51 protein-coding genes and 1 pseudogene (1 of these 52 cut by a window edge) are annotated in these 57,439 nt (G+C 69.1%); 27 read left to right on the top strand and 25 right to left on the bottom strand.

What is annotated here, in order from left to right; all coding sequences use genetic code 11:
• Both ITP53_RS60255 and ITP53_RS15080 read right to left on the bottom strand, forming a co-directional pair.
• Positions 1–103: the 5' end (the start) of a LysR family transcriptional regulator gene (locus tag ITP53_RS60255; protein WP_207755988.1), read on the bottom strand. It extends 383 nt beyond the left edge of the window; only the first 103 of its 486 coding nucleotides appear in the window; its start codon is at positions 101–103; its stop codon lies beyond the left edge, outside the window.
• Between the two features lie 112 nt (positions 104–215).
• Entirely contained in the window at positions 216–1,112 is an 897-nt protein-coding gene (locus ITP53_RS15080) for a hypothetical protein (protein WP_207755987.1), read from the bottom strand.
• A gap of 234 nt (positions 1,113–1,346) precedes the next feature.
• Between ITP53_RS15080 and ITP53_RS15075 the strand changes: the two genes are divergently transcribed.
• Positions 1,347–3,320 carry a M64 family metallopeptidase gene (locus tag ITP53_RS15075; protein ID WP_195896003.1) on the top strand — a complete coding sequence of 658 codons (1,974 nt, stop codon included), beginning with the start codon at positions 1,347–1,349 and terminating at the stop codon, positions 3,318–3,320.
• 373 nt (positions 3,321–3,693) lie between these two features.
• On the opposite strand, the gene ITP53_RS15070 is transcribed toward ITP53_RS15075, so the two are convergent.
• The 4 genes from ITP53_RS15070 to ITP53_RS57405 form a co-directional block, all read right to left on the bottom strand.
• Positions 3,694–3,915, bottom strand: coding sequence for a hypothetical protein (locus tag ITP53_RS15070; protein ID WP_195896002.1), 222 nt, complete (start codon positions 3,913–3,915; stop codon positions 3,694–3,696).
• Positions 3,916–4,132: 217 nt separating this feature from the next.
• Positions 4,133–5,104: a LysR family transcriptional regulator gene (locus ITP53_RS15065; protein WP_195896001.1), complete on the bottom strand. Its 972-nt coding sequence runs from the start codon at positions 5,102–5,104 to the stop codon at positions 4,133–4,135.
• A gap of 283 nt (positions 5,105–5,387) precedes the next feature.
• Positions 5,388–6,389, bottom strand: coding sequence for an acyl-CoA desaturase (locus ITP53_RS15060; protein ID WP_195896000.1), 1,002 nt, complete (start codon positions 6,387–6,389; stop codon positions 5,388–5,390).
• Positions 6,390–6,408: 19 nt separating this feature from the next.
• Complete coding sequence (locus tag ITP53_RS57405) at positions 6,409–6,624, bottom strand: UBP-type zinc finger domain-containing protein (RefSeq protein WP_328814543.1); 216 nt, start codon at positions 6,622–6,624, stop codon at positions 6,409–6,411.
• A gap of 343 nt (positions 6,625–6,967) precedes the next feature.
• Between ITP53_RS57405 and ITP53_RS15050 the strand changes: the two genes are divergently transcribed.
• Positions 6,968–7,849, top strand: coding sequence for a universal stress protein (locus ITP53_RS15050; RefSeq protein WP_195895999.1), 882 nt, complete (start codon positions 6,968–6,970; stop codon positions 7,847–7,849).
• Positions 7,850–7,885: 36 nt separating this feature from the next.
• Here ITP53_RS15050 and ITP53_RS15045 read toward each other — a convergent pair whose 3' ends face one another.
• Positions 7,886–9,028 (bottom strand): N(5)-(carboxyethyl)ornithine synthase, encoded by a 1,143-nt coding sequence (locus ITP53_RS15045; RefSeq protein ID WP_195895998.1) that lies wholly within the window; start codon positions 9,026–9,028, stop codon positions 7,886–7,888.
• Positions 9,029–9,257: 229 nt separating this feature from the next.
• A complete protein-coding gene (locus ITP53_RS15040) occupies positions 9,258–9,605 on the bottom strand; it encodes a hypothetical protein (RefSeq protein WP_195895997.1) in 348 nt (115 codons plus the stop codon).
• A 178-nt stretch (positions 9,606–9,783) separates the two neighbouring features.
• Here ITP53_RS15040 and ITP53_RS15035 point away from each other — a divergent pair, with 178 nt between their 5' ends.
• Both ITP53_RS15035 and ITP53_RS15030 read left to right on the top strand, forming a co-directional pair.
• A complete protein-coding gene (locus ITP53_RS15035; RefSeq protein WP_195895996.1) occupies positions 9,784–10,464 on the top strand; it encodes a TetR/AcrR family transcriptional regulator in 681 nt (226 codons plus the stop codon).
• A 37-nt stretch (positions 10,465–10,501) separates the two neighbouring features.
• Positions 10,502–11,659, top strand: a complete 1,158-nt coding sequence (locus tag ITP53_RS15030) for a cytochrome P450 (RefSeq protein ID WP_207755985.1) — start codon at positions 10,502–10,504, stop codon at positions 11,657–11,659.
• A gap of 50 nt (positions 11,660–11,709) precedes the next feature.
• Here the strand turns inward: ITP53_RS15030 and ITP53_RS15025 are convergent, their stop codons facing one another.
• Positions 11,710–14,022, bottom strand: coding sequence for a metallopeptidase domain-containing protein (locus tag ITP53_RS15025; protein ID WP_195895994.1), 2,313 nt, complete (start codon positions 14,020–14,022; stop codon positions 11,710–11,712).
• 228 nt (positions 14,023–14,250) lie between these two features.
• Here ITP53_RS15025 and ITP53_RS60250 point away from each other — a divergent pair, with 228 nt between their 5' ends.
• Positions 14,251–15,435, top strand: a complete 1,185-nt coding sequence (locus tag ITP53_RS60250; protein WP_195895993.1) for a PucR family transcriptional regulator — start codon at positions 14,251–14,253, stop codon at positions 15,433–15,435.
• A 17-nt stretch (positions 15,436–15,452) separates the two neighbouring features.
• Here the strand turns inward: ITP53_RS60250 and ITP53_RS15015 are convergent, their stop codons facing one another.
• Positions 15,453–17,498 (bottom strand): OmpL47-type beta-barrel domain-containing protein, encoded by a 2,046-nt coding sequence (locus ITP53_RS15015; RefSeq protein WP_195895992.1) that lies wholly within the window; start codon positions 17,496–17,498, stop codon positions 15,453–15,455.
• 197 nt (positions 17,499–17,695) lie between these two features.
• Between ITP53_RS15015 and ITP53_RS15010 the strand changes: the two genes are divergently transcribed.
• A complete protein-coding gene (locus ITP53_RS15010; protein ID WP_328814554.1) occupies positions 17,696–18,244 on the top strand; it encodes a response regulator transcription factor in 549 nt (182 codons plus the stop codon).
• Positions 18,245–18,309: 65 nt separating this feature from the next.
• On the opposite strand, the gene ITP53_RS15005 is transcribed toward ITP53_RS15010, so the two are convergent.
• Both ITP53_RS15005 and ITP53_RS15000 read right to left on the bottom strand, forming a co-directional pair.
• Positions 18,310–19,452, bottom strand: a complete 1,143-nt coding sequence (locus ITP53_RS15005; protein ID WP_456238100.1) for a cation:proton antiporter — start codon at positions 19,450–19,452, stop codon at positions 18,310–18,312.
• Positions 19,453–19,477: 25 nt separating this feature from the next.
• Complete coding sequence (locus ITP53_RS15000) at positions 19,478–19,960, bottom strand: cation:proton antiporter regulatory subunit (RefSeq protein WP_195895990.1); 483 nt, start codon at positions 19,958–19,960, stop codon at positions 19,478–19,480.
• Positions 19,961–20,104: 144 nt separating this feature from the next.
• Between ITP53_RS15000 and ITP53_RS14995 the strand changes: the two genes are divergently transcribed.
• Complete coding sequence (locus ITP53_RS14995; protein WP_195895989.1) at positions 20,105–20,422, top strand: DUF190 domain-containing protein; 318 nt, start codon at positions 20,105–20,107, stop codon at positions 20,420–20,422.
• Between the two features lie 85 nt (positions 20,423–20,507).
• On the opposite strand, the gene ITP53_RS14990 is transcribed toward ITP53_RS14995, so the two are convergent.
• Complete coding sequence (locus ITP53_RS14990) at positions 20,508–22,370, bottom strand: adenylyl cyclase (RefSeq protein ID WP_195895988.1); 1,863 nt, start codon at positions 22,368–22,370, stop codon at positions 20,508–20,510.
• A 491-nt stretch (positions 22,371–22,861) separates the two neighbouring features.
• On the opposite strand from ITP53_RS14990, the gene ITP53_RS14985 reads away from it, so the two are divergent.
• Positions 22,862–23,503, top strand: a complete 642-nt coding sequence (locus tag ITP53_RS14985) for a response regulator (RefSeq protein ID WP_195895987.1) — start codon at positions 22,862–22,864, stop codon at positions 23,501–23,503.
• Between the two features lie 296 nt (positions 23,504–23,799).
• Here the strand turns inward: ITP53_RS14985 and ITP53_RS14980 are convergent, their stop codons facing one another.
• Together ITP53_RS14980 and ITP53_RS14975 are read right to left on the bottom strand one after the other, a co-directional pair.
• On the bottom strand, positions 23,800–24,342 hold the full coding sequence (locus ITP53_RS14980) for a hypothetical protein (protein WP_195895986.1): 543 nt from the start codon (positions 24,340–24,342) through the stop codon (positions 23,800–23,802).
• 332 nt (positions 24,343–24,674) lie between these two features.
• Positions 24,675–24,848, bottom strand: a complete 174-nt coding sequence (locus ITP53_RS14975) for an adenine nucleotide alpha hydrolase family protein (protein ID WP_195895985.1) — start codon at positions 24,846–24,848, stop codon at positions 24,675–24,677.
• A gap of 247 nt (positions 24,849–25,095) precedes the next feature.
• Here ITP53_RS14975 and ITP53_RS14970 point away from each other — a divergent pair, with 247 nt between their 5' ends.
• Positions 25,096–26,532, top strand: a complete 1,437-nt coding sequence (locus ITP53_RS14970; RefSeq protein ID WP_195895984.1) for a serine/threonine-protein kinase — start codon at positions 25,096–25,098, stop codon at positions 26,530–26,532.
• A gap of 4 nt (positions 26,533–26,536) precedes the next feature.
• On the opposite strand, the gene ITP53_RS14965 is transcribed toward ITP53_RS14970, so the two are convergent.
• Positions 26,537–27,442: a hypothetical protein gene (locus tag ITP53_RS14965; protein WP_195895983.1), complete on the bottom strand. Its 906-nt coding sequence runs from the start codon at positions 27,440–27,442 to the stop codon at positions 26,537–26,539.
• Here ITP53_RS14965 and ITP53_RS14960 point away from each other — a divergent pair.
• Together ITP53_RS14960 and ITP53_RS14955 are read left to right on the top strand one after the other, a co-directional pair.
• A complete protein-coding gene (locus ITP53_RS14960) occupies positions 27,441–27,620 on the top strand; it encodes a hypothetical protein (protein ID WP_195895982.1) in 180 nt (59 codons plus the stop codon). The two genes, ITP53_RS14965 and ITP53_RS14960, sit on opposite strands and share 2 nt — an antisense overlap.
• A 69-nt stretch (positions 27,621–27,689) precedes the next feature.
• The gene (locus ITP53_RS14955; protein ID WP_195895981.1) at positions 27,690–28,928 is read left to right on the top strand and encodes an MFS transporter; all 1,239 of its coding nucleotides are present in this window, start codon (positions 27,690–27,692) and stop codon (positions 28,926–28,928) included.
• 162 nt (positions 28,929–29,090) lie between these two features.
• Here the strand turns inward: ITP53_RS14955 and ITP53_RS14950 are convergent, their stop codons facing one another.
• The 3 genes from ITP53_RS14950 to ITP53_RS14940 form a co-directional block, all read right to left on the bottom strand.
• Positions 29,091–30,812 (bottom strand): MFS transporter, encoded by a 1,722-nt coding sequence (locus ITP53_RS14950; RefSeq protein WP_195895980.1) that lies wholly within the window; start codon positions 30,810–30,812, stop codon positions 29,091–29,093.
• A 40-nt stretch (positions 30,813–30,852) separates the two neighbouring features.
• Positions 30,853–31,311 (bottom strand): MarR family winged helix-turn-helix transcriptional regulator, encoded by a 459-nt coding sequence (locus tag ITP53_RS14945; RefSeq protein WP_207755984.1) that lies wholly within the window; start codon positions 31,309–31,311, stop codon positions 30,853–30,855.
• Between the two features lie 88 nt (positions 31,312–31,399).
• Positions 31,400–31,825: a WD40 repeat domain-containing protein gene (locus ITP53_RS14940; protein WP_195895979.1), complete on the bottom strand. Its 426-nt coding sequence runs from the start codon at positions 31,823–31,825 to the stop codon at positions 31,400–31,402.
• Between the two features lie 165 nt (positions 31,826–31,990).
• On the opposite strand from ITP53_RS14940, the gene ITP53_RS14935 reads away from it, so the two are divergent.
• From ITP53_RS14935 to ITP53_RS61075, 6 genes and pseudogenes are all read left to right on the top strand, one after another.
• On the top strand, positions 31,991–32,683 hold the full coding sequence (locus ITP53_RS14935) for a TIGR03943 family putative permease subunit (RefSeq protein ID WP_195895978.1): 693 nt from the start codon (positions 31,991–31,993) through the stop codon (positions 32,681–32,683).
• Between the two features lie 146 nt (positions 32,684–32,829).
• Complete coding sequence (locus tag ITP53_RS14930; RefSeq protein WP_195895977.1) at positions 32,830–33,018, top strand: hypothetical protein; 189 nt, start codon at positions 32,830–32,832, stop codon at positions 33,016–33,018.
• A gap of 235 nt (positions 33,019–33,253) precedes the next feature.
• Positions 33,254–33,883, top strand: coding sequence for an HNH endonuclease family protein (locus ITP53_RS14925; RefSeq protein ID WP_195895976.1), 630 nt, complete (start codon positions 33,254–33,256; stop codon positions 33,881–33,883).
• A gap of 384 nt (positions 33,884–34,267) precedes the next feature.
• Complete coding sequence (locus ITP53_RS14920) at positions 34,268–35,485, top strand: MFS transporter (protein ID WP_195895975.1); 1,218 nt, start codon at positions 34,268–34,270, stop codon at positions 35,483–35,485.
• Positions 35,486–35,549: 64 nt separating this feature from the next.
• On the top strand, positions 35,550–36,245 hold the full coding sequence (locus ITP53_RS57395) for a CGNR zinc finger domain-containing protein (RefSeq protein ID WP_236050827.1): 696 nt from the start codon (positions 35,550–35,552) through the stop codon (positions 36,243–36,245).
• 79 nt (positions 36,246–36,324) lie between these two features.
• A pseudogene (locus tag ITP53_RS61075) lies at positions 36,325–36,552 on the top strand (SDR family NAD(P)-dependent oxidoreductase); the annotation flags it as partial.
• Between the two features lie 229 nt (positions 36,553–36,781).
• On the opposite strand, the gene ITP53_RS14905 reads toward ITP53_RS61075, so the two are convergent.
• Positions 36,782–37,480: a sulfotransferase family protein gene (locus ITP53_RS14905; protein ID WP_236050826.1), complete on the bottom strand. Its 699-nt coding sequence runs from the start codon at positions 37,478–37,480 to the stop codon at positions 36,782–36,784.
• Positions 37,481–37,483: 3 nt separating this feature from the next.
• Between ITP53_RS14905 and ITP53_RS14900 the strand changes: the two genes are divergently transcribed.
• From ITP53_RS14900 to ITP53_RS14890, 4 genes are all read left to right on the top strand, one after another.
• Complete coding sequence (locus ITP53_RS14900) at positions 37,484–37,816, top strand: hypothetical protein (RefSeq protein ID WP_195895974.1); 333 nt, start codon at positions 37,484–37,486, stop codon at positions 37,814–37,816.
• A 225-nt stretch (positions 37,817–38,041) separates the two neighbouring features.
• The gene (locus tag ITP53_RS56035; protein ID WP_207755983.1) at positions 38,042–38,593 is read left to right on the top strand and encodes an alpha/beta fold hydrolase; all 552 of its coding nucleotides are present in this window, start codon (positions 38,042–38,044) and stop codon (positions 38,591–38,593) included.
• On the top strand, positions 38,550–39,836 hold the full coding sequence (locus ITP53_RS14895; RefSeq protein ID WP_207755982.1) for a glycoside hydrolase family 28 protein: 1,287 nt from the start codon (positions 38,550–38,552) through the stop codon (positions 39,834–39,836). Before ITP53_RS56035 ends, ITP53_RS14895 begins: the two co-directional genes overlap by 44 nt.
• Positions 39,833–41,581 (top strand): hypothetical protein, encoded by a 1,749-nt coding sequence (locus ITP53_RS14890; protein WP_195895972.1) that lies wholly within the window; start codon positions 39,833–39,835, stop codon positions 41,579–41,581. Before ITP53_RS14895 ends, ITP53_RS14890 begins: the two co-directional genes overlap by 4 nt.
• A 60-nt stretch (positions 41,582–41,641) precedes the next feature.
• On the opposite strand, the gene ITP53_RS14885 is transcribed toward ITP53_RS14890, so the two are convergent.
• A complete protein-coding gene (locus tag ITP53_RS14885; protein ID WP_195895971.1) occupies positions 41,642–43,702 on the bottom strand; it encodes an alpha-galactosidase in 2,061 nt (686 codons plus the stop codon).
• A gap of 71 nt (positions 43,703–43,773) precedes the next feature.
• Between ITP53_RS14885 and ITP53_RS14880 the strand changes: the two genes are divergently transcribed.
• Positions 43,774–44,931, top strand: a complete 1,158-nt coding sequence (locus ITP53_RS14880) for an ROK family protein (RefSeq protein ID WP_195895970.1) — start codon at positions 43,774–43,776, stop codon at positions 44,929–44,931.
• Between the two features lie 15 nt (positions 44,932–44,946).
• The gene (locus ITP53_RS14875) at positions 44,947–46,689 is read left to right on the top strand and encodes a glycoside hydrolase family 36 protein (RefSeq protein WP_195895969.1); all 1,743 of its coding nucleotides are present in this window, start codon (positions 44,947–44,949) and stop codon (positions 46,687–46,689) included.
• On the opposite strand, the gene ITP53_RS14870 is transcribed toward ITP53_RS14875, so the two are convergent.
• From ITP53_RS14870 to ITP53_RS14855, 4 genes are read right to left on the bottom strand one after another with little or no spacing between them, the layout of a single operon-like run.
• Positions 46,686–48,269: a peptidoglycan-binding protein gene (locus tag ITP53_RS14870; RefSeq protein ID WP_195895968.1), complete on the bottom strand. Its 1,584-nt coding sequence runs from the start codon at positions 48,267–48,269 to the stop codon at positions 46,686–46,688. The genes ITP53_RS14875 and ITP53_RS14870 overlap by 4 nt on opposite strands.
• 24 nt (positions 48,270–48,293) lie before the next feature.
• Entirely contained in the window at positions 48,294–49,493 is a 1,200-nt protein-coding gene (locus ITP53_RS14865; RefSeq protein ID WP_195895967.1) for a carbohydrate-binding protein, read from the bottom strand.
• Positions 49,490–50,431 carry a carbohydrate-binding protein gene (locus ITP53_RS14860; RefSeq protein WP_195895966.1) on the bottom strand — a complete coding sequence of 314 codons (942 nt, stop codon included), beginning with the start codon at positions 50,429–50,431 and terminating at the stop codon, positions 49,490–49,492. The genes ITP53_RS14865 and ITP53_RS14860 overlap by 4 nt, the downstream gene beginning before the upstream one ends.
• On the bottom strand, positions 50,428–52,173 hold the full coding sequence (locus ITP53_RS14855; RefSeq protein WP_195895965.1) for a glycoside hydrolase family 97 protein: 1,746 nt from the start codon (positions 52,171–52,173) through the stop codon (positions 50,428–50,430). The genes ITP53_RS14860 and ITP53_RS14855 overlap by 4 nt, the downstream gene beginning before the upstream one ends.
• 199 nt (positions 52,174–52,372) lie before the next feature.
• On the opposite strand from ITP53_RS14855, the gene ITP53_RS14850 reads away from it, so the two are divergent.
• From ITP53_RS14850 to ITP53_RS14835, 4 genes are read left to right on the top strand one after another with little or no spacing between them, the layout of a single operon-like run.
• A complete protein-coding gene (locus ITP53_RS14850) occupies positions 52,373–53,656 on the top strand; it encodes an alpha-L-fucosidase (RefSeq protein WP_207755981.1) in 1,284 nt (427 codons plus the stop codon).
• Between the two features lie 13 nt (positions 53,657–53,669).
• Positions 53,670–55,100, top strand: coding sequence for an ABC transporter substrate-binding protein (locus ITP53_RS14845; protein ID WP_195895963.1), 1,431 nt, complete (start codon positions 53,670–53,672; stop codon positions 55,098–55,100).
• Positions 55,097–56,011, top strand: a complete 915-nt coding sequence (locus ITP53_RS14840; protein ID WP_195895962.1) for a carbohydrate ABC transporter permease — start codon at positions 55,097–55,099, stop codon at positions 56,009–56,011. Before ITP53_RS14845 ends, ITP53_RS14840 begins: the two co-directional genes overlap by 4 nt.
• 11 nt (positions 56,012–56,022) lie before the next feature.
• Positions 56,023–56,919, top strand: a complete 897-nt coding sequence (locus ITP53_RS14835; protein ID WP_195895961.1) for a carbohydrate ABC transporter permease — start codon at positions 56,023–56,025, stop codon at positions 56,917–56,919.
• The last annotated feature ends 520 nt before the right edge of the window (positions 56,920–57,439 follow it).

The following is a 57,439-nucleotide window of genomic DNA, read 5'->3' as shown; positions in this document are numbered from 1 at the left end:
GGGCGCTCACCCCGGGCTGCGCCACGTGCAGGCGGGCCGCCGCCCTGGTGAAACCGGCCTCCTCGGCGACGGCCACGAAGTATTCGAGCTGCCGCAGTTCCATAACCGGCGATGCTACTCACTTGCCGCCGAGGGAGCCTTCCAGCTCACGTCTCCGGAGCCGGGCAGTCGCCTTGCTGAGCCTTTCACGAGTGGGCAGGCACGCTTCCTGAGCGTCAGGAGCCGGTGTTCACGCCCGTCACCGTGAAGCGCTCCACGTCCGCGACGTGACCGCCGGTGGAGGCCACGATGGTCAGCGTCGTGTCCGCCGGGGCCGCGAACGTGACCTCGGCCGACCACGGGGAGTCCTCTCCGCCCCCGGGCACGCAGCACCGCTCCCCCAGCGGGGCGGCCGCGCCGGGCCGGCGTACCTGGATCTTGATGTTCTCGTCGACGCCCGAGAGGCGCCCGCCCACGGTCAGGGGCGACCCGGCCACCGCCTTGCCGTAGCCGGGCTTGGTCAGCGAGAACGACGTGTCGTCCGTGCCGACCACCTCCCAGGGGGCGTCCGTGCCCGCGCCGTACCTCACGAGGTGGACGACGGCCGCCACCAGTGTGCCCTCCTGGCCGTGGAAGCCGACGTGCACCCGCGCGTGCCGGCCGTCCCGCACGGTCTTGACCGCCCGGTCGATCTCGGTGAAGCCGAGGTGGTCACGGGTGAAGGCCAGCGCGGTGCGGCCCGGGTCGAGGTGCCACGCGTCGTCGCCGTTCTCGCGGTGGGCGCGCTGCCAGGCGGCCGCCTCCGCCTGCGTGGCGAACGGCCACAGCGGCTGGTAACGCCCGGCGACCAGCGCCTCCCGGCTCCCGGGTGTCGCGGCCGGATCGGGGGTGGCGGAGCTCGGCGGAGGTGCCGTGGTCGGCCCGGCCGCCGGGGACGAGGCCGACCCGGTCGCGGTCGCCGCCGGAGTGTCCGCCGCCTCCGGGCGCCTCGCGTCGCCGCAGCCCACGACACCCGGTCCGAGCAGCCCCAGCACGACCAACCCGGTCACAGCGCGCCGGAACACCGTCCGCCCCGGCATCTCGGCCGGGCCGGGCACCGTAGGCGACGGGGAGCGCTTGGTAAGGGGTGTCATGCGGGATCTCCTGACAGAGAGTAAGACGACACGCTTGAGGAGACCGTACCCACTCAGGCGACGCTCGCCGCCAGGATCGAGCGCCTCGGTTCCTGCAGACGACGGAAAAGGGTGCCCGAATATCCGTCATCTGCCCGGTGCTGTCCGGATACATCCTGGCTAGCGTCCCTGCGGGGGGCCGACGCTCGCACTCCGCGCGGCTGGCCGTCTCCCGCAAGCGAGGGTGAGGTGACCATGGCCAAGCGGAAGATCGCGGCCGCCGTGGCGGCGGCCGGTCTGGTGGGCACGCTGCTGACGGGAGCAGTCCCGGCGGTCGCGTCGTCGGCGGAGGTCGGTTCGGCGACGGTGGTGCCGCTGCAGGTGACCGGCCCGCCGGAGGACCGGCTGAACCTGATCATCTTAGGCGACGGCTACACGGCCGAGGAGATGCAGCAGTTCCGCGACGACGTCGACAAGCACCTCAACGTGCAGTGGAGCATCGAGCCGTTCCGCAGCTACCGCGACTACTTCAACGTGTACATGATCGAGGTCGTGTCGGGGGTGTCCGGCATCAGCTGCGACCCCGACGACGGCAACGTCCGCCGGGACACGCCGCTGAAGCTCCAGTACGCGTCGACCTGCCCGGCCGAGCCGAACGCCCGCGGCGTCACGTTCGGCCCCGGCGGCCAGCAGGCGCTGGAGCAGTACGTCTCGATGATCCCGGGGGTGACGGCCGAGAACCGGCAGACCCTGAGCATCGCCAACACCAGCACGTACGGCGGCATCGGCGGCCGCAACGCCACGACGACCGGGCAGGCGCCGCAGGGCCCGCTGGTCAGCCCGCACGAGCTGGGCCACTCGCTGGGCGGCCTCCAGGACGAATATCCGTACAGCGCCCGCAACGTCCCCGGCGGCGCACACCCGGACACCGAGCCGACGTCGATCCACCACACCAGGCTGACCACGAAGGAGATGCGGAAGCAGCAGAGCAAGTGGTACCGCTGGCTGGGCGAGGAGAGCCTGTCCGGCGGCGCCATCGACCGGTACGAGAGCGGCCTGACCCGCTCGTCCAACGTGTGGCGGCCGAGCGAGCACTCGATCATGCGCTGGATCGGCTTCCACTTCGACCAGGTCGGCCGCGAGCGGATGATCGAGCGGATCTCCGGCCGGCGCGACGTCGCGCAGCTGGCCCTGCACTCCACGCCCACCGACGAGCCGGTGTATCCGGAGGACGTGCTCTGGGTCGAGACGATGCACCCGCTGTACCACGAGCTCACCGTCACCTGGGCGGTCAACGGCAAGACCGTCAAGAAGACCGGGAACAGCCGGAACCTCGACCTCGAGGCGCACGGCGTGCGGGCCGGCGACACCGTCACCGTCACGGTGTCCGACGACACCGAGGACGTGCGCGACCCAGCCGTGGCCGACGGCGGCGCGCTCACCCAGACCCGCGAGTGGACGATCTCCGAATCCACGTCGCCGGCGCCGTCCACCTCGTCCGCGGTCGAGTTCACGTCGTCGACGGCGACCACCCACCCCGTCGGCGGTCAGGACGTCGTCTACGTCGAGACCACCCACCCGCGCGACCGCGTTCTGGACGTCACCTGGACCCTCGACGGCAAGGCGCTGCCGAACCCGCACAACAGCCGCAACCTCGACCTCGGCAAGCTCCGCCTGGCACCCCGCACCTACGAACTCAAGGCGACGGTGTCCGACCCCGAGGCGCCCGGCGCCCCGGCCGGCACGCTCACCTGGACCGTCGACAACGTCGTGCCCGAGGCGACCTTCGAGCTGTCCGAGCCCGCCTCGGCGACCGCAGGCACCCGTGCCCGCCCGCCGCACTACGTGTTCCCCGAGTGGTTCGAGATGGGGCTGGAGGCGACCGACGACCAGGAGGGCTACGTCGTCATCGAGTTCCGGCTCGACGGCGACGGCTGGTTCAACTATCACGGCTGGCCGGACGCGCCCGAGGGCACGCCGTACCGGTTCACCCCGTCAGGCACGGTCATCAAGGAGATCGCGTACGGCAGCCTCGGCACCGGCGGTCTGACCAAGGCGCCGTTCGAACAGTCGTACCCGGACTTCGAGCCAGGCTACGGCCGCCACGAGATCGAGTACCGGGCCATCGACGCCGCCGGCAACATCAGCGCGCCGAAGAAGTTCACGGTGACGGTCACCGACACCAACGGCGCGACACCGCTGCCTCCTGGCGCGATCGTCGCCGACTGACACCCGTTCGCCCTCATCGGCGAGCACACCGGCGTTTCGCGGTGTGCTCGCCGCTTCACGCGGGCCGGACCGGGTAGGGGCATGGCCATGGCCACACTCATAGATCGGGTACGCGCGTACCTGCACAGCCCCAAAGGCAAAGAGAACATCGAGAAGGCGAAGCGGATGGCCCGAGACCCGCACACGCAGCAGAGGGTCCGGCGTTTCCTGGACAGGTTCCGGTCCCGGCGCCGATGATCAGCGGTCAGGCGCCCGCCTGAAAGCCCGTCGACGGTGATGCGCCTGAATCTCGACGGCGTGTTCAAGGAAAAGGCCCCCGGCGCGTCCGTAGCCGAGAGCCTTCAATCCCACAATCACCACCGTTCATAACTCGTTACTCCTGCTTGTGAACCGTGACAGCTTGAACCGCCGACAGCAGAATCGTGTGCACAGGCGATTCGTGTCTCGTCACAGCGGAACCCTGCGCGAACTCATCGAGCACGACGCTCTTGCGGGCACGGTCCAACTCGACGACGACTCCCTTCAGGGACTGGCCGCCGTACAGGTGAACCGTGACCCGCTGCTGGCCGCCTTCCACGCTGGACAGCACGTCCATCCATATATCCACAATTTCCATCTGGTCCTCCGCGCGAATTTCGCGGCCATTCGGCCGTAGTCATGTCACACTTCTCCTCCGGAACGTGAATAGGCAGCACGTACGGCACGATGTCGGCGCCTCCCTCGCGCGAAAAGCAGCGGGCTGAACCGGAGGGGATAGACATCTCCCCTCCATTCTCGCATGTTGGACGCATCACAGCTCAGTCCCGGCGGATTCAGTCAGGCTCGTCACTGGGGCTGGCGGCCGTCGGAGCGTCTTCGCCGGGTGGTGGCTCAGCGGGGCGGGCGACGGGTTCCAGCCAGCCGAGCCGCTGGGCGACTTGTCCGGCGCTGTTGATGACGGTGGCGATGTGGGTTGAGGGGTTGGCGTCGTGCCACAGCAGTGACCATGGGTAGTGCGTGGTGGGCTCGGTAATGGGCAGCCAGGTGGTGCCAGCGGGGTTGGAGGTGCGGAAGGAGGAGGGGATGCAGTGCACACAGCGGCGCTGCAGTACGAGGCCGGCGGCGGCGTGGGTGCTCTCGACGGTTCCCTCGTAGATGGTGGGCGTGAATCCGGCCGAGCGGCACAGCGCGATGACGAACTGGTTGAGTTCCGGTGTCTGTGCCTCTTCGCCGAGCAGCAGGATTTCGTCGGCGAGGGCGGCGACGGGTACGCCGACGAGGTCGGCGAAGCGGTGGTCGTCGGGCACCAGCACGCCGAGCGGATCGAGTCTGATGAGCTTGGAGGTCACCTCGACCGGGGTCCGGGAGGCGTGCCCGATGGCGATGTCCAGGCGCCCGTCGGCCAGCTGCCGATACTGCTCGGGGGTGCCCGCTTCGACCTGATGGATCGTGATGTCCGGATGGCTGCGATGGAGCTCGCGCAGGATCTGCGGCATGGTGTCGTAGCCGGCGTCGATGATGCCGACACGGAGCGTGGGCGCTGAGGTGACGGCGTTGCGCGCGGCCTGCGCGGCCCGTCCCACGTGGTCGAGGATCTGGCGCGCCTCGATGAGGAAAGCGGCGCCCGCCGCGGTCAGATCGACGTGGTGGGTACTGCGATCCAGCAGCCGCACCCCCAGCTCGCGCTCCAGCCGCTGGATCTGCTGGCTCAGCGCGGACTGCACGATGTGCTCGCGGGCCGCCGCCCGGCCGAAGTGCAACTCTTCGGCCAGCGTCACGAAGTAGCGCAGCTGACGTAACTCCATGCCCGCCCACCTCCTCAACCGGGCGGCGCCGATCCGAACCGTCGTCCACCACTCTAGGTGCCTCGTGGAGGGCGGCGCGGTGGGCGGCAGGGGCCGGCCGGGGTCGGCCATGGCGAGAGGGCGGGCTGTCGGGCTGCGAGATCAGTGGCAGTGGGCCGGGCGTACCGGCGATGCCGCGATCCGTCCCGGACGCCGGCGCCGCCGCCCGCCACGGCGTGCGCGCGACGGAAACAGGCGGCTCGCCGCGCAGCAGGACCTGACGGCGATGGGATGAGGGCATCGGTCAGTCTCCGGCTGGGGCGCGGGATCGTGACAGGGGGACGGTGCGGCGGCGTTGGACGCGGTCGGCGTCGGGCCAGCGTACGTCGCTCGCCCAGCCCAGCCGTTCGAACAGGCGGATCATGCCGCCGGACGGGTCGATCTGGCCGCGATCGAGTCCGTGACGAGCGCAGGTGGGATCACTGTGATGGCCGTTGTGCCAGCTTTCGCCGAAGGACAGCAGCGCCAGCGGCCACAGGTTCGTCGCCCGGTCGTGGCGGCGGGTCTTGAAGGGCCTGCTGCCGATGACGTGACACAGGGAGTTGACGCTCCAGGTGACGTGCTGGAGCAGCGCGACACGGATCAACCCGGCCCACAGGAAGGCGGTCAGACCGCCGTAAAGGGTGCCGGTGATCGCCCACCCGGCCAGGAACGGCAGCGCCAGCGACAGCGCGCACAGTGCGGGGAAGGCGCGCATCACGCGGGTCATGGCCGGATCGGCCAGCAGGTCCGGGGCATAGCGCTCGGCGGGGGTTTGATCGTCGGTGAACAGCCAGCCCAGGTGGGCGTGGGCAAGCCCCCGAAGCTGCCCGCGCAGGCCGGTGCCGTACCGATAGGGAGAGTGCGGATCGCCCGGCTCGTCGGTGAAGGCATGATGGCGGCGGTGCACCGCCACCCAGTCGATCACGTTGCCCTGGAAGCCCATCGACCCGGCGATCGCCAGGGCCACACGCAGCCATGGCCGCGCGGTGAAGGACCCGTGAGTCAGCAGCCGGTGGAACCCGACCGTCACGCCGAGACCGGTCACCACATAGAAGGCCGTGGCCAAGAGCAGATCGGCGAGCGCGACTCCCTGCCCCCATGCCAGGACGATCATCGCACCGAGGGCTACGAACGGCAGGATCACTATCGCAGCCGTCAGGGCCACCTGGGCGCGGCGAGCCGGAGCGTGCTCTTCTGCTCCGGGGAACGGTGAGGTGCCGTCGTAGTCCTGACGGCGTTTCACCGGTTGTTCGGAAATAGTCATGAAATCTCTTTCGGCTCGCTCATACAGTTCGCCGGTGCACGTAGCACCAGCGCCAGGTCGACCCGGGCTCCATGGACGCGACCACCGGATGGTCGGTCTCCCAGTAGTGCGCCCTGGCATGGCCGCCCTCCGCATCGGAACAGGCCACCCAGCCGCAGCTCAGGCACACCAGCAACCGCGCCCACGCCCGGCCGGCGGCCAGGCACTCCTGGCATTCGCGTTTCCCGGGTTCCACGGCAGAAAGCAGGTCGATGTGATCGCATCGCGGTGCCTGACCGTTCAGGCCGGCCCCCGCTGCTACCTTCGTTGCCTCCGCGTCCAGGGACATCGCCAACCGCCTCACGGTGACAGCGGCGCACGATGCGCCGGCTGTCCCACCAGTCAATGTGCTCGGCGGCTCGGCGGAAACGTCCAATCCCAGCTAGCCCCATCACCAAGCGCGATAGCAGGCGTCGTCACCGTCGGCGAAAGGTGTTCTCGGCTCCTGCAAAATGCCAAGACTCTCGTGCTCGAAGAGTCTCGCGCCAGCATGGGGCAGTTGGCCTTCAAGGCAGAGAGTCCCTCTTCTGGAGGCGGTAGTGAGCGATCGTGACAGTGGGCGGCCCATCGTGGTCGGCTACGACGAATCATCTGGCAGCGAACAGGCGCTGCGCTGGGCGGTCGAAGAGGCGCGGCTGCGTGAGCTGCCCGTGCTGGTCTGCCACGCCTGGCAGTGGCCGTACCACTTCCGCCCCACCAGCGACCAGCTCCTGGCGGAGGTCGAGCGCATCGCCACCGCCGTCGTGCGCGACGGCGTCCGCAAGGCACGCGATCTGGCCGCCGATGTGACCGTCCGGCCGCTGCTGGCCAGGGGCCCGGCCTCGGCGGTCCTGCTGGAGGCCGCGCGCGAAGCCGAGATGGCGGTGCTGGGCTCCCGGGGAATGGGCGGGTTCGAGGACCTGGGGGTGGGGTCGGCGGCCGTGCAGGTCCCCGCGCACAGTGCGAGGCCGGTCATCGTCGTACGGCCCGCGGCCCCGCCCATGGGTGCGGACGGCGCCCGGATGGTGGTCGGTGTCGACGGCTCTCTCGCGAGCCAGGCCGCGTTCGCCTTCGCCATGAAGGAGGCGATGTTGCGCGGCGGGACGGTGACGGCCGTCTGCGGCTGGTGGGATCCGGGAGCTCTGCCAGAACCTGATCGGCCTCCCTTCATGGACGCCACGACGATGCGTGAGGAGGCCGAGGCCCGATTCCAGGACGTGGTGTCACGGCTGACCGGTCAGCACCCGGACGTGCCGGTGACGACCGAATTCGTGGCCGAACGACCCCCGAGGGCGGTCGTCGAATCCGCAAAGGGTGCGACGTTGCTCGTCCTGGGCGGCCGCGGGCTCAGCCCGAGGACAGGCGCCCTGCTGGGAGCGGTCGCTCGGGCCGCGCTCACCGAAGCCCAGTGTCCGGTGGCCGTGATCCCGGCACCGAGCTGAACTCGCGCGGCCACCGTTCCAGGTGTCCCGGGAGCCCTACTTCTTCGGATGTGGGTAGCTGGGCGAACGGTGCTGGAAGGAGAGGATGGCGGGGTTCTGGATGACGCCGTCGCGGATCTCGATGGCCCGCCGGACGGTGTCACCCTCGTCCCACGTCTTGGGTCCGCTGAGCACCGTGCGCAGGTGCGGCAGCAGGGCCTCGCTGATCTCCCAGGTGGCCGAGTTCCACAGGTATGACGGGCTGTGGTCGACGCCGTAGTAGTCGATGTTGTCGCCCACCTTGAGCATCGGCTCGGTGAACGACGTGGGCCGCGCCCAGCTGAAACCCATCCCCTCATCGCAGGACACGTCGATGATCAGCGTGCCAGGCGCGAAGGCGGCCAGATCGTCCTCGGTGACGAACATCAGCGGGCTGTCGGTGTTCTGCAGCACGCAGTTGACGACGATGTCGTGGTCGGCGATGAAGGACGCCAGCGGCACCCGGCCGTCGTCGGTGAGCGCGTAACTGCGGTTGGGGTCGTCGGCTTCGTGCTCGAAACGTACGATGCGCGCCGAGTGGATCGGCGAGGCGACCGCGGTGACGTCGCGGAAGGTGAGCAGATCGATGTCGTTCACGCCGTGCGCGCTGAGAGCCGTGACCGCGCCCCGCCCGGTCGCCCCGAAACAGATGACGACCGCGCGTAGCCGCCGGCCGTAGTCTCCCGTGGTCCCGGTGAGCGCCATGGCGTGCAGAACCGAGCAGTAGCCCGCCAGTTCGTTGTTCTTGTGCAGGACGTGCAGGTTGAACGTGCCGTCGCTGTTCCAGTGGTTCATCGCTTCGAAAGCGATCAGGGTGAGCCGCCGGTCGATCGCCAGCTGCGTCACCTCCTCATCCTGGACGCAGTGCGGCCACCCCCACAGGATCTGTCCCTCGCGCAGTTCCTTGAGGTCCTGGGCCAGCGGCTTGGGGAGCAGGATGACGTCGCACTCCGCCACCATCCGCTCCCGCGAAACGAAGCCCGCGACGTACGGTGCCAGCTGCTCGTCGGAGATGCCGAATCGCCGGCCATAGCCGTGTTCGAGGTAGATACGGTCCCGGAGATCGGCCTCGATCCGCTCAAGGTGCAGCGGATGGATCGCCAGCCGGTGCTCGTTCTCCTTGCGAGACTGTGACACGACTCCGAGACTGAGCTGATCCATGTGGGGCTCCCTCTATCGCCTCCCTGCGTGGCACCAGGAACATCAGGCGATGTTCCATCACGTGCTCACGTATAGGAGGTCTCACCTGGGAGCGAAGCGCCCAGTCATTCGGCGGATGCGACGCGGGTGTCGCTCGCCCCGTACGGGAGTCACACGGCGTCATCGTGGAGCAGGCCGCCGCGGAGTACACGACGACGGGCACGTAGCCGTCGCGTGCGGGAACCAGCTGTCAGGTCTCCTCACCGGGATCGCCGCCCTCAGCGGCGTCCAGGAGGTGCGCTCCGGCATCGTGCAGGGTGATGCCGGAGCCGCCCGGCGAGCCGGGGGGCATCCACTCGTTGACGGCGGCGATCGCCCTGAAGCGGGTGTCGCGGGTCAGGCCGTCGTCGACGAGGTGGCCGCGTAGATGGCCGGCACGGTCGTACACGGCCCAACGCCCCGCGCCCACCTGCGGCATCGCGGCCGGGTTGTCCTTGAGCCACTGCGCCTTGGCCGTGTGCACGGCCCGCTCGTCGATCTCACTCCGCTGGGCGGGCGCCTCGCCCGCATGGTCATCGGTCTTGCGAGCACTACTCATGTTGTGTCTCGCTCTCAATAGTGCGCCGACCGGCACGCGCCGCTGGAAGGCGGCGCCCCGAAGAACGCGTGGAGCCTGAATGGCCCGGGTTCTCGAATCCTACCGGCATCCCCCGGCCACACCTCCATATGCCGATGGGCTAAAATAAACCGGCAGTCGGTTAATTTTTAGGAGAGTCGTGGCACGCACGGTCAACGAGGAGGAGCACGCCGCCCGGCGTGAGACCATCCTGCGCGAGGCCCATCGTCTGATACGCACCAAGGGCTACCAGCAGATGACCATCCAGGACGTGCTGGCCGGGGTCGGCATGTCCAAGGGCGCCCTGTACCACTACTTCGACTCCAAGCCGGCGCTGCTCGAAGCGCTGGTGGAGCGGATGATGGCGCGCTGGGAGCGGGCACTGGCGGCGGCCACGGGCGAGGGTCCGGCGCTGGAGAGGCTGCAGCGGTTCCTGGCGGCGTTCGACCGGGTGAAGGTCGAGGACCAGGAGTTCCTGACCTCGGTCCTGCCGGTGATGTACTCCGACGACAACGCCTTGGTACGGCAGAAGTCGCGGGCGGCGGGCACCGCGAGGTTCGTCCCGCTCGTCGACGACATCGTGCGCGGCGGGGTGGCGGAGGGCGTCTTCGACACGCCGTACCCCGACCGAGCCGGGCTGGTGGTCCTCACCCTGATCCAGGACCTCACCGAGGCCGCCGGGCTCATGGTGCTGGAAGGGGCGGGCGCGGAGGAGATCGCGCGGACCTTCGCCGCGTACGGCGACGTGCTGGAACGCGCGCTCGGCGCCCCGGCCGGATCCCTGCGGCTGATGGACGGCGCGATCCTCGCGGACTGGCTCTCCGTGCTCGAGGTTCGATGACGCTCGAGGAAGTTCGATGACGTTGGAGGAGAATGTGATGACACTGCCCACGACCCGCACCGATCCCTTCGACCCGCCCGACGGGCTCGGAGCGCTGCCCCCCTTGAGCAGGCTCGCGTACCCGGATGGGCACCTCGGCTGGCTCGCCACCGGCCACGCGGCGGTCCGGGCCGTGCTGTCCGACCCCCGGTTCAGCTCGCGGACGGAGCTGAAGCACGCGCCCGTGCTCTCGGGGCAGGGCGATCTGGGAGCGGACCTGGTGCGGCCTGGGATGTTCGTCCACATGGACCCGCCGGACCACACGCGCTACCGGCGGCTGCTCACCGGGCGGTTCACGGTGCAGCGGATGCGGTGGCTCGAGCCGAGGATCGAGAAGCTCACCGAGGCCCACCTCGACGCCCTGGAGCGGCACGGGCCGCCGGCGGACCTGGTGACCGAGTTCGCGTTGCCGATCCCGTCGCTGGTCATCTGCGAGCTGCTCGGCGTGCCGTACGCGGATCGCGAGCGGTTCCAGCGGGCCTCGGCGCTCGTGATGCGCAACGAGTCGACGGGCGGCGAGGTGATGGAGGCGTACGTCTCCCTGTACGCCTTCCTCGGCGAACTGGTGGCCGCCAAGCGCGAAGAGCCGGCGGACGACCTCGTCAGCGGCCTGCTGGCCGCCGACGACCTGACCGATGAGGAGCTGATCAACATCTCGCTCCTGCTCCTCATCGCCGGTCACGAGACGACCGCGAACATGATCTCGCTCGGCGCGTACCGCCTGCTGACCGACCCCGGCCAGGTGGGCAGGCTGCACGCCGACCCTGCGGCGGCGGTCGAGGAACTGCTGCGGTACCTGTCGATCGCCCACATCGGCCCGATCCGCGTGGCGCTGGAGGACGTCGAACTGGAGGGCGAGATCATCGGAGCGGGCGAGTCGGTGACCGTCTCGCTGCCCGCGGCCAACCGCGATCCGGCCAGGTTCGACGACCCGGACCGGCTCGACCTCGGACGGCACGCGTCCGGCCAGCTCGCCTTCGGTCACGGCATCCACCAGTGCCTGGGGCAGCAGCTCGCCAGGATCGAGCTGCGACTGGCGTACACCGCGCTGTTCAGGCGCTTCCCCGGGCTGCGGCTGGCGGTCCCGCCCGAGGAGGTGACGATGCGCACCGACATGCTCGTGTACGGCGTCCACCGGCTGCCGGTCGCCTGGTAGCCGCACGTGATGCCATCCGGGGGCGCCGCCCCCGGATGGCATGTTGCAGTTCAGTGGCCGGTGTCCTTGGTCTTCACCTTGCAGGTGGAGGTGGCCGTCTTCCCCGGGTCGCTCACCGAGGTCGCGGTCAGCTCCACGGTGGCGGCGTGGGAGCTGCCCGGCGTACGGGTCACATGGACCGGGACGTCGGCCGACTGGCCGAACGCGGCCGTGGCCAGGTCGTTGGGGAGTTGCGCCGACCAGCCCGCGCCCGTGGCCGAGGCCGACAACCGGTAGATGTCGTTGCGCAGGTGGGCCCGCTCGTCCTGCGGGTGCAGCGCCGGGTCTGTGGCCGCGTCCCTGCCGGTGTTGGCCAACCGGAACGAGCAGGTGGTGGCATATGCGGGAGCCTTGCCGCCCGGCCTCCCCTTGTCCAGCGCCACGCCGCGCCGCTGCGGTCCGGCGCCCTTCGGGTTCTGCACGCCGATGACGTAGTGCAGGAGGCCCTTGGCGTCCTGGTACCTGTCCAGGATGTAGAAGCGCAGGCCGTTGGCGGCGTCGGCGTACTCGTTCTTCGAGCCCGAGTTCGTTCCTGCATGGAACAGCGCGTCGTTGAGCTGCCGGTAGTCGCCGATCGTGCGCATCACCTTGGTGCCGTCGGGCCGCTCGTAGTCGAGCATGCCGATGTCCTCGGGATGCGCGTCCACCACCCACGTGAAGCAGTTGTAGCCGCAGGTCGCGCCCTCCTCGCCGTCGCCTCCCGGCTCGTAGGGCTTGTTCTTGGCGATCAGCACGCCGTTGTCCGGCTGGAAGGAGCCGTACCCGATCCGCTGGACCGTCTCAAGCGTGTAGTTGCTCCACTCACCGGCGGGGCCGCCGCCGTCGCACAGCGGGTCGGTGCCGACGTCACAGGCCGGCGAGCGGTCGACCGGCGCGTCTCCGTCCAGCAGCACCTGAACGCCCGCCCGGGTGCCCTTCGGCAGCGGGCCGGTGTTCACCGCCCTGGCGATAACGTCCACGACCGCGAGCCCGGACTGGGCGAGCCCGTCACGGTTGAGCCGCAACACCGAGGAGTAGGGGACGAAGCCCATCCCGATCTTGTTGCGCAGCGTCTGCTCGGCGCCCATCGAGGCGCCCTGTTGCGCGGGCACCTGCCAGCGGTTGTGCGGACCGCCCGGCCCGTTGAACGAGCCCCGGTCCATCATGTCCCACGGACCCGAACCCACCCGGTGATAGGGCTGCGCGTACGGATTGTTGTTGTTGTCGCCGATGCTGAAGAAGAAGTGACTCAGCTCGTGCGTGATCGTGCCCGAGCTCTCGCCCTGCCGGACCGTCGACTGACCCCACAGTTGCGAGCCGGCCAGCCAGGAGGTCCAGGGGACGTACCGGCTCTGCACGCTGTTGGGCAGCGCCGGGTTCGGGTTGCCCCAGATCTCCCGCGGCACGTCCTCCGGCGAGTCGAACATCATCTCGCCGAACTCCTGCCACACCGAGGTCTCGTCGTAGCCGGCGTAGATCCGCAGGACCACGTCGTAGCCGCAGTTGCGGGTGCAGTCCGCGTCCTCGTGCCAGAGCTGGTCGGCGTCGGTCTCCAGGCGGGTCCCCGCGCAGTTGTTGATGCCGGCCTGGTCGGTGACCGTCACCGTCGCGTCGAGGGTGAGGTGGGTGCCGTCCGGGATGCCGGTGACGACCCGCTGCCCCGACGGGGAGACTCCGGCGATCGTGATGAGGTCGCCGACCTTGAGGAACTCGGTCGACGCCACCGCGATGGTGGTCGCGCCGGCCTGGTCGCCCGTCACCGTGGTCTGCCCGGGGCAGCCCTGCTGCTGGGGCTGGCCGATGTCGTTGAGGCCGTACTGGGAGGAGTTCTTCGGCATCTGGTACGGCCCGAAGGCGGTCACCGAGGTGACGCCTATCTTGCCGCCACTCTGCTCCATCCAGTACCCGTTGATGGTCTGGTAGTGGTTCACCGGGCTCGGCTTGTTGAAGAAGTCGGCGTAGAACCGCGGGACCTCGTCCCGGGAGACGGGGTCGATCTGCGGGTTGCCGAACGGGTCGGACTGCTTCGGCTTGGTGATCACGAACGGTTGGTCGGGGAAGTCGACCGCGACGAGCGCCACCCGGAGCGCGCGGTCGGTCGGGACCGCGCCGTTGGTGGCCCAGCTCACGCCGGGAATCGGCTTGTAGTCCTGCCAGGTCATGTCCTGCTGGTCCTGCACGCGCTGCGGGTCGATCGGCTTCAGCGCCGGAGGGGCCCACGCCGTGGTGGTGGCCTGGCCGGCCTGCGTCATGTTCAGCGACAGGCCGAGCACGAGGGTGCAGAACACCACCAGGGTCTTGGTCGGCAATCGTCGTGATAAGCGGCGGCCGCGGTTCAAGAGCACAAAGAACACCTTCCTAAACGAACCTGCCGAAGCGGCACCCTACGGTCCGGGGGCGTCCTCGTCACCGTGCAGATGCCGAAACCGCGCCGCCGACCACCCCGACATCTGTCGGGACTCCTCGAACACGCCGTTTGGATGGAGGCACAATCCGGCAAATAACGGGAGAAAGTTTCTACTTCTGTCGAAAGTGGTCTGATGCTCTCGGAGCTGCAATCAATCGTGGAATCCGTGGCGAGCCGCGTCGGCCGTCCGGCGGTGATCGAGGATCATCGCCAGCGGGTGGTCGCGTACAGCGAGCAACTCGAGCCGATGGACGAGGTACGCCGGCTGTCGATCCTGCGCAGGCAGACCACGCCGGAGGTGATCGCGTTCTTCAGGAAGGTCGGCATCATGCAGGCCAGGGGCCCGATCCGCACCCCGGCCTGCGACGAGCTGCGGATGCTGCCCAGGGTCTGCGTACCGATCCGCCACGGTGACATGCTGCTCGGGTTCGTCTGGGTCATCGACGCCGACCAGTCGATGACCGACGACGAGATCGCGGCGGTGTCCACGACGACCACCGACCTGGCGCTCGCCCTGTACCGCGAGAACCTCGCCGGCGAGCTGGCCTCGCAACGGGAGACGGAGGCGATCCGGCTGCTGCTCGCCGACGAGCGGGACGCCCGGCGGCACGGCGCGATGACGTTGCTCGAAGGCGGCCTGCTCGCCGGGGACGACGTCCCCACGACGGCGGTCGTCGCCCGGCTGATCCTGCGGCCGAACGTACGGCTCGACGACCTGGCCCGCATCGCCCTGGAGCAGGCCCTCATCGCGAGCCGCCGGTGGACCGGTCCCCGGGAGGCCGTGCATCTGGTGCGCTACGACCACGGTGTGCTGCTCGTCCATGACAGGCTCGGCGCCGCCGCCTCGCGTGCCGTCGCCGAGCATCTGAACGACGTCCTGCAGACGACCATCCGCGGGCTGTCCTCGGTGGCCGGCGCGGTGGTCGGCGTGGGGCGCCCGCGCGCGGACTTATCCGAGATCCGCGCCTCCTACGACGAGGCGGCGCTGGCCGCCCAGGTCGCCGTGCAGCTTCCGGCTGCCGGGCCGGTGGCGAGCTGGTCGCAGCTCGGGATCTACCGCGTGCTGTCGCAGCTGTCCAGCGAGGTGCTGAGCCACGCCGGCGTCCATCCCGGGCTGGAGAAGCTGATCGAGGATCCGGCGAGCCGGCCGCTGCTGGAGACCCTGGAGACGTATCTCGACCTGGCGGGCAACGCGCACGCCACCGCGGTCCAGATGAATCTGCACCGCACCTCGGTCTACTACCGGCTCCAGCGGGTCGAACAGCTCGCCGGCACCAACCTGAGAAACGGGAACGAACGGCTGTCCCTGCACATGGCGCTGAAACTGGCGCGGCTGGCAGGGCCGGTGTAGCCCTGCCAGCCCGTCCGTCAGCGGTTCGTGAAGGACAGCGACCGGATCTTCTCCTGGTTTCCGTTGGCGTCCGCGGAGCGGAAGGCGAGCGTGTGCTCACCCTTGCGCAGCACACGGAACGGCTCGCTGTAGGTCTTCCACTTCCCGCCGTCGAGCCGGTACTGGGTCCCGGTCACGCCGGAGCCCCAGCCGTCGCCCGCCGTGAGCGTCACGACGGGGTTGACGTACGCGTCACCGTCGCGAGGAGGACGCTGGGTCAGCCGCGCCTCGGTGGTGGGCGGGTCCACCTCGATCGCCTTCAGCGCCGCCGCGACGTTGGGCAGAGGGCCGATGTGCGCGGCCGCGGTGGCGGAGCCCTGCGGGGTGCCCGTGCGCTTCAGCAGGTCGGCGAGCTTCGCGGCGCTCCACGGAGCCTGGCCGGTGGCCTTCAGGTACGACTGGACGGCGACGACCGCGCCGGTGACGATCGGCCCGGCACCGGACGTGCCGCCGAACGTCCTGGTGTAGCGGACGTTGAGGTTCGCCGGATCGGTCCCGCCCTGCAGGTTGCCGTTGCCGCCCGAGGTCACGATGTTGTGTCCCCAGCCCTGCAGGTCGAACCTGGCGCCGTGGTTGGAGAAGTCCAGCCGCTCATGGTCGGTGCTGCTGCCGGCTCCTACCAGGATCGCGCCGGAGTCCTGGACGCTCCGGTCGAACCACTTGATCCCGTTCTGGACGTAGATGTCGGAGTCGACGTTCTGGTTGCCGTTGCCGCCGGTCTCCACCACCGTGACCCCGAGGCCGTCGAGCAGCTGGATCGCGTCGAAGACCGACGGGATCCACTCCAGCGGCGCGTAGTTGCTGCCGCCGAGGGGGCCGGACGTCTGCTGTTCGAGCAGCACCGCGTCTCCGGGCGCGAGCACGCCGAGGCCGGCGAGGTACGCCAGCGCCGCGCCAGGACTCCATCGGGTGCCCCCGCTGGGGAGCGCCTGGCTCGGTGAGATGCCGTACATCGTCGCCTCCGGCACACTGCCGATCACGCCGTACTCGTTGTCCTCGGCGACCAGCTCGCCGAAGACCGCCGTCCCGTGCTCGTCCGCGAAGCCCGTGTAGCGCGGGAACACCGAGCCGCCGAGGTCGCTGGAGGAGTCGAGCGGGAGGTCCTCGTGGGACATGTTCCAGTCGTACTCCAGGTCGACGATCTTGATGCCGGCGCCGCGGGTACGCGGATCCCGGTGGGAGAAGTCGGCGTCGATCCCCTGCGGCGCGGGCCGCTGGTAGCCCTGCATCCCGGTGAAGTCCGGGGTCGGCGCCGAGGGCGGCGGGACGAGGTCGGGGGCCGGATAGGCGAAGACCACCTCGGGGAGCGACCGGAGGTCCTCGACCACCTGGTCCACGTCCGCGTCGGCGGGCAGCACGACGCTGTACCAGGAGGCCATGTCGGGGGCCGCCGCGCCGGTGCGCGCCCTCGCCTTGGCGCTCTGGTCGTCCAGCCTGGCCACCGAGGCGCTCGGCACCAGCGGCGCGACCGAACGGGCGCGATGACGGTCGAGGACGGTCTGGACGGGATCCAGGTTCTCGCCACGGGTGCTGCGCAGGCTCTGATTCGTCCCGCGGACCCCAAGTGTCTCCCTGAACTTGACCTCGAGGGCGACCTCAGGCGTGACCGCCCCCGACGCCTCGAAGGCCCGGCCGTCGTGCAGGGACCCGGTCACGGTCAGCGCCTTGGTGTCCGGGCCGAGCCCGCCCTGGATCAGCTGCTCCTTGCCGGCGTGCAGAACGAGGTCGGCCCGGCCGTCGCCATCGGCGTCGGCGGTGGTCGCGAGATATCCGCCGTCGCCGCGGGCGACCGGCGAGCCGCCCAGCCGGACGGTGGCCGGATCCACCGCGGTGGCGTCCGCGCCTTCCGTGCTCAGCAGCGTGACCGGGACGTATCCCGCCCCGGCGAGATTGACCTGGGCCGGGAGGACGACGGTGATCGGGAGTGGGGATGGTGTCGCGGCTTGTGCGGGAGGAGCTCCGATCGCACTGACGGTCGCGAATAAGGTTCCGAGGGTAGCCAGGACTGCCGGACGCTTGGCCATGACGAATCCGTTCCACGCATGAGGGGGCTGGCGGGTCGGTGCCGATGGAAGGGGTCGGCAGAATCTAATCCCGATCAGGCCCGTCGCGCACTGGCCAAGCTGACGGAAGAATTGACGCCGGAGACCTACCGTTGTCGAAGGGCGCGGGGCCGGAGCCGCCCGTGGTCGTCATTCAGGGCCGGTCGTGGGAGAGGGCCGTGTGGCCGGGCGCGGGTGAGGACGGGTCGTCGGTGAGGTACGACATCGATCTGGCCATCCTGGACATCGCCATGCCGCGGATGACGGGGATCCAGGCGGCCCGCGAGATCTCCCGGTGCGCGCCCGGCATCCGCCTGCTCATGCTCTCGATGTACGACAACGAGCAGTACTTCTTCGAATCGCTCAAGGCGGGCGCCTGCGGATATGTGCTCAAGTCGGTGGCCGACCGGGACCTGCTCGAGGCCTGCCGGGCGGCCATGCGCGGGGAGCCGTTCTTCTACCCGGGCGCGATCACCGCCCTCATCCGCGACTACCTGCAACGCCACCAGCAGGGCCGACGCGTCCCTGACACGCTGCTGTCGCCCCGCGAGGAGGAGATCGTCAAGCTCATCGCGGAAGGCCGCTCCTCCAAGGAGATCGCCGACATGCTCGTGATCAGCGTCAAGACCGTCGAACGGCATCGGGCCAACATCCTGAGCAAACTCGGCCGGCGCGACCGCTTGGAGCTGACCCGCCACGCCATTCGCGCCGGCCTGATCGAACCCTGACGCCCCCTCGCCGCGGTGGCGAGGGGCGTCAGCCGGCGCGGCCGACCAGCGCCTGGCCGGCAGGCTCAGGCTCGTTTGGCGATCGCGGTGACCAGCGGCTGTACCAGGCGGGCGGCCAGCGGGCCGAACGCCGCCAGGATCAGCACATAGGCGGCCGCCAGCGGGCCCAGCTCCGGATGGGCTCCGGCGGCCACCGCCAGCCCGGCGATGACGATGTTGAACTCCCCGCGCGGGATCAGCGCGATCCCGGCCCTGGCCTGCCCCGCCTTGGCGATCCCCGCCCGGCGGGCGGCGTAGACGCCGGTGAGCAGCTTCGTGATCATGCTGACCACGGCCAGCAGCACCGCCAGCCCGGCCACCGGGCCGATCTTCGTGGGATCGGTCTGCAGCCCGAAGAAGACGAAGAACACCGCCGCGAACAGATCCCGCAACGGCGCCAGCAACGCCTGGGCGTCCTCGGCCAGCTCGCCCGACAGGGCGATGCCGACCAGGAACGCCCCCACCGCCGCCGACACCTGCAACTGCTGGGCCACCCCGGCCACCAGCAGCGCCAGCCCGACCACCTTCAGCAGCAGCACCTCGGAGTTGGGGCTTCTCACGAACGCCTCGATGAACCGGCCGTACCGCAGCGCCACCACCAGCACGACGCTGACCGTACCCAGCGCGATCGCCACCGTCACCGCGCCGCCCAGCAGGCTCAGCCCGGCCAGCATCGCGGTCAGCACCGGCAGGTAGATCGCCATCGTCAGGTCCTCGAAGACCAGCAGCGACAACACCACCGGTGTCTCCCGGTTACCGATCCACCCCAGATCCGACAGCACCTTGGCGGTGATGCCGGAGGAGGTGGCGTAGGTGACGCCGGCCATCGCCACCGCCGCCACCGGACCCCAGCCCAGCAGCAGCGCGCAGATCGCCCCTGGCGCCGCATTGAGCACCAGATCCACGATCCCGGCTCGGGCGTTGCCCTTCAGGCTGGTCACCAGCTCGTCGGCGTTGTACTCCAATCCGAGCGTGAGCAGCAGCAGGATCACGCCGAGCTCGGCGCCGACGGCCGTGAACTCCTCGCTGGTGGCCAGCGGCAGGATCCCGCCGGTGCCGAACGCCAGTCCGGCGATCAGATAGAGAGGGATCGGCGAGATGCCGACGCGCAGGGCCAGCGCCCCCAGGATGCCGAGTCCGAGCACGACCGCGCCGAACTCCAGAAACAAAATCGCAGTGTGGTGCAAGCCGGGCCTACCCTCGGGCCAGGATGTCGGCGACGGCGCTGGTGCTGTCGGCGCTGCCCACCACGACCACGACATCGCCCGCGTCGAAGATGAAGTCCGGGCCCGGACTGGCGGCCACCTGGCCGCCGCGTACCACTGCCACGATGGAGGCGCCGGTGCGGGTCCGTACCCGCGCGTCCCCCATCGGCCGGCCCGCGTACGGCGAGCCGTCTGCGATCGGCAACTGCAGGCTGACCAGCCCTTCGACCTCGCGATGCAGGTCATTGAGTCGCTGAACGACGCGTGGCGCTCCGAGCAGTTCGGCCAGCGCGTCCGCTTCCTCGTCGTTCATCACGACGGTCTCGCAGGCGCGGTCCGGGTCGTCTGGATCGTAGACCACGAGGTCCCGGCGGCCGGTGCGGTGAGAGACGATGCCGACCCGCCGTCCAGACCGCGTCGTGAACTCATGCCGCAGTCCGATTCCCGGCAACGCCGTCTGCTCGATCTCCACCGTCTACCTCACCTCTGCACGATCGGCCGTCAGTTGGTCGACATACCGTATCAATAGGTGACATAGCCACCGACTTGGCCGAAGTGGGCCTATCGAAGCGGCAGGCGATGGTAGGTCAGCAGCGAGAACGCGGCCAGGGCGCAGGTGGCGGCGACGCCGCTCTACCACGAGATCGTGTGCCGGGCCCGCCGCGCCGGTTTGGCGGGGGCCGGCGTGCTGCACGGCATCGAAGGCTACGGCGCCTCCCGGCGCGTCCACACCACCCGGATCCTGTCGCCGGCCGACAGCGTCCCACTGATGATCGTCATCATCGACACCGAGGAAGCCATCCGTGACTTCCTGCCCCAGCTTGATGAGTTCCTCGCCGAAGCACTGGTCGTCGTCGACCCGGTCGAGGTGATTCGCGACGCCGACCGGCCGCACAAGCCGGCGCGGCAGGGTGATGCGGGGGTGAGCAGCTGAGGCCCAGGAAGTCCCCCCGACATAACCGGCACGCGTTCCCGCGCCGTGCGCACCTCGTGCACACGGCGCGTGCCACGACCGGGCGTTACCGGGCCGGATAGTCCGAGATGTACACCGGCGCGCCGACCCTGGTCGTGTCGGCGGGGTCGCCGATGCCGTTGACGACGTGGTCGATCGTTCCCGCGTCGAGGTTGACCGTCATGATGTGGTGCAGTCGGACGCCTCGGGTCTCGGGGACCTCGAAGCCGTTCTCGGTGTGGATTGACGGGTTGTTCTGGTTGAAGACGTAGACGCCGCCGGCGTACAGGGTGTGGCCCTTCACGTGGTCGGCGACCTTGTAGCCCGCCCAGCCTTCCACGTCGCCGTTCATCCAGTCGGCCTGGGTCGGCGGGTCGTACGGCAGCTCGTTCTGGTAGAGGATCGTCGTGCCGCCCTCGCCGTTCCAGACGGTGTTGTGCTGCTGGAAGTGCTCGACGAACAGCCCCGTGGCGGTCACGTTGTCGCCGTTGACGACGACGCCGTTGCGGCCGGTGTTGGTGTTCCAGCGTTCGGTGTCGGTGAAGCCCTCGACGCCGTGGTCGGCACGCCACACCCAGGTGTGGTCGATGAGCACGTTGTCGCTGTTGACCTGGAGCGCGATGCCGGTCTTGCCGACGTGCGGCCCGCCGACGCGGAAGTACACGTCGGCCAGGGTCGTCGGGTCGTCCGCCCGGCTCGGGCGGTTGCCGTGCTCCTTGCCGACGCGGAGCAGCACCGGCGATTCCTCGAGACCCGCGTCGATCGTGACGCCCGCGATGACGGCGCCGGGGACGTCGGCGACCTCCAGCGGGGTCGAGCCGTCGACCGCGGTGAGCGTGGCGTGGCCCAGGCCGAGGACCACCGTGCCGGGGCGCTTGACCTCGATGCTCCGCGCGATGTCGTACACGCCGGGTGTGAGCAGCAGGTGTTTGCCGCGCGCGAGCTGGTTGTTGATGACCTGCACCGAGTCCGACGGCTTGGCGACGAAGAAGTCGCTGATCGGTACCGTGCGGCCCGGTGTCATGCCATCGGCCCACGAGACGCCGCGCGTGTTCCTCCGCGCGGCCGGCACGCGAACCTTGTACGCGCCCTTGTCGTCGACGAACAGGTACGGCTTCTCACGGCTCACCGGAGTCGTGCCGAGAGTCGTGTACGGCGGGACCGGGAACTCCGCGTCGTCCGGGGCGCCGACGACGCCCGTGAACACCTGGTTCCACACCCCGTTGGACCATCCCGCGACCTCGCTGTTGCGGGTCAGCCACTGCTGCTGCGACCCGTTGGTGACCGACGGCAGCCTGGAGTCGGCGATGAAGCCGCCGCTGGCGAACTGCGGGCCGGCGGTGCAGAAGTCCATCAGCGACAGGTCGCCGCCGCTGATGTCGAGACGGCGCATCGACACGGCCTGGGAGACGGCCCAGAAGTTCGCCGACGCCCGGCAGCCGTCCTGGCCGGACGCGTTGATGCTGATCGACAGGTTGGACAGGGTGCGCCAGAAGTTGACGAGCGCCAGGCAGTTGCTCGTCCCCCCGTCGGCCAGGCAGCGGTTGTAGACCTCCACCTTGCCGTTGATGACCACGTCCGTGGGCGAGGCCCCCAGGCCGGCGATCTCCGTGTAGTAGCCGACCTTGATGTGCAGCGGATCCTGCGCCGTACCGTAGGTCCCCGGCCTGAAGAGGTACGCGTGGCGCTCGGCACCCATCTCGGCGTCGACCTGCGCGGCGTGCGCCGCGTCGAGGACCGCCTCGATCTCGCCGACCGGCATGCTCGGATCGAAGACGGTGACGTTCGTCCCCAAGCCCGGGTTGCCGGGCTTCGGCGCGGCGGCGTCCGCCGTGCCCGTCATCACCACGGCGCTGGTCAGCACAAGGCTGAGCGCTAACGTCAGGCGGCGCGAGCGCCACCCCCGGCGACCGCCAGGCTGGGTCGTCATCTGGGTCATCCCTTCCGCTGCGCGGCGTTGGACGGAGGACGGGCATGAGGGCATGGCGCATCGACCTGTCAGAGGACAGAAGACTGGAAAGCAGGCAGGACCGGGCAGGGCGCCAACTTGGAATGTTTCTACCGTGTGAACCGATCCAGGACCAGAGCACACGACCCTTGACTTTTGAGGCGGGGTGTCCTTGATCGGCCCCGGGCCTGCCGCCATGCCACGCAGGGACCTTCGGCCTCAAGCCAGGGGACGTCCGGCACTCCTGTCGCGCCGGCCGGTCGGACGGCCTCGGTGGTGAGAGGTACGCGGATTCGCCTGCGCGACGAACAGGAGCTCCGGTATGTCTGAGGGTTACGACGTCCTGCTGCGCGACGGCGTGATCGCCCACGGCGCCAACGACAGGCCATCGGACGACCAAACACCGCTGGACATGTCGCTTTTGGGACCTTGGCCTCTTTTGAGACCTGAGTCTTGTGGCTACCGTCGGAGGCATGATTCGTGTGTTCCTGCTTGACGACCATGAGGTCGTACGGCGTGGGGTGGCCGCCCTGCTGGGGTCCGAAGACGACATCGAGGTCGTCGGCGAGGCGGGAACCGCCGAATCGGCGATCGCCCGCATCCCCGCGCTCCAACCGGACGTGGCGGTGCTCGACGTACGCCTGCCCGACGGCAACGGGGTCGACGTGTGCCGGGAGGTCCGCTCCCGGCTGCCCGAGCTGGCCTGTCTGATGCTCACCTCGTTCGCCGACGACGACGCCCTGTTCGACGCGGTCATGGCCGGCGCGTCCGGATACGTGCTCAAGCAGATCCACGGCTCCGACCTGGTCGGCGCGGTCCGCACGGTCGCCTCCGGGCAGTCGCTGCTCGACCCGCAGACCACCGCCGCCATGCTGCAACGACTGCGCGACCAGGCCGCCAGGAAGGACCCGCTGGCCGCACTCACCGAACAAGAACGCCACATCCTGGACCTGATCGGCGAGGGCCTGACCAACCGGCAGATCGGCGAACGACTGTTCCTGGCCGAGAAGACCGTCAAGAACTACGTGTCGAACCTGCTGTCCAAGCTCAACATGCAACGCCGCACCCAGGCCGCCGCGCTGTCCGCCCGGCTCCGGGCGGACAAGCGCGGCTGACGGCCGCATGCCTCTTCACCGGCTGAGCTGTCACCGCTTCCTGCCTGCCACTGCCACCCCCGCCGCCGATGCGGGCGACCGGGATGACGGTGACGCCGTCCTGAACGGTCGGCTCGCCGAAGACCCGTTCGACCCTGGCGACGTCCTTGACGGTCCCGCGCTTCGCGGCGTCCACGGCAGGGACCAAAGTCCCTTGCCGCACGTCCGATGGACACTCAGGCCCTGCCGTCATGGGCTGATGACCGCTGGGACAGCCCTCCTTGGAGCACGGAGGGCTGTCCTTTGGTCAGACCGGATCAGGGCGTGGTGTTGATCGCTCCCACGTAGACGTTGCGCAGCACGTCGTCACCGCCGCACCGTGTGTGGATATCGGCGTAGATCCGCACTCTCGACCCGACTTCGGTGAAGTCCCACTTGAACACATTATCCTCTTGGCGGACGATGCCGTTATTGTCGGACACCGTGCTTTCGTAGGGCTTCACGACGGCGTCGTCCTGGTTTTTGAACGTGAATTTGATGGTGCGGCGCGGCCGGTGGATGCCGGCCGCGAAGACGTAGGAATCAGCGCTCTTGCTGATGTTGAACTCGCCCGGGTTGAACCGGCTGTCGACGTTCGGGCCGACACTCCTGCCGAGGCCCGTCGACTGGTGGACGTAGGCGCGCTCCTCGCCGCACACAGGCGGCGCAGCCAGGGCCGGGCTCGCCCCAACCAGCGCGGTGCCGGCGGTCAGTGCGGCGGCCAGCCCCATCACCAGGCCGGTGCGACGCGAGAGCGCGGCAGCCCGCCTAGGCATGCCTGCGGAGGTGGCGGATGTACTCCGGTCGGTCGATGTGCGCACAGTCGATTCCTTTCAGTGAGCATGTCGCTGGAAATTGATGGAAACGCCACGGCGGCGAGCTGACCAAGCGATGACTTCGCGACATCCGCGATCATCATCTGAATTCCGATGCGAAGCAAGCGCTGGTGAACCGGTTCACAATGATGATGTCAGGGATGTTCTTGCGAATGCCGGCTGATTCTCGCTGCTGGCGGCTCATGGCCGGGCGATTGATCGGGGTGGCGCAGTTGACGCTTTTCTGGTTTTTCCGAGCGCCATGAACATATGCGGCGCGGCGCTACGACCGATAGATCAGTCCGGCTAATCTATTTCACGGCGAGCTGGGCGTGATCTTACCTGTCGGCGGCGTTGAGGCAGCGTCCGGGCGGGCCGAACACGCCGGACAGCACCGTGACCGGATGCCCGGCCACGACCGATTCGACCACCTCCACGTCCGGGTACTTCCGCCGCCACGGCGACAGCCTCGTGAAGGCGGCATCGCGGCGGAGGAGGAGGGAGTCCCCCATCACGGTGCCATTGGCCCCTGATCCAGGCGTCCTCCTGCCCGCCTGCCAGGGCCTTCCTCGATTGTGGCCCTGTTGTGTCACGACCATGGTCGCTCTACCTGGACCGCGGATGGTGGTGGGCGTCCCAGAGCGCGGCGAACCGGTGATGGTCGAGGCCCCTACAATCTTCACAAAGGCTGCGATGATGGCCCTGGCACATTCCGAAGACGCCCAGTGGGGACCCGTACCAACGCGCATGGAGGAGCTCATGCCCCCTGTCCCGCTGGAGCCTGGAGACCCGCGCATGCTGGGGGCGTTCCAGATCTTGGGGCGCTTGGGAGAGGGTGGGCAGGGGATCGTCTACGAGGGGCGTAGCACGTCCGGTGACCGCGTCGCGATCAAGGTCCTCAAAGGTGGCACCGATCCTGACACCCGCCGCCGGCTGGCCAGAGAACTCGACTCCGCCCGCCGGGTGGCTCCCTTCTGCACGGCCCGCGTGCTGGGAGCCGATCTCGACCGGCCGGCTCCGTATGTGGTGAGTGAGTTCGTCGCGGGCCCCTCTCTCCAGGAACGCGTGCGCGGCGGCGGCCCACTGCGGGACGGTGATCTCGAACGGCTGGCGGTCGGTACGGCTTCCGCCCTCGCGGCCATCCACGGCGCCGGGGTCGTTCATCGGGACTTCAAGCCGGCCAACGTGCTGCTCGGTCCCGACGGGCCGCGCGTGGTCGACTTCGGCATCGCCCGGCCGCTCGACGCCGGCACGGCGCCTTCGGCCCTGTCGGGCACTCCCCCGTACATGGCCCCCGAGCAGCTCAAGGGCGAACACGGGTCGCCCGCGGCCGACGTGTTCGGCTGGGCCGCGACCATGGTCTACGCCGCGACCGGCCGGGCGCCGTTCGGCAGCGACACGGTCGCCGCGGTCTTCAACCGCATCCTCAACCAGGACCCCGACCTTTCCGGCGTTCCCGAGAGCCTGCGCGAGACCCTGGCCACCTGTCTGTCCAAGGACCCCGGGACGCGTCCCTCTGCCCGGTCGCTCCTGATCCGCCTGGTCGATCCCGGTGCCTCCACCGTCACGGTTCCCGACGTCGGCCCGGTCCCCACCGCGTACCTCCCTCCTGACTGGCCGGGTCCCGGCCCGGCCCGACCACCGGCAGCACCGCGCACCGTCCCCCTTGATGGGGACACTCGGCGAGCGAAGCGGCATGCCATCCCGCTGATCGCCATCTCCGTCGCGGTCATCGCGGCGGCCGGGGCGCTGTACGCGACCGGGAGGATCGGCGGCTCCGCCGCGGACGACGGAACGACGAGCCAGGTGGAACCAAGCACGTCCGCCGACCAGGACCCTGCTTCCGCATCAACCCCGACGCCGCCTCCGGCCCGGACGCGCGTAATCCCCGAAGCCTTCGCGGGCACATGGACGGGACAAGTCGTCTCGGACGACACACATAAGGAAACCGCCACCGTCACGATCGCCCTGTCACAGGGGCAGAGCACCGGCACGTGGGCGAAAGACGACTGCACGCAGCAGGTCACGCTGACCCGGGTCAGGAACGGCCCCGCGCTGGAACTGACCCTGGTGCAACAGGACCAGTGCGTGGGGGGAGACATGACCCTCACGCTCGAGGATTCCGCCACCTTGCACCTCGTGGGGCAGGAAGGCGCAGGCTCACTGACATACCAGGGGAGCCTGCGCCGCTCCTGACCGTTCAGCCGGCGCGCGCGATCTGGAAGGAGTACGCCCCGGTCTTCGCCGTGGGCGATCTGACGACCAGCGCGTAGCGCCCGTCCCCGCCCGAGAGCGGGAGGTCGAACTCGTAGCCGCACAGGGGGAAAGGCTGCCGGGCGGTGGCGACGCTCTGCTCGGCGGCGTCGAAGAGTTCCATGTCGACGGCGTCGCACGCCCCGGCGCCACCGAGGACCTTGATGGCCGTGGCGCCGTCCGAGTCGAACTCGAAACGGTCGATCCGTCCGGGGACGTCCAACCGCCCCGCCCCGGCGGGACTCCCCTCGCCGATCTTCAGACCGATCGCCGCGGGGAACGTGCGGACCTTGACCGTGGCGATCCTGAAGCTGTAGGAGCCGATGACGTTCGTGTTCCCCCACACCTCCAGGCGATGCCCACCCGCCTTGGTCAGCTTGAAGATCGAGGTGCCGAAGCCGAGAGCGACGCTGGAGGGGCCCAGCGGCTGGTCGTCGACGTCTGCGAACACCTGTAGCTGGATGTCGTCGCCCTGCATGTCGGTGACGTAGAACTCCCTGGCGTCACCCAGGTCCAAGGTGAACCTGTCCTTCTGCCCGGCGCGGGTCAGCTCGGCCGAGACCGTGCTGCCGTCGGCCAGGACTCCACCCGGTTCGACCGGCGCCGGGTCCTCCTCGCCGCCGCCGGCCTGGTCGGGGGTGCTCTCGGCCTGAGCGGGCGCGCTCTCGGCCTGGACGGGCGCGCTCGTCCCAGGTTCTGCGGTGACGCTACTGGTCACGCTCTGCGGAGCGACATCACCGCCTCCGGCATCCCCGCCGGCAAGGCCGCATCCGACGACCGTCATCAGCGCGAGACCGAGGACGGCACCATTGCGCACCAGCGTGACGAGGCGTAAAACAGGGAAATCAGTCATGCCAGCCATTCTCCGGACGTCCTCTTACACGCTGGTTGCCTCCCGCTATCCGCACCCCGAATCGATCAACGATTCTCCGGTTCTGAGGCAGCAGTGGCTTGAGCTCGACGGCATCACTCAGGGCGGCGGAAAACGGGCGGCGGAGCGCGGACCGGGAAAGATACTCTTCCGTGCGTGATCTCACCCCGGATCGGCGCGTACCGAAGCTTCCCACGCCGGCCCCACTCCCGCCATGTGCCCGTGACCGATGGAGAGTGACACGCGACCAGCGGCCCGCTCGTTGTGGCGGGACTGTGACTTCCTGATCTTCTGGGGCGCGCAGACGCTGTCGGTGGCGGGCGACTCGTTCGCGCTCATCGCGGTGCCCCTCCTCGTCCTGAACGTCACCGGCTCCGTCGCCCAGATGGGTCTGCTCACCGGCGTGTCGGGGGCGGCATCGGTGGCGGCAGGGGTGTTCGCGGGGGTGCTCGCCGACCGATTCGACCGGCGTCGGCTGCTCATCGCCTGCGACGTCATCCGCCTCGTCCTGTACGCGACCATCCCCGTGGCCTGGGCCTTCGGCCGGCACGTCTGGCTCCTGTACGCGGTGCTGCCGCTGGCCGCGGCCGTGGGCATGGTCTTCCAGGTCACGTACGTGTCCGCGGTCCGCGGCCTGGCCGGCGAGGAACGCGTCACCGAAGCCAACGGCATGCTCTACGCCACGGCCGCCGCGGCCGGCATCCTCGGCCCCACCCTGGCCGGCGTGGTGGCCGGTCACCTGGGTTCGACCGCCGCGATCGCCATCAACGCCGCCAGTTTCGGGCTGTCCGCGCTCGGCGTGCTGCTGACCCGCGTCTCCCGGTACGCCGTCGAGTCCGTCGAACTCGCTCCCAAGGGACGGCCGTGGCGGGAACTGCTGGCCGGGGCCGAGTTCCTGTTCCGGCACCCCGTACTGCGGACCCTGACCGTCCTGCTGTCGTTCTTCATCTTCATGACACTCGGCCTGACCGACATCGTGATCTACCGGCTCAAGCACGACCTCGGCCAGGCGGACTCCGTGGTGGGCATTGTGCTGGGAGTCGGCGCGGCAGGCACGATGGCCGGCTCGATGCTGGTGGCCCGCGTGCGGAGGGCCCTCGGCTTCGGGCCGTCGTGGATCGGGGCACAGATCGTGTCGGGCCTGGCCATCCTCAGCCTCGGGCTCGCCGGCTCCGTGTGGAGTGTGGCCGCCGTCATGGCCCTCTATCTGGCATGCGTCAGCGTGGCCGGCATCTGCTCCATGTCGCTACGGCAGCAGGTGACACCCGCCCACCTGCTTGGCCGGGTGACGTCGGCGTTCTGGACGATCCACTTCTCCCTCGGGCCGGTGGGCGCGGCCGCCCTCGGCTGGGGCGCCGCGCGTTACGGCGCGACGGCGGTGTTCGTGTTCGCCGGAGCGTCCTGCCTGCTGCTGGCATTGATCGCGCTGGTCACCCCCGTACGGCAGCGCCACCCCGAACGCGCATGAGCCATGTGATGCCGAGGGGAGCGGTGAGCGGCGGGAAGCGAAACGACCCCGCCCGGTCCGGGGTCGAAGGGGCCGAAGGTGGGCAAGGGCCGCCTGCTCTCGTGAACGGGGGTGGCCGCCGGTCGGACGAGCGATACTCCCGGCAGCACACCCTCTCGTGGCTCAGGCCATGCTGTCGCGCAACTCCGTCAGCGTGGCCGCGGTCAGGGGACGAGGATCGTCGTCAGGTTCGATGAGGATGACCGTGCAGGTCGCCGCGTGGGTGAGGGCGCTGGTGAAACTGCCGTCGGCGAACTGCAGGAGGGGCCCGCGCGGGGAGCGGCCGACGGCGACCTTGCGGGCGCGCGTTTCCGTGGCGTGTCGGGCCAGGGCTCGGCCGGCGGCGGCGTGGTCGCCGACGCTGGTGAGGACGTGACCGGTGGCGGCGGCGCCGTGTGCGGCGAGCCGGTCGAGGTGCGCCGTGACGGCGGCTCGGGCCTGGTCGGGGGTCTCGGTGTCGATGGCCTGTTCTTCGACGATGGCGGTCTCGGTGACGTGGACGACGTCCAGCGCGCTTCCGCTCTCCCTGGCTAGCTGTGCCGCCGTGTCCACGATGGAGGCGGCGTTGTCGTGCGCCCCTACGGCCACGACGAGCAGCGGGCGGTCGGCGGGCACGGCGCCGCCGATCGGGGTGAGGGCGGGTTCGACGGGCTCGCCTTCGCTGAGGTGCTCCTCCGCCTGGCGGAGCAGCCGGTGCCCGCCGGCGAGAATCGGGATGGCCAGCAGGAAGGTGGCGGCACCGAGGTAGAAGGGCACGCTCAGACCGGAGGCGTCAGCGAGTACACCGGCGACGTAGGGGGCCAGGCCGCCGCCGATGAAGCGCAGGAAACCGTAGGCGGAGGAGGCCACCGGGCGCTCGACCGGCGAGACGAGCATGACGGCCTGAGTGGTGAGGGTGTTGTTGATGCCGATGAAGGCACCGCTGACGACGACGGCGACGATCACCACGGTGGGCGTTTCGACGCCGGCCGCGATGATGGCCATCACGATCGCCAGGCCGAGCAGGTTGGCGTACAGCACGGGTGCCGTGCCGAAGCGGGCCTGCAGGCGCGGGGCGAAGAACACGCTGAAGGCGGCCACGAGCAGGCCCCAGCCGGTGAAGACCAGACCGAGCTGATGCGCGTCGAGCTCCATCGGGTACGGCGCGTAGCCCAGCATGGTGAAGAAGCCCCAGTTGTACAGCAGGGCCATGACGCCCATGGTCAGCAGACCGCGGTGACGCAGCGCCTTGAGCGGCGCCACCGGTGAGGTGCGCCGGGCGGGCTTTGGCGTGGCGGGCACGAAGGCGAGGGTCGCGATCAGGGCGATGGCCATGAGGACAGCGACACCGAAGAAGGGGCCGCGCCAGCTCACGGCACCGAGTGCGCCGCCGAGCAGGGGTCCGACGGCTATGCCGAGGCCGAGGGCGGTCTCGTACAGGATGATGGCGCCGCCGAAGCCGCCGCTCGCCGAAGCGACGATGACGGCGAGTGAGGTGGCGATGAACATCGCGTTGCCCAGACCCCAGCCGGCACGGAAACCGACGATGCCGCTGATGGAGTCGGTGGTGCCCGCCAAGGCGGCGAAGACGACGATGACGGCCAGGCCGATGACCAGGGTCCGCTTGGCGCCGATCCGGCTGGAGACCCAGCCGACGAGGAGCATCGCGACGGCGGTGACGATGAGGTAGCTGCTGAAGAGCAGGGACACCTGGCTCGGGGTGGCGTTCAGGCTGTCGGCCAGAGCCGGCAGGATCGGATCGACCAGGCCGATGCCCATGAACGAGATGACGCAGGCGAACGCGACGGCCCAGACGGCCTTGGGTTGCTTGAAGGGGCTGGCGGTCTTTCCGTGGGGTGTGCTCATGTTCTGTTTTCTCTTCCGAGGTTGACCTGTGAGGGGTGGGTCAGGAGCGTGCCTGCTGGTCCTGGATCACTCTGGCCAGGGCGGGCAGCGCGACCTTGACGGCCTGCTGCTCCTGTTCGGTCAGCTCGTCGATCAGTTGCTGGAGCGCGCCGGCGCGTTCGGCGCGCCGTAGCAGCAACACCTCCACTCCGGTGTCGGTGACTTCGACCAGCACTCCGCGTCCGTCGCTGTGATCCGCTGTGCGCCGCACCAGCTCCGTGCGTTCCAGGCGGGTGACGAGCTGCGACATGTTCGGCTGGGAGACGCGCTCGGCCCGGGCCAGTTCGGTCAGTCGCTGCGGCCCTTCGCGGGCCAGACGGCTCAGCGTGGAGGAGGCGGCGGTGCTGAGGCCACCTGTGGTCGCGCTGTGCCGGACGTGCCGTAACAGCTCCTCCATCGCGATGATCAAGCCCTCGGGCGACTCCTGCGGGACCGCCGTATCCATAATGCGCTTATGCATAAGCCCATTATGGACTCAGGACATGAGTGGACACGACACCGGATGGGTGGGTTCGTGGCGGTAAAGGACGCCTCCAGGACCAGATGGGTCACTCTCCGGAGAGCCGCCGGTCGACGCGGGCGAGCACGTCGTTGACCGGCTCGCAGGCGGTGCAGCGCCACAGGCGCACGGTGCCGTCGCCGTGTGCGGTGGTCAGCAGTTTTCCGTCGCGGGAGAACTCGATGCTCACGGCCAGGCCCACCACCTCGTCCTCGTGCCGGTTCAGCACGCGGTGCGTGCCGGCGGACCAGTCCCAGCTCCGGACGGTGCCGTCCACGCCGCCGCTGAACACCCGCCGGCCATCGGGACCGAAGGCCGCCACCCACGCCTCCCCTTCGTGGCCGCGCAACACCGAGACCTGGCCCATGCCTCGCGGGTCCCAGACCCGGACGGTGCCGTCGTCGCCCGCGGACACCAGCCTGGTCCCGTCAGCGCCGAACGCCGCGCCCCACACGAGCCGCTCGTGGCCACGCAAAATCAGAGTCTCCCGATCGGCTGCGCGCCGACATGGTCGCCCAACTGAAGGAACGAGGCTCGCTCCGCTCATCGCGCTCCAGGCGGGCACCTTCGGACGCGCCTTCACCTGGCGATTCGTGCCGCTTACACTGACCCTCGCGATCGGCGTAAGCTTCGTCACCGGTTGGGCACTGCTGTGAACCGCCAGACGCAAGGGGCTCTCCTGCTGATCCTCGGCGCTGTGCTGCTGACCATCTCCGCGTTCTCCACGACGTACGTGAACTACGTCAAGCCCGACTTCCGGCCGCTGCTCGTAGGAGCCGGTGCGGTGCTGCTGGGTCTGGGCCTGCTGTCTGTCGTTCAGGGCTCGCTGGGCCGGCCCGGCGCTCATGCCCACGCTTCTCGGGTGGCATGGTTGCTGGCCGCGCCCGTGTTCGTCATGGTGATAGTCGCGCCTCCCCCACTCGGCTCGTTCGCGGCCAGGCTCGGCGACGGCACGCCCGCACCTTCCCGGACCGCGGGCTACGGGGAGCTTGGCCGCGGCGGGGTGACGTTTCTGACGCTGGGCGAGTTCATCGGGCGGGCCTACGCACCGTCGGGCTCCTCGCTCACGGGAAGGAAGGTCAGGCTGACCGGCTTCGCCGTACCGTCCAAGACCGGCTGGAACATCACCAGGATGCGGATCAACTGTTGCGCCGCCGACGCGATGGCCGTGGAGGTCGCCGTGCACGGCGTGCCCTCCCCCAAGGAGAACACCTGGGTGCGGGTCACCGGCACCTGGATCCCTCGTAAAGGTCGGCGATCGGACACGTACGTACCGGAGATGACCGCTTCCGACGTGCAGCCGATTTCCCCGCCCGTCGAGCCGTACGAATAGTGGCCTGTCCGGCGGTCGCCGGGTCGGCCGGCGCGGCGAGAACGGCGTCGGCGAGGTCGGCACGCCGGTGGATGCCGCCCCGCACATTGCGATCGATCGCCCTGCGGTACGGCTGGCGCCCGCGGTCGGTAAGCCGCGGCGACCGCATGATCGTCCAGTCCACTGGCGCGACCGGCCTCGTCGGTACGGGCGAAGTCGGCGAACCCTTCCCTGAGGAAACGTCGCAGCAGCTTGACCACGACCCGGCTGGCCGGCCCATCGCCCTCGTCGACAACGTGCCCGCCGGCGGTGATGACGACCAGGCGGCGGGTTCCCGGCGGCCCACAGCGCGGTGACGATCGCACGGGCACCATCCGCGTCGTGATGCCTGGTGCCGCGCAGCTGCGTCAGAACTGACCACTCCCGCAACCCTCCCCGATTCCCGGACATATACGGCTTGCACAGACTCCATGTGATCTTTACTAGATCGCCAGACAACCATGACAACGTCCCCTTCGGCCCTCTCCTCGCCCCCGACCAGGACCACCCCTCCCTGGCCGAGGACACCGGCCAGAAAGGGACCCACTGGCCATGCGCCGAATCGTCTCTGTCATCTCCGCAGCCATCGCGGTCTTCGCCATCCTCGCAGTAACCGCGGGACCCGCCTCCGCCACCCCGCCCGGCATCCCCTCGGTGAGCACGGCCGCCTCCCGGCTGGCCGCGCTCACCGTCGCCACCGAGTCCCACGGCTCCACCTACAACCGTGACCTGTTCCCGCACTGGATCACCATCTCCGGGGCCTGCGACACCCGCGAGCAGGTACTCAAGCGGGACGGCACCAACGTCGTGACCAACTCCTCCTGCTCGGCCACCTCCGGCCGCTGGTACTCGCCGTACGACGGCGCCACCTGGACCGCCGCCTCCGACGTGGACATCGACCACATGGTTCCGCTGGCTGAGGCGTGGACCTCCGGCGCGTGGAACTGGTCCACCTCGCGCCGCCAGTCCTTCGCCAACGACCTGGCCGGCCCTCAACTGTGGGCCGTCACCGACAACGTCAACCAGTCCAAAAGCGACCAGGACCCCGCCCAATGGACGCCGCCGGTGACGTCCTTCCGCTGCACCTACGCCCGCGCGTGGATCCAGGTCAAGTACACCTGGGGCCTGAGCGTGGACAGCGCCGAGAAGTCCGCGCTGAACAGCATGCTCGGCTCCTGCTGACGGACACCCCAAACGAGCCGGCCCCGCCTCGCACATGGCGGGGCCGGACCGGTTTGATCATCAGCCCTTCGACGGGTCCAGCACTGGCAGCAGCTTCGTGCGGCGGGCATATCGCTGGACGAAGCTCGCGCCGATGACGGTGACGGCTTGATCATCGTTGATCGAGACCATGGACCATAGTCGCCCGGGTTGGTTGGCCTGCCGGTCATGTCATGCGGCCCGTCCTCGGTTGCGGCTCGAATGACTTCTTCGTACCGTCTAAATCTGATTGACTGGTAGCACAAATCGCCTTACGGTCCTTGTTACGAGGGAATCCCATGATGAACCGGCGCGGAAAGCTACCGTCAACATCCAGAACGTTGGTGACTTTACCGAGGAGGAAGCGTGCGAGAACGGTTCGGAAGCAAGTCGGCGATCGCCACTTTGATCGCCCTGACCCTGGCGGTGTTCATCTACGTGACGACCGAGTCGCTGCCGATCGGTCTGCTCTCCTTGATCGCGAACGATCTCGGTACCAGCGCGTCGGCGGTCGGGCTACTGGTCACCGGGTACGGCCTGATCGTCGTGGTGGTGTCCCTGCCGCTCACGCGGCTGACTCGCCGGCTGCCTCGACGTCGGCTGCTGTGCATCCTGTTAGGCGTCTTCATCGTGGCGACCTGCCTGTCGGCTGTGGCGTGGAACTACTGGCTGCTCATGGGTGCCCGGATGGTGACCGCGCTGAGCCAGGCGCTGTTCTGGGCCGTCGTGACGCCGGCCGCCGCCGGCCTGTTCCGGGCCGAGGTGCGCGGCCGGGCCGTGTCGATCCTGTACGCGGGCGGCTCCGTCGCCGCGCTGGCCGGCATCCCGGCCGGCACGTGGCTCGGTCAGCAGACCAACTGGCGGATGGCGTTCTTCGCGCTCAGCGGCCTGGGCCTGCTCGCACTCGTCGCGGTCGCGGCCGTGCTGCCCAACACGCCGACCGGGCAAGGCGCGGCGGACCGGGGCAGCTCACCCGACCGCGGCCGGTATCTGTCGATCGTGGCCACCACGGCGCTGGCGATCACCGGCGCGTTCACGGCGTTCACCTACATCAGCCCGTTCCTGACCGGCGTCAGTGGCTTCGCCGAGTCGTCGATCGGTCCGCTCCTGCTGGCACGCGGGATCGCGGGCCTTGTCGGCGTTTTCGTGGTCGCCTCCCTCATCGACCATCACGGCTGGCTCACCATGACGGGGCTCATAGGCCTGCAGGTGCTGGCGCTCGCCGGGCAGTACGCGTTCGGCGCCTCCCAGCTGACGACTGTCATCACGATCTCCCTGTCCGGCTTCACGTTGGCGGGCCTGACGGCCACTCTGGGTTCACGGGTGCTCGCGTACGCACCGGGCGCGTCGGACATGGCGAGCGCCGGTACCTCCACGGCCTTCAATACCGGCATCACCGCGGGCGCGTTCTTCGGCAGCGTGCTGCTGCTCGGCCCGGGTGTGCGCAGCACCGCACTCGTCGGGGCGCTGCTCAGCCTGGCGGCGTTCGCCGTCGTGCTGGCCGAACCGGTCTTCTCCAGCCGGCGGAAGGTCGCGCCGGCGACCACCGACGAGCCACTGCCCGAGGACACCCGAGTCACGTGAGCCGATGCTCAGCGAACAGCACCCTGCAACCCCCATCAATACCTTAGATGGTAGCCTGGCTGGCATGCGACTCGACGTGGGCCAGTTGCCGCTGGTCGGGGGGCACCCCGCACTCGATCTGGTCAACACGCTCGAACGAGGGGCAGCGCTCGACGGCAAGCCGCCCCACGACTTCTTGTCCGACACCTCCGCATTACTGCGCTGGACGGTCAAGGTAGGCCTGATCAGCGACGCGGAAGCCAACCGGGCCGGTCAGGCATGGCTCGACGATCCCGCGGCGGCACACGCGGGACTGGCCGCCGTGCGGGACATCCGGGAGGGGCTGCACCTCGTGCTGCTCGCGGCGATCCAGCCCGCGGACGGTGGGGCGGCGGGTGACCCAGGCGACCCCGCCGGGGGCGACCCGATCGCGGCCGGGGCCGCGCTGGTCGGGCTGCACGAGCGGTGGTCGGGGGCGGCCGCCCGAGCGACGTTGGTGCTCGACAGAGGCGACCCGCCACAGGTACGACTCACCTACGGCACGGTAGCGGCCATGCTGATACCCGACCGGATCGCCGAGGCCGCACTCGACGCACTGCGGACGGCCGACCTGACCCGGGTACGCCGCTGCCCCGTACCCGAAGGCGGCTGCGGGTGGCTGTTCCTCGACCAGAGCCGCAACGGTTCCCGCCGCTGGTGCCGCATGGCCGACTGTGGTTCCAGCGCCAAGGCCCGGCGGCTCACCGAGCGCCGCCGCGCCGCGCGGGCCGGCGCCCCGTAGTCTCTCCGGTTCACGTACGCGATCAACGGTCGGCGGGCGCGGCGTGGCTCGCTAAGCACCCGCTCGCGGCGACACCGCCCACGCATTTCCTACCGACATCACCGCGACCGACGAGGCCACCGCCCTCGTAGACCGCGTCGTCACACGGCTGGGACGGCTGGACACCCTCGTCAACGCCGCCGGCATCAAGACCCACCACCCCAAAGGTCCTGTAAGTCACGCTGGGGGCGCTCACAACTTGTGGGTCGTGGGCCCCAAGTCTCGCTCGGCCAACCACGCAGATCTGCGGCTTTGCCCAGCCGCATAGTTACGTCATCTGATCGTGAGCCACGGTGAGCCACACTTCAGTCACGCCACACGCCCCCGGAGCCTGGTGCTGGACGCGCCAGAACACGTGCATCCCGAGCTTGAAAGGCCGGAGTTACGTCGTCGCGGGTAGTGACGGTCGCTGGCGGGTGGGCTATGCCGGTGGGATGAGGTATCCAGAGGACGGCACGCATCCATCGGCACGGTGCTGCCTTCGGTGAGCGCTGTCGTCAGCGCCAGACCACCTCCCCCGTCTGTTCCCTGGCCAGTCGCATCGCCGTACGGATGTTGTGCAGCAGGTTGTCGCCGACGTTCACACGTGGGAACGGTTCGTCCGGAACGTCAACACCGAGGAACCGGCACAGCGGCGCCCAGCCCTCCTGCACGCGATAAACCAGCAGCCGCTCAGCCGGCACGGTACGCCGGACCCGTTCGTTGTGCTGTTCGAACACCCGCAGGCAGTGCGCCTTGTCGAACACCCGCCCGCCGAAGGTCGCCGCCGGAATGGTGGCCAGCGCCGTCTGCATTCGCGCGAAGCCGGACTCCTCCGCCCACTGCCGTTGCTCGTCGGTGAGTTCCTCGAAGAACGCGGCACCGAGCTGGAACATCTCGACGTGGCTGGCCCACCAGCGTTCCGGATCACGTTCGGTGAGCAGGATCTTCGCGTCCGGGTACGCAGTGACCAACTGCTCCCAGAAGTAGACGGTCGGCCAGTCCAAGGCGGCTCGATAGCCCTCGAAGATCAGCGACCAGTCGACCTCACCGCCGGCTTCGTACGCCGCCAGCCAATGCTCGCCGTCCGTACATCGACGCAACGCCTCCATGCCGTGATAGCACGGCCCGGACCCCAACCGTTCCAGCGCTGCCTTCACCGACATCGATCCGGTCCGATGCATCCCGACGCCGATGACCTGCAGTCCCTCACTCATGCAATGCCCCTCCTCCCGAAGCTGCGCCCCAACCTTGACCAATGGCTGGAGGAACGCCCTTACTGGCCCACCGCCGCCGACAATCCCGCGCTGTACCTCAAGGCCAAGGTCGGACGCATTTCGGCCCGTTCAGCTAGCGCCATCATCGCCCGCAACGCCGGCCTGGACGATACACCACCGCTCACGTCCTGCGCCGCCCCGATACAGGCAGCCCCGGCACTGGTGGCAACGATGCTCTGCCAACTCCAACTCTCGCCGCTGGACAGCTGGGCGAACCGGCAGTGCGAGCTCGTCAGCCGGGTGAGCCGAAGCGGAGGCCGACGCCTGACCATGTAGCCGTTTGGCCGACCGGGATCGTCCCTTCGGTCGATGACCAAGCTCGAGCGGGCACGAAGAATGCTGCTCCGTGAACCGATTCCCGATGATCCTTGCCGTGGCGTCCGCCTCAGTGATCGGCCTGGGCGGGGGTGCGTCCGCCTCTGCGAGCGCCCCGCTTCCGCCCCTGCTCCAGGCGGCCTGTCTTGGCACGACTGCGACAACCGGCCGGGCGCCGAGTGCGGTGTGATCGCGGTGCCGCTCGATTGGAGCGCGCCGTCCGATGCGAAGATCGAATTGACCGTCGTACGCCGGAAGGCCACCGATCCCGCCGCTCGGGTGGGCACTCTCTTCTACAACCCGGGCGGCCCTGGCGTGCCCGGCGCGCTGCTCGTGCGCGACTACGCTTCCGACACTTTCTCCGACGAGCTGCGCCGCCGCTTCGACATCGTGGGCATCGACCCACGTGGTGTGGGCGAGAGCACGCCCACACTGCAGTGCGGGTTGCCCGTCCACGATCCCGCGATCAGCGAGTTTCCGAAAAGCCAGACCGAACAATTAATTTCGTCAAGAATTGAATTCGGCGGGGCTTACGCTTACGCTCCAGAGATCCGATGTCTCCGCACCTCCGGTGGTGACCATGCCTTCTCGACGATCTCTACTGAGGGCAGGCGGTACATTCGTCCTGGCCACACTCGCCTCATCCCCCGCATCGGCGCAGGCCGCTGCCGGATCATCCGATCCATGGCACAAGATGCCGCACATCCTGCGGAAGATCCGACCTCCTCGTTTCCCTAACCGAAGGTGGGATGTCACCGCTTTCGGCGCCGTCGGTGACGGCACGACTGACTGCACGGCCGCGTTCAAGGCGGCGATCATCGAGTGCCATCGCAACGGCGGCGGCCGCGTCGTGGTCCCGCCGGGACGCTTCCTCACGGGCGCCGTCCACCTCCTCAGCAACGTCGAGCTGCACGTGTCCGAGGGCGGCGTGATCGCCTTCAGCACGGATCCGAACGCGTACCTGCCGGTCGTCTTCACCCGGTGGGAGGGCACGGAGTGCTACAACTACAGTCCCTTCATCTACGCCCACGGCCAGCGGAACGTCGCGGTCACGGGCAAGGGCACGCTCGACGGGCAGGCCAGGCAGGGCCCGTGGGAGAGCTGGTACGCCGACGGCGGGCCGCAGGGCGGCGACCAGCGGGCGCTGCGGGAGATGGGCGACGAGGGCGTGCCGGTCGAGCAGCGCGTGTTCGGAGCGGGCCACTACCTGCGTCCCGCCATGGTCCAGTTCGTGAAATGTCAAAACATCCTGGTCAGCGACGTCACGATTCTCGAGCCGCCCATGTGGACCGTGAACCCGGTTCTGTCCACGAACGTCACCGTGCGCGGCATCACCGTCGTCAGCACGCTCTACAACACCGACGGCTGCGACCCCGAGTCCTCGTCCTACGTGCACATCCAGGGGTGCCGGTTCGACACCAACGACGACTGCGTCGCGGTCAAATCGGGACGTGACGCTGACGGCCGCCGGGTCGGCGTGCCCAGCGAGAACGTCGTCGTCCAGGACTGCTACTTCTCCGGCCGCTGGGGCGGCATCACCGTTGGCAGCGAGATGTCGGGCGGCGTCCGCAACGTCTTCGCCGAACGGTGCGTGATCAACTCGCCGGACTTCCCGGGCCACTACCCGGTGAAGTATCCCGTCTACATCAAGGCCAGCAAGAAGCGCGGCGCCTTCATCGAAGGCGTCTACGTGCGCGACTTCACCGGCCGCAACGTGGAGCGTGAGGTGATCTTCGTCAACATGGCCTACAACAGCCACGAGGGCGGCACGGAGCCGGTGTCGGTGCGCGACATCCGGATGGAGCGGACCAGGCTCGACGGCGCCGGCGCCGTGCTCAACCTCGTCGGCCTGGAAACCGACCACCTCGTCGGGGTGCGCCTGGAGAAGTGCGTGTTCACCAACATCACCGGCCCGGACAAGATCGCGTTCACCGATGGGTTGAGCATGCGGAAGGTGCTCGTGGACGGGGTGGAGCAATGAGGCACCTCATCGCCGCCCTGATCCTGCTGGTGACCGCCGGGGTGGCGCTCCCCACGCAGGCCGAAGCCGAGCAGCAGGTGCGCGGGTGGACGATCCTGTCCGACAGCGACGCCGGGGCCGACGCCGTCATCGCCGCCGCCGGGTCGCACAAGATCAATCACCTGCAGTTGAGCCACGAGATCGTGCACGATCTGCGCGAGGTACGCGAGCCCGCCAAGCAGGCGCAGGCCAACCGGCTCACCAAGGCAGCGCACGACGCCGGGATCGCCGAGGTGGCGATCTGGGACCACTCGCTCTACGACCTGGACTACTATCCCGCCGAGTTCCGCACCGGGCCCGACGGCACGATCGACCTGGACGATCCGGCCTTCTGGGAATGGTTCAAGCAGGACTACCGGGAGATGCTCGACCTGGTGCCGGACATCGACTCGGTGGTGCTGACGTTCATCGAGACCGGTGCGCGGGTGGAGCGGCAGCACTCGGCGAAGCTCACCACGGCCGAGCAGAAGCTCGCTTACCTGGTCGACCGGGTTGCCGAGGTCATCGTCAGCGAACGGGGGCTTGACCTCTACCTGCGTACGTTCGGCTACTTCCCCGAGGAGATGGAGCGCACGATCGGCGCCATCGCGCTGGTGAGCAACCCCGACGTCAAGGTGATGGCCAAGGCCACGCCGCACGACTTCTTCCTCACCCACCCGAACGACTCCACGATCTCGCGGATCAACCGGCCCGTGCTCATCGAGTACGACACGGCGGGCGAGTACAACGGCCAGGGAAAGATCGCGAACGCGTGGCCGGAGGAGCACATCAAGCGGCTGCGCCACTACCAGACCCTGCCGAACGTGATCGGCTACGTGGCCAGGACCGACCGCTACGACGAGTCGCGCATCGTCGGCACGCCGACGGAGATCAACCTGTACGCACTGGCGCGCGCGACGGAGGATCCCCGAGTGAGCGTGGAGACGATCTACCGGGAGTTCGCGGAGAAGACGTACGGGCGACGGGCCGCGGGTGACGTCGCTGCGGCGCTGTCGAAGTCGTACGAGATCGTCACCTCGGTGCTCTACAGCCTGGGCACGAACACCGCGAACCACTCCCGGCTGGACTACGAGCCGTACTGCTCGAGCTACCACCGCAGCGTGTCGGGCAAGTGGATCGAGCCGCCGGTCACCTATGTCCGTCACGGCGTGAACAAGCGGTTCCACTTCTGGATCGACGTGGTCAACCATCTGTCGCCGGCGGCCTGCAAGACCGACCCCACACTGGCCAGGGAGGCGCAGTACGTGCTGGACAGGGGGTGGGTGACACCGGGCGACCAGATGACGCCCACGTATCTGCGGTACGTGCTCACCGAGAAGGACCACGGGGTGAGGGTGGCGGAGAGCGCGCTGCGCGACATCGACAAGGCGCGGCGGGACCTGTCACCTCAGCACTACCAGCAGCTCAAGGCGTACTTCGAGCGAACGGTGCTGACCGCCAGGCTGCACCGGGCCGTCGCGGCGGCGTACTTCGGGTACCGGATCTACGCGCGGGACGCGGCGCAGCGGACCGGGAAGATGAGACGGCTCATCTGGGACGGGCTGGACGACGCCCAGCGCATAGCCGAACAGATCCAGACTTATCCGGCACCGGCGGCGAGCGGCGAGTGGGACTGGGTCCGGGACGCGGCCGAGGCCGCCAAGTACCACGACCGCATCTCCAAGGGCTGGGACCGATACGGCGGCATCGCGGTCCCCCGCCCCTGACGGTCCTCTCTCCTCCGAGGGGCGGGGCGGTCCTGTGGCAGGACCCGCCCCTGCCGCATATCAGTTCTCCTCCTTGCGAAAACGGACGAGAGCGCTGGCGTAGTCGCCCCCGGTCAGGTCGAGGTCGAGTCCGGACGCCATCAGCACGGCGCCGTGGTGCAGCCGGCCGGTGTCCTCGTCGCGGTAGTGGCCGAGCGGGTCGAGCCCGGCCAGGCGGAGCGGGAGGCGCGGCTCTCCGAACGCGACGGGCCCGCGCCAGGCCAGCACGACCACGCGCCCGTCGTACGCGTACTGCACCCCGCCGTCGAGCCGGTATTGCTCGCCGAGCTGGACGACCGGCCGGATGTCCTTGTAGGCGGCGACCAGCGCGGCCGCCTCGTCCAGCTCCTCCCGGCTCCAGGCGAGCAGGTCGCCGCCGAGCCCGAGAACGCCCGCCATCGCCACGTGGAAGCGGAAGCGCAGCGGCGTGACCCGGCCGGTCAGCGGGTTGGGGCTGTCGGTGACCCAGGCGGCCATGGCGCGGGCGGGGTAGACCTGGCTGAAGCCGTGCTGGATCGCGATCCGGTCCCAGGCGTCGGTGTTGTCGGAGGTCCACACCTGGTCGGTGCGGGCCATCATGCCGAGGTCGGTGCGTCCGCCGCCGCCCGCGCAGCCCTCGATGCGCAGGCCGGGGTGGTCGGCGCGGAGCTGGTCGAGGATGGCGTAGACCGCCCGTACGTGGTCGTGCCAGACCCGGGCGTCTGGCCCCGCCTCGGTGAGCGCGCGGTTGAAGTCCCACTTGAGGAAGTCGATCTCGTACTCGCCGGCCAGATCGTGCAGCCACTTGCGGACCTGATCGGCCACCTCGGGCCTGGCCAGGTTGAGCACGAGTTGGTTGCGCAGCTCCGTGCGTGGCCGGCCCGGCGTGTGATGCGCCCAGTCGGGGTGGGCCCTGTAGAGGTGGCTGTCAGGGCTGACCATCTCGGGCTCCACCCACAGGCCGAAGCGCATGCCCAGCCGGTGCACCTCGTCGATGAGCGGCGTCAGGCCGTCGGGGAAGCGGTCACGGCTGGGCCACCAGTCGCCCAGTCCGGCGTGGTCACCGGCCCGGTCGCCGAACCAGCCGTCGTCCACCACGAACAGCTCCGCGCCCGCCTCCGCCGCCAGCCGGGCGAGCCGGAGCTGGTTGGCCTCGTTCACCTCGAAGCCGACCGCCTCCCACGAGTTGTAGAGGACGGGGCGCAGCTCGCCGGGCTGGGGCAGCACGTGGCGTGTGACGTGGCGGTGCCACGCGCGGCTCGCGCCGCCGTACCCGTGCGCGCTGTAGAGGCCGGCGAAGGCGGGCGTGACCCGCTCCTCCCCCGGCGCCAGCTCGAACGCCGGCCCTTCATGGCCCGCCCCGCCGGTCCACCCCGCGCGGCCCGACGGGCCGCGGGTGACGGTGACGCGCCAGCTCCCGCTCCAGGCCAGCGCGCCGCTCCACACCTCGCCGTGCCGTTCGGTCGCGTCTCCGCCGTCGATCATGAGCCATGGGTTGGCGTGGTGCCCGCTCAGCCCGCGCCTGCTGGTCAGCACGGTCTCCCCCATCGTCAGCTCGGGACGGCGCAGCGCGTGCTCGGCACTCCAGCCCCCGGTGACGTGGCTGAGCCGGTAGCCGCGCAGCATGGGAACGCTCCAAGCCGCGGAGTCGCAGCGCAGCACGGTCACGCGCACGCCGGAGCGCAGGACGGTCCACCGCTCGATGACGTCGCTGTCGGCGCGAACCCGGTAGTGCAGCTCGACCTGGAAGGGATGGCGGCGGTCGGAGAAGCGGAGCGTGAGGTGGCCTTCGTCCACGTCGTGGCCCTCGTGACGCCACACGACGCCCCTGTCGCCACCTGGGAAGACGACCTGTAGCGAGGGCGTCTCGAACCGGGCGCCCGCCTCGGTGACCAGTTCCTCGTCGCCCGCCGTCACGCTGTCGAAGCTGCTGGTCCCCCACGCCGCGGGCGCGCGCAGGGCGGCGGCCTGTGCGGCCGTCAGCACGGGTCCCCAGTGCAGGCAGCGGGGCGCGTCGTCCTCCGCCAGCCCGACCACATAGCTGGTGAACGGAGTACGCAGCAGCCACCTGCGTCCATCGGGGTCGTGGGTCACCAATCGCATGAGCGAGAGCCTAGGCACGCCCCACCCGCAATTCAATTCTTGACGAAGTTAATTACTGCTACTATGCGCCCATGCTTCCTCGGCTCACCACCACCCCCGCGGCGACCACCGTGTTCACCATGGTGCTCACGCAGGGGCCGGTCTCCAGGGTGGAGATCGCGAAGCGGACCGGCCTGTCGTCCGCCGCCGTCACCAAGGCCGCCCGCCCGTTCATCGAAAAGGGCTATCTCCAGGAGCTGGAGGCCACCGAGCGGACGGCGCCCGGAGCCGGGCGCCCCGCCAGCCCGCTGGCGATCATGCCTGACAGGGAGTTCTTCATCGGTGTGAAGATAACCGACGACGAGCTCATCGGGGTGGTCACCGACCTGCGTGCACAGCCGCTGCTCTCCTTGCACCGGCCGCTGGCGACGACAGACGTCGACGGCGTCGTGGCGGAGCTGACCGCACTGGTGGCCGAGTTGCTGGCGGCCGACCCGGCCTACACCGAGCGCTGCCACTCGCTGGGCCTGGCCGTCTCCGGCGACGTCGACAAGGCCCACGGGCTGGTGCGATATTCGCCCTTCCTGGGCTGGCGGCAAGTGCCGCTGGCCAAGCTCGCCACCGCGGCGACGGGCCTGACCGTCACGATCGAAAACGACGTCAAGTCGCTCACGGTGGCCGAGCAGTGGTTCGGCGAAGGGGTGGGCGCGTCGTCGTTCGCACTGGTCACCGTGGGGGTCGGCATCGGATGCGGACTCGTGGTCAACGGCCACGTGGTGGCCGGCTCGCACGGTGTGGCCGGGGAGATCGGTCACATCCCCGTCGAGAGTGAGGGGCCCGAGTGCCACTGCGGCGGGCGCGGCTGCGTCGAGGCGATCGCCGGGACCGGGCCGCTGGTCTCGGCGGCCCGCGCGGCGGCGGGCGCCCCCGAGATGACCATCGACACGGCGATCGACGCCGCCCACGAGGGGGATCCGGCGGTGCGGGAGGTATTCGCCCGCGCCGGGCACGCGATCGGCCTGGCCATGGCCGCGATGGCCAACCTGATCGGTCCGGAGCGGATCATCGTGACCGGCGACATGCGCGGGCTGGCGGCCTACGACCTGTTCGAGGAGCAGATCAACCAGTCGTTCGCCGCCCAGGCGTTCGGCGCGGCGGCCGACTGCCGGCTGCTGCTGCGCCCGAGGTCCTTCGAGCAGTGGGCACGCGGCGCCGCCGCGGTCGCCATCCAGACCCTCTTCACCTTCTGACGGAAGAGCCAAGACTTGAGCGCGGCACCCGGCATCTGGCAGCCCCATGACCGTGGCCTGCGGCGGACCACGGAGGTGGCGGCGGGCGGGCTCATGTTCGAGTGCTCGGGCGAGGCCGAGCTGGCCTGTACGGTCACCGAACCTGCGCCAGGTGTGCTGGAGCTGCGCGTCGTCCCCGACCGGACGGCGAGCGTGCGGGTGGGCTGGCGGGTGCCGTGCGTGGGCGCGACCGCCTTCTGGGCCGCCGACGGCGGCGAGCACCGCGGCCTGCCACCGTTCTGGCGCCGGCCCCGCACGGCCGCGCTGGAGAAGAACGCCCCCGTCGGCTGCCTGGTCGGGGCGGGCGACGTCGCCCTGTGCACGTACGCGGCCGGGGAGGTCGTCCGGCCGGTGCTGACCCGTACGGGGGTGGTGGAGGAGACCGGGGACTTCGGGTTCTGGATCGAGCACGAGGCCGAGCCGGATGCCGGTCTGCTGCTGCGCCTGGACCTCAGCGGGCGACACTTCGCCCGGACCCTGGCCGACGTGGCCGCCTGGTGGGGCTCACTCCACGGGCCGCACCGTGAGGTCCCCGAGGTGGCACGGATGCCCGCCTACTCGACCTGGTACGCCATGCAGCAGCACGTGGACGCGGCCGGCGTGGAGCGCCAGGCGGGCCCGGCGGCCGAGCTGGGCTGCGAGGCCATCATCGTGGACGACGGCTGGCACAGCGACGACCGGGGCCGCGGCTACGGCTTCGTCGGAGACTGGGAGCCGTCCCCCACCTCCTTTCCCGACATTTCCCGGCACGTGGCCAAGGTACGCGGCGAAGGTCTCGCCTACCTGCTCTGGTACGCCCTTCCCTTCGTCGGCCGCCACACCGCCATGTGGGAGCGCCTGAGGCCGTACACGCTGGCGTACAAGGAGCACATGAACGCGGCCATCGTCGATCCCCGCTACCCCCACGTCCGCGACCTGCTGGCGGGCCGTCTCTCCAGGGCGGTCGAGGAGTGGGGCATGGACGGCCTCAAGATCGACTTCATCGACCAGTTCGCCGTGGAGGACCCGCCCGCGCCCGGTCCCGGGGCGGACTGCGCCACGGTGAACGAGGGCGTGCGCAGGCTGCTGGCCCAGCTGCCCCGCGACTGCCTGGTGGAGCTGCGCCAGCCGTACACAAGCCCGGGCCTGTGGCCCCACGCCACCATGATCCGCGCCTCCGACTGCCCGCTCAGCCCGGCGCACAACCGGCAGCGCACGGTGGACCTGCGACTGATCGCCGGGCCGTTGGCCGTGCACGCCGACATGCTCATGTGGCACCCAGACGAGAGCCCGCAGCGGGTGGCGACCCAGCTGATCAGCGTGTTGTTCGCGGTGCCGCAGATCTCCGTGGACCTGACCGCGCAGACCCCAGCGCAGGCCGAGGTGCTGCGCTTCTGGCTGGCCTTCTTCAGGGAGCACGCCGGGGTGCTGCAGCGCGGTGAGTTCGAGCCGTCCCGCCCGGACCTGGCCTATCCGCAGGTGACCGCCCGTTCGGGGAACACCGTGATCATCGCCCGCTACGCGCCGCTGCCGGTCGCGGTCCCTGCCGCCGGCACGTTGTGGCTGGCCAACGGCGACGACTCGACCGGCGTGCTGCTCCGGGTGCGGGAGCCCGGCACCGCCCGCGTCACGGTGCACGACTGCCGGGGCCGGATACTGGGCGAGGAGCCCGTGCGCCTGGACCCCGGCGTCGTGGAGGTCACCGTCCCAGAGGGCGGCCTGCTGCGGCTGGAGCGTTAGAGCCCGCCGCGCAGCCGGTCCAGGAACTGGGCCTCGTAGAGCGAGGGCGGGAGGAGCCCCGGCTGGTTGGCCCCTTCGATGTAGCCGACCGGCTGCTGGAAGGGGCCGTCGCCGGTGACGGTGCCCTGGCAGCCGATCGCGTAGTTCTGGGCGGTCGGCGGCTTCTGGACGATGAGCCTGCTGGTCGAGACGTCGCAGTTCCAGGCCACGGAGTGGGCGGCCGACCAGCCGTGCGAGGTGCCGTAGCGGCCTCTGTTGTAGAGGCCGAGCGTGTAGTCGTAGTGTGGGTCGACGTCCTTGTGGCCATCGAACAGCAGGCCCTGCGACCAGCGGCGGTGGCCCTCGCTGGAGTTGAGTGCGTATTCCGACGTGCCGCGCAGGAAGACGATGCCGGACACCGTGCTGTGGCCGTTGGAGACGAAGGCGTGCCTGGCCTTGTAGGCATGACAGTCACGGAACAGCACCTGCTGGGAGTAGGTGTAGGTGTTGAAGTTGTAGCGCCTGCTGCCCGTGACGACGCTGACGGGGTCGATGGCGCGGCAGTTCTGGACCGTGGCGCGGGTCGTCTCCTGGGTGGCTACCCCCGCCTGGGTGAAGTGCAGCATCGTGCAGTCCCGGACCCAAGAGTCCTCGGTCCGCAGCAGGACGATCGCGTTGTACGCGTGGTCCTCGTCCTGCTCGGGGTCGCCGTGGTATTCGATGTCCACGCGCAGCCGTTCGACCCCGACCTCGGTGACGAGCCCGGCCCTGTCCCACTTGTAGAGGAAGGACGGGGAGTGGGCGCGGTTGAGGTGGTTGAAGACCGGCACATCGATCTTCACGACATTTCCGGAAATGTCGTGAATGTAGCGGTTGTAGAAGATGGGGTGCTCGCCCACCTTCCACTGAGGCCCCACGTCGTGGCCGCCGTAGTCGATGGCCTTGAGCCACTCCTCGGAGCAGGGATGCTGGATCACGATGTTGTCGCCGGGCCGCAGCGCGCCCGGGTTCGCCACCTCGAACTCCCGCGACCCCACCTGGACGAAGTCGGTGGTGATGTCCGTGCGGGTGCCGGGCACCTCCCCCGACCAGCCGCCGCCGGCCGCGCCGCCGGCCACGATCACGTCGCGGTCCTTGGGGTTGTTCCCGGTCGCCTTGATGATCGTGTTGCTCGACGGGTCCTCGCCGTCGCCTGTGCCACGCAGCACTGTGCCGCCGGCCCGCACGTAGAGTGTTCCCGCGACGGGATAGACGCCGGGCAGCAGGAGCAGGGCACCACGCCGCTCGCGGGGCAGCGCGGCGATCGCGTCGAGCGCCGCCTGGACGTGCGCGGTGTTGTCGCCCTCGACCGGCCGGATCGTCCTGATCACCGGCACGTGCGGGACCGGCCGCTCGCCGTTGCGGTAGCCGGCGTGGCTGAAGTCGGGAACGCGGTTGCCCTCGGCGTCCTGTTCGTAGGCCAGCCGCCTGCGGCGGTCGTAGTGCACGAGCCGGGACTGCCAGCCGGCCGACGCGCTCGCGGGACCGGCGCTGGTCGCCGCGGCCAGCGCCAGCGCTCCGCCGCCCGCGAGCAGCCCGCGCCTGCTGAGGTCATGTGCCATTCGCTTGCCTCCGGGTGGAAGGGGCTACTTGATGACGATCTTGTCGAGCTCCGGTCCGCGCGCCGTGAGATCGAAGAAGCGGATGGTGTTGACCCCGGCCACCAGGTCCACGGGCACTGTCGCGGTCGTCACCGTGTCCTTGGTCCCGGTCATGGGCACCTTGATCGCGTCGCCGCCGTTGACACTGACGGAGAACGCCTGCGACCCGTCCACCAGCGCGTGCACCGTCATCTGCCTGGTCCCGGTGGTTTCCGACAGCACACCTTTGACGACGGTGTAGTCGTAGATGTTCCCGCCGATCAGGATGACCTTGCGTCCACCGGAGCAGACAGCGCAGTACGCGGGCTCGGCCGCGCCCTCGAAGACGTTGCCGACCCGCTCGGCCTCATACGTCCCTGGGCTGCGGTCGGGCTCGGGCAGCTTGACCGGCGGCGTCGCCGGCCCGAGCTGCTCCGCCTTGAGGTTCTTGACCAGCAGGTACGTCTCCTGCAGCCCGGCGCTCTTGATGCTGCGGTAGATGCCCCACTTGGGCCGGTTGTACTGCTCCTGCGTCCACCACAGGTCGATGTTCTCGGCCGTCTGGTCGACGATCGTGCGCCGCCCGTCCTTCAGCACCCAGCGCATGTAACCGTCGTCGCCCGACTTGAGCTCGATCGTGGTGGTCACCCACTTGTTCTGGATCGGCTCCAGGTCAGCCAGGGCGAAGTCGTGCGACTTGTTGTCCTCCAGCGTCCAGTAGCGCGCCGCGATCTTCTGCACGCCGCCCACGATCGGCAGCGAGATCTGCGCGATCGGGGTGCTCACGTCGGAGTTCTTCAGCTGCCAGATGTGCGTGAAGTTGGCGGTCGCGTCGAGGGTGCCGGGGATGTACATCTGGTAGGTGAGCCGCCAGGTCTCGTCCTCGCGGATCTCCAGGGGCGTGCCGTCCGCGGTACGCATGCCGCGGACCTCGTTCCGCATGCGGTCGGAGCCGTCACGGTCCTCCAGGTGTGCGGTGAACTTCCAGGCGTTGCCGTCCACGAAGACGTGCGGCTGCCCCTCGGGGTGCGAGCCGCGCCTGTCGTCCTCCAGTGCCTCGAAGGCGTTGACGCCGTCCCGCTCGGGGCTGGGGTTCCAGCGGGTCTCCCAGCGGGGCGCGGCGGAGGCCTGGGGGGTCACGCCGACTTGGGCGATCAGCGCCATGGCGGACAGAATGCCCGCCAGGCGCAGGCCATGCTTTCTCATCGAAGGGTGGTCCTGTCGAGGTCGGGCGCGCTGGCGCTGTCGTTGGAGAATCGGATGGTGTTCGCGCCCGCCTTGAGCTGGACGGGGATGGTTCTGGTGCGGGCCGTACCGCTGAAGGAGCCCTGCCCGGCCTCTTGGGAGGACGGGTCGGAGTCGCCGCCGTCACCGGTGAGCTGCTCGCCGCGCAGGTTCCTGACCAGCAGGTACGTGTTCTTCAGCCCTGAGCTCTCGATGCTGCGGTAGATGCCCCACTTGGGCCGCAGATACTCGTCGTCGCCGCGCCACAGGTCGGTGTTGTCCAGCCGACGGTCGACGAGCGTCGTGGAGCCGTCCCGGAGAATCCAGCGCAGGTAGCCGTTGTCCGAGGCCTTGAACTCGAACGTGGTGTCCAGCCACTTGCCCTGGATCGGGTTGAGGTTGGTGTTGCCGACCTCGTGGGTCTGCTCCGACTCGTCCCAGTAACGGACGTTGATCTTGGGTGTTCCGCCGGAGACCGGCAGTGACATCGTGTAAAGGGGCGCGCCGGAGCCGGGCGTCTTCATCTGCGCGATGTGGGTGAAGCTGGTGGTGGAGTCGAGCGTGGCCGGGATGTACATCTGGTAGCTGATACGCCAGGTCTCGTTCTCCAGGATCTTCAGGTATGAGCTGCCGCTCGTCCGCATGCCCTTGACCTCGTTGCGCTGCCGGTCGTCGCCGTCGCGGTCCTGGGTGTGCATGTCGAAGCGGTAGGCGTCGCCGGAGACGTAGATGTGCGTGATGCCGGAATGGGAGTCGGCACGGTCGTCCTCGATGCCCTCGAAAGCCTCGGCGACGGTGTCGTTCGCCGGGTTCGGGCTCCAGCGCAGGGTCCAGGCTGCGGCTGTGGCGGGGGCAGGAAGAGCGACCGTGGTCGCGGTGAGTGTCAGGGCGGCTAAGACACAGCCCAGTCGCTTGTTCAAGAGACCTCTCTCCTGAGATGAAGCGTGAATCCGCCGTTGGGGGCGACGGCGAGATCGAGCTTGCTCCCGGCGGAGACGGTGGCCGTCTCGGTCGAGATCCGGTCGTCGGAAGCGTCGAGGTAGCTCTCTGCCGCCCATTCCCCCTGGTCCAGGAAGTCGAGCGGCACGGTGAGCGTGCGGGCCTCGCCCGCGACGCCGGCGCCGACGTACCACTCGTCGCCGCTCCTCCTGGCGAGCAGGATGTGGTCGGCGGGGTCGCCGGACAGCAGCCGCGTCTCGTCCCATGCGGTGGGGACGGCCGACAACAGCCGCAGCGCCTCGGGCCTGGCCTGGTAGGCCTCGATGCCGTCGGCGAAGTGCTGGACACCGGACTCGAAGATCACGGACAGCGCGAGCTCGAATCCGGCGGAGATGGTGCGGACCGCGGTGAAGGTGCAGGGCGTGAAGTCCATCGGCCCCTGCACGTTGCGGGTGAAGGCGAGCGACAAGTAGTGCTCGGCCGGGTAGAGGGGCTGCTTGCCGGGTTTCGGCTTGATCCATTCCGCGCCCTTGACCGCCTCCGCGGTCATGAACTGGGGCCAGGTGCGTTCGGTGCCGCGCGGGATCGTGCCCCCGTGGAAGACGACCATGAGCTGGAGCCGGGCGGTGGCCGCCAGGATGGAGTCGAACCAGCGCATCCGGTCCTGGCCATCGGACTCAGTGAAGTCGATCTTCACGCCGACCGCGCCCCACTCCTTCCAGAGCGCGAGCTTCTCGCGGTGCTCGAGTTCGGTGTCCACGTGCTGCCAGTGTGACCACAGCCAGACGCCGACACCGTGCTCGCGGGCGTAGGCGATCATGTCCGGCATCCACTCCTTGTTCCAGCCCGCGTCCGCCAGCACGTACGGCCAGCCGTTGGCGGCCGCGAAGTCGACCCACCGCTTCTGGGCGTCCAGGTCGCGGGTGGAGGGCCCGTCGGACCACCACGACCAGGCGGCCGCCCCCGGCTGGATCCAGCTCGCGTCCTCGACTCTGGAGGGGGCGGCAAGCCCCGTGACCAGGTCGCTCTCCACGATCGCGGCCAGGTCGCCGATGACCACGGTGCGCCACGGCGTGACCAGCGGACTGGCCGACGTCACGTAGAGGTCGGGCAGGTCGAGCCGGAAGGCGTGGCCGTCGAAGCGCAGCCTGGAGCCGGCGTAGGAGCCGTCCAGGTCGGACTCCGTGATCAGCAGCCAGGTGTCGCCGGTCCGGAAGAGGGAGGGGTAGCCGTACAGGACGTGCTCCGCCTCGCCGACCGTGGTGTGCCGGTGGATCTCCTCGTAATCGCAGCGCCCGTTCTCGTACGGGAGCAGCACCGCGCGGGCGTCGGCGGCCAGCGCGTACTCCGAGAGCTCCTCCACGACCGTGACCGGCCCCGTCCACGGCACCGCGTACCGATAGGCGACGCCCTGGTCGGAGATGCGCAGCCGCAGGTCGAGGCGGTGCGCGCCCTTGGCGAACGACAGCGTCCACTCCCTGGCCGCGTGCCGGTGCTCGCGCCGCTTGCCGGTCACCGTGCGATAGGACTCGTCGATCCGGTGCTCGGAGATCCCCTCGAAGACCAGCCCTGTGGCCAGGTCCTCGTGGGCGGCGCGGATGCCGAGCCTGGAAGGCTCGACCACGACGTGCCCGCCGCGCCGGACCTCCATCGTGAGCTCCCCTGCCGGGGAGAGGGCGACCGCCACGTCGATGTCGTGATCGCTGAGCGTCCAGTCCGGCACAGGCCCTCCAGTCGAGAGATAGGAGGAGTTCGTACCCGGTGTCGCCTACGGGCGGCGGCTGGCGAATCGCCGTTCCGCGAGCGGCCGAATCTCCTCACAGTGCCGCTGAGCATAGGGTGATGGGACTTGCAATTCAATTCTTGACGAAGTTAATTACCAGGTCTACGGTACGGCCATGCCCCATGGATCAGGACGACAAGTGCCCGCTACCTCACCCAGTCATCCGATCTCTACCGCTCGGCTGGCCGAGTTCCGGGAGCAGCGATTCGGATTGTTCATCCACTGGGGGCTGTACGCGCTCGCCGCCCGCCACGAATGGGTCAAGCAGCGCGAACACCTCACAGATGAGCAGTACACGCCGTACTTCGACCACTTCGCTCCCGATCTCTTCGATCCGGCGGCCTGGGCCGAGGCGGCGTCGGACGCGGGGATGCGGTACATGGTGCTGACCACCAAGCACCATGACGGCTTCTGCCTGTGGGACTCGGACCTGACCGACTACTCGGTGGCGCACACGCCACACGGCAAGGACCTCGTCGGGCCGATCGTCGAGGCGTTCCGGGCACGTGGACTCGGCGTGGGGTTCTACCACTCATTGATCGATTGGCACCATCCGCACTTCCCGATCGACGGCCTGCATCCGGCGTACGCCGAAGGGGCCACCCATGATGACCGAAATATCGAGATTTATCGGTCCTATTTGTACGGCCAGGTCGAAGAGCTGCTTACCCGCTATGGCCGTATTGACACCATGTGGTTTGACTTTTCGTACTCCAAGAGGGTCAGGAATGGGCGGCTCACGCCCGGCGGCAAGGGCGCGGCCGACTGGCGCTCCGGGGAGCTGGCCGCGCTGGTCCGCGAATTGCAGCCGGACATCCTGATCAACGATCGCCTGGAGATCCCGGGCGACTTCAGCACGCCGGAGCAGTTCCAGCCGTCCGCGCCGCCGGCCGGGCCGTGGGAGGCGTGCCAGACGCTCAACGGCAGCTGGGGCTACGACCGGGACAACCTCGACTACAAGCCCGTGGACCTGCTCGTGCGCATGCTGATCGACACCGTCTCCAAGAACGGCAACCTGCTGCTCAACGTGGGCCCCAACGGGCGCGGCGCGTTCGACCCGCGGGCGCTGGAGACGCTGCGGGGCATCGGGGACTGGACGCGGCTGCACGGACGCTCGGTCTACGGCACGGGGCCGAGCACCTACGAGGCGCCCCCGGACTGCCGCTACACCCAGCGCGGCGACCGACTGTACGTGCACCTGTTCGCCTGGCCGTACCGGCACCTGCACCTGCCGGGACTGGCCGGGAAGGTGCGCTACGCGCAGCTGCTCAACGACGCCTCCGAGATCCGCACCCTGGTCCCCGACCCGGCCAGGGACAGTGGGCACACGAAGCTGGGCGCCCTGCCGCCCGGCACCCTCACCCTGCAGCTCCCGGTGCAGCGCCCGGACGTGGCCGTACCGGTGGTCGAGCTCTTCCTGTGAAAGGTCCACCCCCATGGAGATGAACCGCCGCCACCTGCTGGCCCTCGCGGTGACTCTGCCCGTGCTCGCCGCGTGTGGCGACACCAGGCAGCAGCCCCAGTCGCAGCCTTCCGGTGTGGTGAAGTCCGGCGTACCGACGCTGGACCCGAACCGGCCGGGCAACGAGACCTGGCCATTCGAGGAGGCCGAGGCGCTCAACAAGTCGCTCACGTGGCCGACGACCGACGTGCCCGAGCCGTCCTCCATGGTGACGCTGACGGCGGCCATCACGTCGGACGTCGTCGCCGAGGTGCGAAACGCGCAGTTCGACCTGTTCTTCAAGCAGAGGCACCCCAACATCGAGATCAAGCGCGAGGTCTCGCCGATCGACGCCTACCTGACGAAGTACATGGCCCAGGCGGCGGGCGGCAAGCTTCCCGACGTCATGTACACCCACTACAGCTGGGCGCAGAACTTCATCGCCAACGACATCTTCCAGCCGCTGGACGACTACATCGCCAAAACGCCGTCCTTCGACATGGATGACCTGCCGGAGAACGCGCTCGGCTACTTCAAGGACGGCGCAGGCAAGCTGTACGGCCTGCCCACCGACATGGCCCCCAAGCTGCTCTTCTACAACAAGGACATCTTCGACGCGGCCGGCGTCGACTACCCCGACGACTCGTGGACCTTCGAGAAGGTGCTGGAGATGTCCAGAGAGCTCACCAAGGGTGAGAGCGCGGGGAAGATCTTCGGGTTCACCCCGATGCCGATCCCGGCGCCCGACCTGGCCACGATCTTCCTCATGCCGTACGGCGGCAGGTTCCTCAGCCAGGACGAGATGAGCGTGGCCATCACCCAGGAGCCGGCCAAGAAGGCCATGGGGATGTGGCTCGACCTGCTGATCAAGGACAAGGCGACGCCCAGCCTGGCCGAGCTCAACCAGGTGCTGGAGAAAGTGGAACCGTTCAAGATCGGCAAGGCCGCGATGTCGATCCAGGGCGCGTGGATCCTCACCGAGCTCTCCAAGCAGAAGGCCTTCAAGTGGGGCGCGGCGCCCGTGCCCAAGGGGCCCTCTGGCCGCTTCACCCCGGCGGTGGGCAGCGCACTGGCGATGACGGCGAACTCGCAGCAGAAGGACGCCGCCTGGATCTACCTCAACGAGTACCTCTCCTCCACCGGCCAGCAGTTCAGGCGCATCAGCGCGCCCGCCCGCCAGTCCGCGTGGCTGCCGAACGCCGAGGCGCTGGGCATCCCGAAGGACGTGGTCGAGTTCGCGCAGGCTGCCATGAAGGAGTACGCCACCAGCGACGGCGTCATGCACCTGCCGGCCAACAAGAAGGTGGTCGACACGGCCTTGCCCATCTGGGAGCAGGCCATGATCGGCAAGCTGAGCCTGGACGAGGCGCTCCAGCAGATCGTCGACAAGGTCACCCCGCTGCTGGCCGAGAACAAGATCGCATGACCGCGGTCAGCGTCGGCAGGAGGCGGCGGCCGGTCTCGGCGAGCCGGCGCGAAGCTCGGCGGTTCCACCTGTTCGTCTCGCCATGGGTCATCGGGTTCGTCTTCTTCAGCGGCGGCCCGATCGTCGCCTCCATCGTGCTCAGCTTCACCAAGTGGAATCTGCTGCGCCCGCCGGAGTGGATCGGCTTCGCCAACTACCGGAAGATGTTCGCCGACCCGGAGTTCTGGGACTCCATCGCCAACACCTTCTACTACGGCATCGGCTCCGTGGCGCTCGGCGTGAGCTTCACCCTGCTGCTGGCGATGCTGCTCAATCAGCCGCTGCGCTTCCAGGGCCTGTTCAGGACCGTGATGTACATGCCGTCGGTGGTGTCGGGGGTGGCCACGGCGCTGCTGTGGCTGAACATCCTGCATCCCGACTACGGACTGATCAACAAGCTGCTGGCCATGGTGGGGATCACCGGGCCCGGCTGGCTCGGCTCGACCGAGTGGGCGATGCCCGCACTGATTCTGATGAGCGTGTGGGGTGCGGGCAACACCATCATCATCTACCTGGCCGGGTTGCAGGGCATCCCGAAGACGCTGTACGAGGCCGCGGAGATCGACGGGGCCGGGTGGTGGCGGCGGTTCTGGAGCGTGACCGTGCCGATGATGTCGCCGGTCATCTTCTTCAACGTGGTGACCGGCTTCATCGCCAGCATCCAGGCGTACACGCTCATCCTCATCATGACCGAGGGCGGCCCGGCCAATTCCACGACGGTGCTCGGCCTGTACATCTACCGGCACGCGTTCGTGTACTTCGACATGGGGTACGCCGCGGCGCTGTCGTGGGCGATGTTCGTCATCGTCATCGCCGTGACCCTGATCCAGTTCGGCCTGGCCAGGCGCTGGGTCCACTACGAGTTCAAGTAAGGCGGCCGTCCATGCTCCTCGAAACGGCCAGGCCGGCGACCTCCCGGCCACCGGACCTCACCGCCGCGCAGGCGGAGCGGATCAGGCGGATCAGGCGCTCGGGAGCCTACGCCCTGCTGATCGTCGCGACGGCGGTGTTCGTGCTGCCGTTCCTGTGGATGATCACCACATCGCTCAAGTCGGACGCGGAGAACCTGGCGTTCCCGCCGGAGTTCCTGCCGAGCGCCTTCCACTTCGAGAACTACGCGAAGGGGTGGAGCGGCACTCTGCCGTTCAACACGTTCCTGCTCAACAGCGTGCTGGTCACCGCCCTGTCCATGCTGGGGAACCTGATCTCGTGTGTGCTGCCCGCGTACGCCTTCGCGCGGCTGCGGGCCAGGGCGTCGGGCGTCATGTTCGCCCTGATGCTGGCGACCATGATGATCCCCAGAGAGATCACGCTGGTGCCGAAGTACATCATGTTCGCCAACCTCGGGTGGGTGGACACGTATCTGCCGCTGGTGGTGCCCGAGTTCTTCGGCGTGGCGCTCTACATCTTCCTGCTGCGGCAGTTCTTCACCACGATCCCGCAGGAGCTCGTCGACGCGGCCCGCATCGACGGCGCCTCCGAGCTTCGCATCCTGTGGCGAGTCATGTTGCCGCTGTCGAAGCCGGCGCTGGCCTCGATCATGTTGTTCTCGTTCGTGGGCAACTGGAACCAGTATCTGGAGTCCGTGATCTACCTGCGCACGACGGAGAAGTTCACCATTCCGCTCGGGCTGGCGATGTTCTCCGGGCAGTACGCCACCCAGTACAACCAGATGATGGCCGTGGCTCTGGTCACGCTCATGCCCATTCTGATCCTGTTCTTCATCGCCCAGAAGACGTTCATCAGAGGGGTCACCCTCACCGGCATCGCGGGACGGTGACCGTGGCAGATGCCGTGGAGGCGTCGTTTGCGCCGGTCTCCCATTCCATGGTGGCGCGTGCGACGTCGTCCAGGCCCTCGAGATGCACCTCATGTCTGCCTCGTCGCGCCGGCGCACGATCGCTACGGTGGAGGACAGCGAGTCCGGGTTGCCCAGGTCGCAGGTGCCGGCGTGGACGGCCGGGGTGCAGCTGATCGCCCCGGTAGGACCTCCTGGAGCGTACAACGATGCCGGGCGAGCGATCGGGCCAGCGCGGTGCTCAGCTCGGTGACCAGTCAGGGCGCGCCGTGAACGCACCCGGAGTCGGTGCCTGGGGCGGCCGTCGCGCGTCGAACACCGCAGCCCACGACGGTCCCGCGATCACGCGGTCCTCGTTCCGGACGTCGCCCAGAGCGGTGGCGTACCTGATCTAAATCATCACGGGCCTCGTTCGCTGGGAACTGGTGCTCGGCGGGAATTCGGTAGCCGAACCGCCCCGCGACGGCGGCGGCCGTCCGGTGGGAGCGGTACCGCTCCCACC

Origin of the sequence: Nonomuraea cypriaca, assembly GCF_015645445.1 — a bacterium.
GTDB classification, from domain to species: domain Bacteria; phylum Actinomycetota; class Actinomycetes; order Streptosporangiales; family Streptosporangiaceae; genus Nonomuraea; species Nonomuraea cypriaca.
The sequence above is the reverse complement of the archived record's forward strand: the minus strand, read 5'-3'. Positions and strand labels throughout refer to the sequence as shown.

Bases quoted from the DNA above. Each gene is read 5' to 3' on its own strand.
- ITP53_RS15080 (WP_207755987.1), bottom strand. From the start codon at position 1,112: ATGACACCCCTTACCAAGCGCTCCCCGTCGCCTACGGTGCCCGGCCCG.
- ITP53_RS15075 (WP_195896003.1), top strand. From the start codon at position 1,347: ATGGCCAAGCGGAAGATCGCGGCCGCCGTGGCGGCGGCCGGTCTGGTG.
- ITP53_RS15070 (WP_195896002.1), bottom strand. From the start codon at position 3,915: ATGGACGTGCTGTCCAGCGTGGAAGGCGGCCAGCAGCGGGTCACGGTT.
- ITP53_RS15065 (WP_195896001.1), bottom strand. From the start codon at position 5,104: ATGGAGTTACGTCAGCTGCGCTACTTCGTGACGCTGGCCGAAGAGTTG.
- ITP53_RS15060 (WP_195896000.1), bottom strand. From the start codon at position 6,389: ATGACTATTTCCGAACAACCGGTGAAACGCCGTCAGGACTACGACGGC.
- ITP53_RS15045 (WP_195895998.1), bottom strand. From the start codon at position 9,028: ATGGATCAGCTCAGTCTCGGAGTCGTGTCACAGTCTCGCAAGGAGAAC.
- ITP53_RS15040 (WP_195895997.1), bottom strand. From the start codon at position 9,605: ATGAGTAGTGCTCGCAAGACCGATGACCATGCGGGCGAGGCGCCCGCC.
- ITP53_RS15030 (WP_207755985.1), top strand. From the start codon at position 10,502: ATGACACTGCCCACGACCCGCACCGATCCCTTCGACCCGCCCGACGGG.
- ITP53_RS15015 (WP_195895992.1), bottom strand. From the start codon at position 17,498: ATGGCCAAGCGTCCGGCAGTCCTGGCTACCCTCGGAACCTTATTCGCG.
- ITP53_RS14990 (WP_195895988.1), bottom strand. From the start codon at position 22,370: ATGACGACCCAGCCTGGCGGTCGCCGGGGGTGGCGCTCGCGCCGCCTG.
- ITP53_RS14985 (WP_195895987.1), top strand. From the start codon at position 22,862: ATGATTCGTGTGTTCCTGCTTGACGACCATGAGGTCGTACGGCGTGGG.
- ITP53_RS14975 (WP_195895985.1), bottom strand. From the start codon at position 24,848: ATGGGGGACTCCCTCCTCCTCCGCCGCGATGCCGCCTTCACGAGGCTG.
- ITP53_RS14970 (WP_195895984.1), top strand. From the start codon at position 25,096: ATGCCCCCTGTCCCGCTGGAGCCTGGAGACCCGCGCATGCTGGGGGCG.
- ITP53_RS14960 (WP_195895982.1), top strand. From the start codon at position 27,441: ATGCCAGCCATTCTCCGGACGTCCTCTTACACGCTGGTTGCCTCCCGC.
- ITP53_RS14965 (WP_195895983.1), bottom strand. From the start codon at position 27,442: ATGACTGATTTCCCTGTTTTACGCCTCGTCACGCTGGTGCGCAATGGT.
- ITP53_RS14955 (WP_195895981.1), top strand. From the start codon at position 27,690: ATGGAGAGTGACACGCGACCAGCGGCCCGCTCGTTGTGGCGGGACTGT.
- ITP53_RS14950 (WP_195895980.1), bottom strand. From the start codon at position 30,812: ATGAGCACACCCCACGGAAAGACCGCCAGCCCCTTCAAGCAACCCAAG.
- ITP53_RS14945 (WP_207755984.1), bottom strand. From the start codon at position 31,311: ATGCATAAGCGCATTATGGATACGGCGGTCCCGCAGGAGTCGCCCGAG.
- ITP53_RS14930 (WP_195895977.1), top strand. From the start codon at position 32,830: ATGATCGTCCAGTCCACTGGCGCGACCGGCCTCGTCGGTACGGGCGAA.
- ITP53_RS14925 (WP_195895976.1), top strand. From the start codon at position 33,254: ATGCGCCGAATCGTCTCTGTCATCTCCGCAGCCATCGCGGTCTTCGCC.
- ITP53_RS57395 (WP_236050827.1), top strand. From the start codon at position 35,550: ATGCGACTCGACGTGGGCCAGTTGCCGCTGGTCGGGGGGCACCCCGCA.
- ITP53_RS14905 (WP_236050826.1), bottom strand. From the start codon at position 37,480: ATGAGTGAGGGACTGCAGGTCATCGGCGTCGGGATGCATCGGACCGGA.
- ITP53_RS14900 (WP_195895974.1), top strand. From the start codon at position 37,484: ATGCCCCTCCTCCCGAAGCTGCGCCCCAACCTTGACCAATGGCTGGAG.
- ITP53_RS14895 (WP_207755982.1), top strand. From the start codon at position 38,550: ATGCCGCACATCCTGCGGAAGATCCGACCTCCTCGTTTCCCTAACCGA.
- ITP53_RS14890 (WP_195895972.1), top strand. From the start codon at position 39,833: ATGAGGCACCTCATCGCCGCCCTGATCCTGCTGGTGACCGCCGGGGTG.
- ITP53_RS14885 (WP_195895971.1), bottom strand. From the start codon at position 43,702: ATGCGATTGGTGACCCACGACCCCGATGGACGCAGGTGGCTGCTGCGT.
- ITP53_RS14880 (WP_195895970.1), top strand. From the start codon at position 43,774: ATGCTTCCTCGGCTCACCACCACCCCCGCGGCGACCACCGTGTTCACC.
- ITP53_RS14870 (WP_195895968.1), bottom strand. From the start codon at position 48,269: ATGGCACATGACCTCAGCAGGCGCGGGCTGCTCGCGGGCGGCGGAGCG.
- ITP53_RS14865 (WP_195895967.1), bottom strand. From the start codon at position 49,493: ATGAGAAAGCATGGCCTGCGCCTGGCGGGCATTCTGTCCGCCATGGCG.
- ITP53_RS14845 (WP_195895963.1), top strand. From the start codon at position 53,670: ATGGAGATGAACCGCCGCCACCTGCTGGCCCTCGCGGTGACTCTGCCC.
- ITP53_RS14840 (WP_195895962.1), top strand. From the start codon at position 55,097: ATGACCGCGGTCAGCGTCGGCAGGAGGCGGCGGCCGGTCTCGGCGAGC.
- ITP53_RS14835 (WP_195895961.1), top strand. From the start codon at position 56,023: ATGCTCCTCGAAACGGCCAGGCCGGCGACCTCCCGGCCACCGGACCTC.